Raw genomic sequence first — 57671 nt, forward strand, 5'->3', positions numbered from 1 at the left:
ATCAATGGGACTAGTTGCTGATAGCCTAGATATGCTTGCAGACAGTTTTGTTTATGGAATTAGTCTTTTTGCTGTTGGCGGAACTTTAACTAGAAAGAAACGAATTGCAAAACTTGCTGGATATTTTCAAATAACTCTTGCTTTACTTGGATTTATTGAAGTTTTAAGAAGATTTTTTGGAGCTGAAAAACTTCCTAATTTTTCAACAATGATAATCGTTTCAGTTTTTGCACTTATAGCAAATGGAGTTTGTCTTTACATTTTACAAAAGTCAAAGAGTAAAGAAGAGGCACATATGAAAGCCAGTATGATTTTTACCTCAAACGACATAGTTATAAATTTAGGAGTAATAACCGCTGGAGTTTTAGTGAATTGGTTAAGTTCTAATAAACCTGATTTGATTATCGGAACAATTGTTTTTGTTTTAGTAATTCAAGGTGCTTTACGAATTTTGAAATTAAGTAAATAAAAAGTGTTCATCTTAATTATTTAAAAACACACTCTCATATTAGTTAACTCAACAAAGACAAAGCAATATTTATAGAGGTTGTTAATTCTTTTTTATTAGGTTCTACTTTAGAAACAACTCGAATTCCGTTGTAAAGTGTGTAAAGAAAAGTAGCTATCGCTTTTAAGTCTTGACTGTTCTTTAATTGACCTCTTTGTTTACCTGCTTTCAAATACTCGTAAAATAAGTTTTGGAAATCGCATTTATTTTCTATTAGTACTTTCTGCAAACTTTCATCATTTGGAATAAGTTCTGTTGTAGCATTTACCACAAAACATCCTTTTTTATCTTCATCAACAATAGCTTCTTCTATAGCTTTATTAAAAAGAGCAGAAAACCCTTCTTTTACATCTGGATGATTTTCAAAAAACTGTATTAACCACTCTTTTGTTATAGTTCTGTAAAGCTCAAAAGATTTTTTAAATAGCTGTTCTTTGTCTCCAAAAGTGTCGTACAAACTCGCTCTATTAATTCCTAAGTGACAAACCAAATCTTGAACAGAAGTAGCAGAATAACCTTGTTTCCAAAACAAACACATTGCTTTGGTTAGTACTTCTTTTTCATCAAATGATTTAACTCTTGGCATATAAAAAATTGTGGAAGCGATTTACACTTCCACAAAATTAGCTTATTGGAACTTTCATTCCAAATATATTTAAAAAAATTTAACTCAATAGCGGGTTAATATTTATTCCACCATCAATATTATACTCACTTCCTGTGATAAATGAAGCATTATCTGACGCTAAAAACGATACAAGCTTTGCCACTTCTTCTGGTCGTCCAAATCGTTTTAAAGGAATACGATTTTCTATGGCCTGAGCAAGACCTTGTATTTGCTCTTCTTCCATTCCTGTTTTTTCAAAAATTGGTGTAGAAACTGGACCAGGGTTTACTGAGTTAATTCTTATTTTTCTCTGGGCTAATTCGGTTGCTGCAGTTCTAGTATAAGAGTTAAGTGCTGCTTTTGATGCTGCATAAACAGCTGTATTTGGCATTCCGGTATAAGCATTTATAGATGATAAGTTTATAATTGATGCTCCCTCATTTAAAATTGGCAAGAACTTTTCAGTAGTAAATACAGCCCCTTTAAAGTTAATCGCCATTTGATGATCAAACATTTCTTCGCTTATACTACCTACTGGAGCTGGTTGAAAAATACCTGCATTTACAAATAATATATCAACTTTATTGAAGTTACTCTTAACCTCCTCTACTAAATTCTCGATAGCAGAAATACTCTTAACATCTGCAACGATTCCTTTTACTCCTAGTTTTTGTGATGCTTCTTCAACTTTTTCAGGGTTTCTTCCTATAATAATAACTGTTGCTCCTTGATTTTTTAATTCTTGGGCAGATGCAAATCCAATTCCGCTATTACCTCCGGTTACAACAGCTATTTTTCCTTTTAACGTACTCATTGTTTTTATTTTTTAGTTAATATTTTTTTGGAACAATCGTTCCGTTTACAAACATACGTATAATAGAACGATTGTTCCAAATAAAATATAAATTTATCCTCAACAGATAAAATGTTAAAACACCGAACAGACTTATCTGTTCTTTTTAAACTATGTAACTTTGACAAAAATTAAGAACATGAGTAGTCCTAGAGAACGTATTTTAGAAACAGTCGCGCATTTATTTCATCAACAAGGCTATAACAGTACTGGTATTAACCAAGTTATTAGAGAGGCTAAAGTTGCTAAAGCTAGTTTTTATCAGCACTTTAAATCAAAGGATGCCTTATGTATTGATTTTTTAAACAACAGGCATGAGTTTTGGTTTAAAGAACTCTTTAAGTTTACTTCAAAAAGCAAAAATTCAAAAGACAGAATACTACTTGCTTTCGATTTTGTAATTCATATGAATACAAAAGAGAGTTTTAGAGGTTGTAGCTTTTTAAATATTTTATCAGAAATTTCTAAAGAGCAGGAAACTATTCTGATAGTAATTCAATCACATAAAAAAGAATTAAATAATTTTTTTCAAGAATTAGTAGAGAACGAATTACTTGCTACACATATTTATCTGCTTTTTGAAAGTGCCATTATAGAAAGTCAGCTCTTTAAGTCAAACGAAATAGTACACAAATCAAAAGAAATTATAAAAAACTTAATATAAAATAGTATGGAACAAAAACATCCACTCCCTCCTTTTACTCTCGAAACTGCAAAGGAAAAAATTCAACTGGCTGAAGATGCTTGGAACTCTCAAAATCCAGAAAAGATAGCGTTAGCTTACACTATTGATAGTGAATGGAGAAATAGAGACACCTTTGTTAATGGTAGAGAAGAAATCGTTAATTTCCTGAGTAAAAAATGGCAAAATGAATTTAATTACAAGCTAAAAAAAGAATATTGGGCACATAGTGAAAACAGAATTGCTGTACGATTTGAATATGAATACAAAAACAAAGAAGGCAAATGGTTTAGAGCTTACGGTAACGAAAATTGGGAGTTTGACAATAATGGGCAAATGAAGAAAAGATATGCTAGTATTAACGACCTTGAAATAGAGAAAGTTGATAGGTATCTTTAAAAGAATCATCTTTTTTAGCAAAAAAATAACGGCGACTCTGATAAATCATCAAAGTCGCTTTTTGTATTTTTATAGCTTGAGTAAAAATTGAAAAAGTGAATTATAAAATAGATACTATAAACAAAACTGAATATCAAGAAGTAGTTGACTTATGGGAAGCTTCCGTTAGGGCGACACATCATTTTTTAAAAGAAGAAGACATTGCTTATTTTAGACCTCTTATTTTGAATACATATTTGGATGCTGTAGAATTAAAATGTATTAAAGTCAACGAAAAAATAGTAGGTTTTTTAGGTACTGCTGAACAAAATTTAGAAATGCTTTTTATTCACCCTGAATATCGTGGAAAAAAAGTGGGAAAAACCTTATTAGAATACTCACTTGATAAATTGAATGTAAACAAAGTAGATGTAAATGAACAGAATGAACAAGCTATAGGATTTTACAAACATTTTGGTTTTGAAACTATAAAACGTTCTGACGTGGACGCCTCTGGTAAACCCTATCCTATTTTACACATGCAATTAAAATTAATGTAGACCAAATAGTACCTACTGTTTATACATCCGATAGTCAAAGATTAAACGATACTTACTTTTAGTTTGCTTTAATCTTGTTAAAAAATATGTATCTTTAAAAATAAAAAATGGCTCCAAAAAAAAATTTAGAAAAACATAATTATATATTACCTAACGTTTCAATACCAGGTGGAAGCTATGTATCGGTTAACGTACAAGAGAATATAGCCTATGTTGCTATTCAATTTCCTATTTTGAATAATAAATACTTATATCAAGGTAGATTAGGCAATGAAATTTCAACAGAAGAAGGTTACAAAGCAATGGAACTATGTGCTTTGAATGTTTTAGCGCAAGTGGATAATAAAATTGGGTTTGAAAATATAATTGGGCTGAACCATATTGATGCGTACTTCCAATCTACTGATGATTGGGATGATTCTCCTGAAGTAGTTAATGAAGCTTCCGACTTATTTGTAAAAATACTAGAAGATAAAGGAGTGCATTCAAGAGCTATTTTTGGCGTGCATAAATTACCTAGAAACTTTAGTGTTGGACTAACAGCTACATTTACCATAAGTAAAAGCTAACAACATACAATTACTAACCTAAAAACTTTAATAAATTCATTGTTATGCAAACATCAGACACTACTACCACACCAAAGAATGATATGTTTAGCGATCGAATTAAACTCCCTTTTAATTTTGAGACCGCTAAAATGCTTAAAGAAGCGAAAGCTTTACAGTTAGACAACTTTGAATACTACAATGTAATTCCTTTACGATCACCCGCGCATTTAGTAGATACCTCGTTACCTTTTCCCCCTCCTGCCAATGATTATGCTGATGGTTCTTGGACAAATTGGTTAGATACTGCTTCGCTTAAGAAATCTCCATACCTAACCAGTGTAGTCGATTTTTTTAAAGAAAACACTACCGTTACCTTAGTTCGATTACTAAGATTGGCTCCTCAATCTGTAGTAAAGGAACACACCGACCCTACTTTAGGTTTAGAGATTGAAAAATCAGTGATTCGTCTTACCGTTCCTATTCTTAACAATGAAAATGTAACTTTTTATTTAAGTGATACTCCTGTATTAATGGAATCAGGAGAATGTTGGTATATGAGACTTACGGATCCGCATAAAGTCATAAACAACGGTGATGAAGAGCGTATAAATCTTACCATAGATATGATTCCTAACGACTGGATTCGAAAAATTATTAAAGAAAGTGAACAAAGTTCTACTTAAAAGCAAAAAGGGTACGCTGATACGTACCCTTTTTTATAGTATAATTTCTTTTGTTTATACTAACATTATTGTTCGGTAATTGTAGATTCATTTATTTTTATTACTCTTATTTTTTTATTCGAACTATCTGATAAAAAAAGTAAATTGTTTAAATGAGCTACACTTACAATGCTTCCAAATGAATTACTCCCCATAATATCTGAAACATCTATAATTGGATTGTATTTCTTTCTAACAAATTCATCTTTTGGGTAAATGCGTAAATAGTTTGTATCTCTCATACTTTCAGACGTAATAGCCCAATCGTTATTAAAAATAATTGAAGTTGGTTTTATGCTAAGAAACGTTCCTTTAGTTGGTTCAATAGGAGTTACTAAAGAGCTTTCTGCCTTATTTATAATATTCTTAATATTGTAATACAGGTATCCTTTTGCATCTCTACCTGCCACAATTAAATTTCCAGATACCACATCCATTGAATAAACTTCTGTGTAACCATTCAAGGTATTTAATTGAGCGTATGGAGGTAAATCCCAGTCGCTAGTTTCATTAATTTGAGAAGTTTCAAATACTTTTATAATATTATTTTTCTCTTTAACAAATACTAAATCGTCTTTTACAACTACACCAAAAACATGAACAAAGGTTTGCCACCATTGACCGTTACCTACTGCAGTGATTCCTTCAGTTGTAGATTCATCAAATACAAATAGTCTAGACTCTCTACTACCGATATAAATACGTCCAGCATCAATACTTATTGATGACAAAGAAGATAACTCTATAGAAGTATCTCCTTTTTTAAAGTGTGTAATCGTTTGGATATGTTCAAGAGACAATGCATCAAAAATTTCTAATACGTTTCCATTACATACATATAGTTTATCATTAGAAATAGCTATACCACTCGGATCAAATGTACCTGTACCGTCTCCGATTAAATTAGCTGTTAGTTCACTTGAATCTGTAGGATAGTAATATGTATAATCATCCGGTATGTATTCGTTATCATCTTTACTACAACTGTAAAATATACAAAGAGTTAACATTAATAAAAGTAACTTCTTCATATTTATTATATTTTTTAATTCCATTTTCCTTCTCCTTTATATTTTAATAAAAACGGGTTATTATCTTTAATTTTAAATACTGGTTTTTCGTAAGTATCATTCAAATATTCCGTTTTTGTCCAACTATTTAATATTTCTGGATTTATAAAAGGAAGATCTTCTAAATAAATCAAATACTTGTAAAGCTGAGTCAGCATTTCTTGCTGTCCGCCTCCTTCACCACTATTGGCTAAGTTGCTACTATGACTATATCCAATGTGATGAGAGTATTCATGTGACCAAACAGACATGTTACCAAGCCAATGCCCAGTTACATAGCTGGACTCCCACTGCGAAGCTAATGGTCCTCCACCCCATGCAGAGCTTCCTCCAACCATTGCCATATAAAGCGTTCGACCGTCGAGATAATCTCCATATATTTTTTCAATTTCATCTTTTGTAAAATAATCATAGTTACCATCTGAATCCTCTTCATTCCCATGCCAATCTTTTGCTCCATCTATAGAAGTACCGGCAAGATTAGCCTGATCTTTTTTGTAGTCATCAAAATTGATGAATGTATCATAGTAAATAGGGTGACTTAAAGCATATGAATAATTAATTATCATTGTTATTGCTTCTTTTGCCAACACAGGATTCATAGGTAAATACTTTCCATATTCATTAATGTGGTAACCATCGTTAAATTGAACAAGATGAGATGATTTAATTTTTTTGAATTTTTGAAAAAGAGGATCTTCTGATTCTACAGAAAACTTTATAGCACCTGATGAAAAACCTTCAATTTTATCTATTGTAACTGGTTTACCATTTTCTAATTCATAATCAAACTTTCCTTCAGTTAAAGGAATTTTATGAAATGAACGGTGAAATGCAGGTATGTTTGTGAAATGGTATAACACAAAACGTTTGTCATAATTTGGTAGTTTACCATAAATTTTAACATCATTTAATCCAACGGGAGAATACAATGAAACCTGTACTGAATCCTTACCTTTTAAGACTACCTGTACCAATTCATTTAATTTAAACCAACGATCTGACTTATCGTACATTCGTTCTGGGTCTTCAGCATCTTCAAACATTGTCATTGGCTTATTTTCAGCAGACAAATTAGCTACATCAATACTAGGACGATAATCAGGCTGGTAGAGATCGTCTAAATTTTCTTTTTCGCTACACCCATGAATAATAAGTGCTAACAAAATTAGGGGGGTGAAAAAATACTTGTTTCTTTTCATCTATATTTATTTAAAGGGTTACATTTTATTTTTTTTAAGAAATAACTTCTTAAAAACTCCCATGTCTTTTGGCTTAGAAAACTAAAAGGCATGATTTTATAAAACTAAATGATTAAAAAAATTCTATAGTCAAATACGACATAATCATAACTGCTCTTTTAATTTTTTATTGAAAAATTCAAGGTAAAATCTATTATACTCGATAAAAGCTAAAGTTCTCGTAAAACAATAAAACTATAGTTTAACCTCTACCTCTATATTAGTGCCTTATCCTTGACTAAAAGAATACATCATTATTGTAATTTCCTAATCGAAAAATAAGTAATATCTTTTTCATACAAAAAAAGAGCTCTTATCAAGAGCTCTTATATATTTATTTTTTAGTTTTTTATTCCAACGCTCCTATATAACGCTCAGCATCTAAAGCTGCCATACATCCTGTACCAGCTGCTGTTACTGCTTGTCGATACTCTTTATCTTGCACATCACCTGCAGCAAAAACCCCTGGTAAATTTGTTTTAGTAGTTTTTCCTTTAGTAATTAAGTATCCTGTATCATCCATATCTAACACTCCTTTAAATAATTCGGTGTTAGGTTTATGTCCGATAGCAATAAATACTCCTGTTACTGGAATTTCAGTTTTCTCTCCTGTTTTATTATTCACAGCACGAACTCCTTCAACAACATTTTCACCTAATACCTCATCAATTTCAGTATTGTATAAAACAGTGATGTTTTCAGTTTTGTTTACGCGATGTTGCATCGCCTTTGAAGCACGCATATAATCTTTACGCACCAACATAGTAACTTTACTACAAATATTAGCTAAATATGTTGCTTCTTCAGCAGCGGTATCTCCGGCTCCAACTACTACAACATCTTGCCCTTTATAAAAGAATCCATCACAAGTAGCACAGGCAGAAACTCCTCCACCTATTAAACGTTGTTCGCTTTCTATCCCTAAATATTTAGCAGTTGCTCCTGTAGAAATAATGACAGTTTGTGCTTCAATCTCAGTTGACTCATCTACAATTACTTTATGAGCTTCCCCTTCTTTATCAGAAAACTCAACCTTTGTTGCCATACCAAAACGAACATCAGTTCCAAAACGCTCTGCTTGACTTTTTAAATCTTCCATCATTGCTGTACCATCAGTTCCTTTCGGATATCCTGGGAAATTATCAACTTCTGTAGTTGTTGTTAATTGCCCTCCCATTTGCATTCCTGTGTACATAACTGGTTTCATATCTGCTCTTGCTGCATATATTGCCGCTGTGTAACCTGCTGGACCAGACCCAATAATCAAACATTTAATTTTTTCTGCCATTATCTTGAATTTTTGAAGTTACAAATGTAATTTTTTTTTACTTCTATTATCTGCTTTTAAATATATTTTAACTATCGTCTTATAAAGTCAGATTATTGAATAAATATTTGTTTTTTTATTTGTTGTTTAATTTTTTTTTCTACATTTGCAGTCCCAATTAAAAACGGGGTGTAGCGTAGCCCGGTCATCGCGCCTGCTTTGGGAGCAGGAGGTCGCAGGTTCGAATCCTGCCACCCCGACCAAAAAAACCTGTAAATCATCCGATTTACAGGTTTTTGTTTTTTAAAAAATTCCTACCTATCTAAACTTATGAAGTCTTTTATCAAATTAATAAAAACATATCTTCCTTACTTTTTTTCTAATTAAATTTGTTTTGCTTTAGTTTATTCTATTCTCATGAAAACTATACCTATAAGACATCTAAAAGCTTCACAAAAAGAACCATCCTTATCTGGTAGTTTTATGATTAAAAGCCTTCAGGAACTTCTTAATGGAAAAGATATGATTCATGAACTTCACAGACATAATTTCTTCTTCTTTTTGGCATTAAAAAAAGGGACTGGAAGCCATGAAATAGACTTTGTTAATTATGAAGTTAGTGATTATACTGTTTTTATAGTTCGTCCTGGTCAAGTACACAAGTTAGAGTTAAAAAGTAATAGTGAAGGCTTTATGATTCAATTTAATGCTGAATTTTATTATCCTATTGAAAAAGAAATAAGTTTATTATTGCAAAAAGTAAGTGCTACAAATTATTATCAATTAGAAGAAGATCTCTTTTTAAGGTTAAACCTTTTATTTACATCTATTTTTACAGAGTATAAAAATAAAGCAGAGGCATATAAAGGGGTTATAGAATCTAATCTTCGTATTCTTTTTATAGAATTAATGAGGTTAAGAAATACTGGTAATAAAACCTCTAATACTAAAGATTTATATGTTCAAGAGCGCCTTGAAAAGTTTTTACACTTATTAGAAACCAATATTACTAGCAAAAAAAAAGTGTCTCAATATGCCAACATATTGAACCTTTCTAATTATCAGCTAAATGCAATAACAAAACAAACTTTAGGAAAGACAGCATCAGAACTTATTAATGAACAGATTATATTAGACTCTAAAAGATATCTTTTAGCAACGTCTAATCAAGTAAATCAAATAGCATATCATTTGGGATATGAAGATGTTTCTTATTTCATTAGATTTTTTAAAAAACATACAGGTTATTCTCCTGAAGCATATAGAAAAAAGCTGAAATAAGTACAATACTACTTTACATTTATCCTATCATAAAATTTTAAACCCAATATACTTTTACGTCATATAAATTAAACCAAAATATGATGAAAAAAAGCGATATAAAATATACAGCGTTTTGGGATGAAAGATATCAAAACCTAGATTTTGCTTATGGTAAAGAGCCCAACTTATTTTTTAAAGAAGAGCTTCAAAAATTAAAAAAAGGAACAATTCTATTACCTGCTGATGGAGAAGGTAGAAACGGTGTATATGCTTCCAAATTGGGCTGGGATGTTACTGCTACTGATTTAAGTAGTGAAGGAAAAAGTAAAGCTCAAAAACTAGCAAACGAATCAGGTGTGACTCTAAAGTATGTTGTAGGCGACATACAAAACCTTGAATTTACAAAAGAGTCTTTTGATGCCATCGCTTTAGTATATGCGCATTTTTCTGCCTGGAAAATTTCTATCATTCATCAAAAATTAACCACACTTCTTAAACCTGGAGGATACATCATATTCGAAGCATTTAGTAAGAATCATCTTGATTATCAAAAAGACAATCAAAAAATAGGTGGTCCAAAAGACATAGATATGTTATTTTCTATAGAACAAATACAACAAGATTTTTCTGGACTTGAAATTCAAGTTTTAGAAGAAAAAGAAGTTTTTTTAAATGAAGGTGCTTGTCACAATGGGAAAGGGAGTGTAATCCGTTTTATCGGTAAAAAGATCTAGTTGAAAATGAAGAAAATACTAATTGTAGTATTGGTTTTTACATTTTTTAATGTTAGTGCTCAAAAAGTCGATCAGTTTAATTCATGGTGGTATTACTCTGGAAAGTATCGATTAACTGAAAAATTTAATATTGAAACTTTATACTCTTGGAGTAGACATAATTTTGTTAAGAACTGGCAACAATCAAAATTAAGATTGGGAACAAGTTATGATTATTTAAAAAATGTAAGCTTCGGTGTTGGATATGAATGGGTAGTGCTCTTTCCTTATGGAGCACACCCTGTTTCTGAAAAAAGAACAGAACACAGAATCTATGAATACTTTAATCTAAAAAATAAAATTAAAACTGTAGCTGTTAATTATGGAATGTTATTAGAGCAACGAATTATGAAAGATCGAATAAGACATCGATTGCGATTAATTTTAGGAGCAAAAATACCTTTAATACAATCTAAAAAAGGTGAAACTAAATTAGGGCTATCACTTTCGAATCAGGTCTTTTTAGATATTGATAAGTATGCTAATAATAATCATTTTGGACAGAATAGAATTTATGGAGCTTTTGATATCCCTATAAATAACGCTTTTACGTTAAGTTTAGGGTACATGAATCAATACATAATAATAAAAGATAATCGGATTGAAAACGACCATACTTTAATGGTAAAACTATCTCACAAAATTGATTTTAGATAGAAAAAGAAACGGTTTAGTTTAGTATAATTTTTAGAAAAATCACTACAAACATCTTACATTTGTGGTTTGCTTTCTATTAACATTACTCACTAGAAATAGTGCTAATAAGAATACCTAATTAGTATGACAACTAACATACACACACTCAAATCACTCATAATCAAAACCATTTCTAGTTTTATTTTTTGTTGTTTTTTATTCTTTACACTTCTAACTCAAGCTCAAAAAAAACAATCTTCATATAACAAAGACATTACAAGTGTTAGTTTAGCTAAAAAAAAATGTAAAGATCTCCTTAATCTTTCGCAAAGAGCCTACAACGAAGCAAATTTTGATTCTTTTAAAAAGTATAATGATTCTGTTTTATTAATTACTCAAAAATTTGAACTAAAAGAGTTAGAAATAAAATCTATTATAAACCACGGTATCTACTATAATGTTACGGATGCCTATGAAAAAGCTCTTGAAAAATTCCATAACGCTCTTGAGTTTAACATGACAAATTTTAACAGCGAAATAACAGAAATTAATATTTTAGTTAATCTTGCTAGTGTTTACAGTCAAATAAACAAACCTGATAAAGTAATTACTTATATGGAAAAAGTACTTGCTTTAACTGAAAAAAATAATGTGCCCAATATTATTAAACTGGCTGCTTATAATGGGTTAGGCAATAGCTATACCGAAAAAAAAGATTACGAAAAAGCTTTAGCTTATTTATATAAAATGAAATACTTAGCTGAAAGCATGAACAATATCCAAGCTGTTAACACTGCGTTTGACAATATTGGGTATTCTTATTTTCAGCAAGAAAAGTGGAATAAAGTTATAAAAACAGCTAATGAATCTTTGGCTTATTCTAAAAAAAACAGAGTTTCTAAAAGACCTGTTTCACTACTTAATTTAGGAATGTCTTATATTAAGAAAGAAGAACCTAAAAAAGCTATACCATTATTAAAAGAAGTTTTAGTAATGGCTTCTAACAGAAAAGATCTTGAGCTTAAAAAAGAAGCTCATTCACACTTAGCCAAAGCTTATAAATTATTAGGTGACTTTAAAAATTCTCAAAAAGAACAAGAAAGCTATTCTGAGTTAATGAAAGTTTTGTTAAAAGAGCAATCGAATGCTGCTCTTCTTGATTTAAAACATGATTCTGATACAGAAAAACAAAACATTGAATCTAAATTACACTCTTTAACCTCTATAGATAATAAGAAAAGTAATTTACTTATTGGTGGCGGAGTTTCAATTATTTTTTTAGGAGGATTACTCTTCTTTTATATTCGTAAAAAGAAAACTATTGAAAGTGACCGTGAACTGTTTAAAAAAACAAATTCTTTACTTCAAAATGAAAACAAAGCATTAAAGGCTAAAATGATAGAGCTTGCTACTGCAAAAAAGGAACAAAATTCTAAAGCTGTACAGTACAAAAACTCTTCTTTAACAGAAAAGGATAAGAATTACTACATGAAAATGATTCTTGATTATATGGAGACAAAAAAGCCTTATCTTGATTTTGAAATTAATCAATCAGAACTAGCTTCTCAGCTCTCTATGAGCAAACACCACCTTTCTGAAGTTTTAAATCTTTGTTTTGATCAAAACTTTTATCAGTTCATCAACCTATATAGAGTAAATGATGCGCAGAGAATAATGAAAGACCCTAATTATAAAAATTATAAAATCTTAGCAATTGCCTACGAAGCTGGTTTTAAAAGTAAAACCTCTTTTAACCGTGTTTTTAAAAACCATACTGGGTTTACACCATCTGAATTCCGAAAGAAACAATTAAGCGCACTGGCTGTTTAACTGTTTTAACTTTATAAAAAAAACTTGGAATCAGATGATTCCAAGATTTCTGTTCTGATATGTTTCTTTTTTACTTTACAGGATTAAGCTTACTTATAGCAGTAATCGTTCCTCCTTCTACTTCAATTCCTTGTGTAGCTTTTGCAGTTGTTGCATCTATATTGTAGACATAACTTCCAGTTTTTGTTGTTATACCAATATAAACTATTCCTTCTGCTTTAGATACATAATGCCCTTTTGATGCAATACTTTCTATATCTTCTTTTATAGGAAGTCCTGTTACGTCTGTTAACGTTTTAGCATATACATCTACAATTGCCAAATCTTTTCCAGAACTATATGTACCTTTTGAAGCTGTATCGTGTAAATTTACCAAGAATTTACCATTTCCTAAGTATAAGTGAGAAGTAACATATCTATTACTTGAAGCTTCTTCAATGTTATAATAAAAAGTTTGGTCAAACGCTGTTTCTCCTTTTTTAATTCTTGTTATTGCTGATGGCTTTGTAGATGTTATTTCTCCGTTAGTTGTTGCTATAGAAGAAGAAAAAGCATAAGCGTCTCCTTTTTCATCTACAGACAAACCATTGTTAAAATAGCGTCCAATATGACTTGTTCTATCATCATGAATCGTTTTTACATACTCCATTTCTGGATAAGAATACACTGCAATATTAGCTTCATTAGGATAAGCTGTTCCGAATCTATCTGTAGAATTTCCTTTAACTGTAAAATAAGGTAGGTACACATAATCACCTACTTGAGTTATCCAAGTAAAGAAAGCTAACTCTCCATTTTCTTTATTTGCTAAATCTTTGGTATTAATTTGTCCTTCGGCTACAAATTGTGATGTTCTTGTATCAAGACGATACCAAGAAGCAATAGGTGAATCAGAACTTCTTGATATTTTCATTAAAAGTAAATCGTCTTTAACTGGAGTAAATGCTTGTACAGTTTCTGACTGAAAATTAGACAGTTTATCTAATGTTCCTTTATTATTTAACTGGTATGTTGTTACTGCTCCTGGATTTCCTTGTCCATATAATAAACTAAAAAATTTATTATTACTGGTTACATAATAACGATACGTTCCATCTTGCTCAATACCATTCCCTACTGTACTAATTTTTCCTTGGGATAAATTATCTGTTGTAAGTATATAATCTGCAACTCCTTCTGATGCTTTTGGTGTTGCTGTTATTAAGTATTTAGCTCCTTTTTGAGGTGTTTCTCCTTGTTTCGGAGTGTCATCATCACTACAAGACGTAAAAATTGCCGCTGCAATAAATAAAGCTGAATAAAGGTTTTTGTAATTCATTTGTTTTAATTTATAATTGTTATTTAATTATCTTCTATAAATATGTGTTCTTAAAAAAAAGTATATTTAATTTTTCCTGTAAAGTTTCTACTAGGTTTTTGTAAACTAAAATTGTCATAAAGCTCAGCATTTAACAAGTTTCTACATTCTAAAGTAAATTGTAGTTTCTTGTTTAATGAGTATGTAAAACTTACATCATGTGATATTTGTTGAGGAACTTCTAGCTTATTACTCCCTAAACTAGGCCAATACAAATAGAAATTATGAACAAATAATAAGTTATAGGCTATGTTTAATTTGTCTTCTTTATTCCATAGATTAGAAAAAGTGTAGCTCGCGTCAGCATTTCCAAATAAATAAGGCTCGTTAGGAACTCGATCTTTGTAAACAACACTAACTTCTGTTTGATTGTCTTCATATTTTGTGTTGTTCCTTAAATTTTGATAAGTTATGTTTGCTCCTAAAGAAACTTGATTATTAAAGTTATACCTTACTTCTGCTTCTACACCTAGGTTGGTTACACTCGCTAAATTATCCATAACTTGCCTACTTTGATTTTTATTAAGCGTAGGTCTAATAAAATCTTTAGCATCTCTATAAAAACCACTTGTATTGAAGTTAAAAGAGTGTTTACTATTTGTATGCTTCCAAAAACTAACTCCTAAATTATAATTATTGCTACTTTCTGGTTTTAAGCTTAAATTTCCTTCTAAATTAATTATGTCTCCATAAAGTTCATTTGCTTCTGGTAAACGATAACTTTTTTCATAGGACGCTTTAAATTGTATATCATCATTTACAAAGTATGTTGCTGCAAGCCCATACCCTGTATGATTAAACTTATTAACTTGATTTCTATAAGCCACATCTCCGTAGTTTCCACTAGGATTATATGCTTCTGCAAACTTATTTCTTTGATAGTATTTTTTAAAAAAGATTGAGGTATTCCAATTAGAACTTTTAAAGTCATAGCCAAACCCCATGACATTTTTCATCATTTTTTTAGGATGCTCGTAAATTTCGTTATCTGGATTTAACTCATTATGCCCCAGTCTATCAAACGTATTAAGAGTATTACTAAATGTAATTTTATGCTTATTATTTAGCTTATAGTTTAAGCTTGTTGTTGTAATACCTGCGTTATTTTTGTATTTATATAAAGAATACGAACGTTCTCCTCCAGGGCCATCATATTCTTTAAAATCTCCAAACCAATTATAACGCCTATGCAACGTATCAATATTTTTTTCTTCTCCCAAGTTGATATTAGCGGTTAACTTAAAGTCTAAGTTTTTAAATATAAAGTCGTTCTTTTTATACTTTACACTAGGCATTATAATATTACCTCTTGTATGCCAAGCTCCAAACACACTTACCATTCTTGCTCCTGTTTGGATTTCTCTATAACTCTGTCCTAAAGTTATACCTAACAATAGTTGATCTGCGAACTTAGTATTTACAAAACCTACATTAAAAATGGCTACTTCGTTATGGTAAGTATCATTAAAACGTTTTACTCTTTGATTAGGAAAATATTCTCCGGTGTTTAAATCAGATACATCAACCTTTACTTTATAATCATTATCAGAATAGTTTTGAAAAGCATTTAATTGTGCAGTAAACCCTGATTTTGCTACATAAACAGCATTTACATGTGATCTATGAGTATTAAACGAACCAAAAGAATACGAAGCTTCTAAATGACTTTTTTTATGTTGCTGTGTTATAATGTTTACAGCTCCTCCCAATGCATCTGCTCCTAAACCTATAGGTACTACTCCTTTATATATTTCTATGCGTTCTGCTAAACTTATTGGAATGTTATTAATTTGTAGAGATGAACCAAAACTATCCATGGGCAACCCATCAATAAAAAATCGGACTTGATTTCCTCTAAAACCGTTAAGTGAAAAATTCATTCGAGAACCAACACCTCCACTTTCTCTAATGCGTACTCCTGCTACTCTATCTAATGCATGTCCTAAATCTAAAGAGGTATGATGTAACTCCTTAGCATCAACAACGCCTACATTATATGCTTTCTCTTTTACTTTTTTTACGATACTCTTTCCAGTTACAAGTACCTCATCCAACTCTACTGATGATTCTTCTAACTGTATTGATAATACTAGTTCTTCTCCCTCCTCTATCTTAAAAAATAGTTCCTTAGTTTTAAAGCCAACAAAAGAAACTTTAAGTACATGTTTTCCTTTAAGTTTACCCTTAAAAAGGAAATGACCATTTATATCAGTTGAAACTCCTTTGTTAGTTTCTTTTATAATAACTGTTGCTCCAGGAATTGGATTTTTCCACGCATCTACTACTGTTCCTGATAATTTAGACTGTGTATACCCTACGAATAAAAATAGAAGGTTAATCGTTATAAAACTTATTGTTTTTTTAAATGTGTTCACTTTATTTTTATTTAGACTTAATTGAAATTAAAAACAAAATTACTCTTATAAAACTGTAAGCTTTATACGTTAAACGGATAATTAGCTACGCTAAACGGAGTAAATGATACTGATTATTAAGATGATTCTTTTAAAGCTTTTTATTTCTTTTTATTTTAAAGAAAATACTAAGTGAAGTTATTGAAAGTAGCAACCAAAAAGCATCTACCACAAAAATTTGCGAATATCCTTTTTGCAAAGAAATCCATAGCCAATTGCCAGTAATAGCACCATTTGAGATAGGTACTAGGAATCCTAAAATACTGCCTAATAAAAGAGATATTTTATTAGTAAAGTAATTGTCTTTTTTTACAATAAAAAGTGAGCTTAACATAAGCCATCCCCAGAAAAATATCTGATAAATAAATACTTTTTTATTGTCTCCATTGCTGTTTGAAAAACATTTAACGACTACAAAAACAAAAGCAGTCATTGGGTATAAACTTAAACATATAGCCATATAAATATTTACTAACCAAGTGTTGAATTTACGTTTGTAACTAGGTACGCTTTTTTTATCTCTTGCAACTAACCAAATAAGTACACCAGATATGATTACAAAACAGGTGACAAAACCTAAAACCAAGTAAATTAATTTCATTCCATAACCACCAAAATCTCCAAAGTGTAATCTTTTTAAAAGATTTGTAGCTCCTTCTATATATGATAAGCTATTTTTTGAATCTTTTGTTTGTACTATAAATCCATCTACTGCTTTGAATGTGATTGATCCTGAACTTAAAAAGTTATCCTTATACTTTGGATATCCTCCTACTTTTACGTGCATATTTGCATCTCCATAATTAAATATTTCGATGCTATTTAATTGTAAGCTAGGGTATTCTTTTTTTGTTCTAAGTAAAAAATCATTAATAGAAATCGTTTTTCCTAACTCTATAGCTTTGTACTCATAGTTTATTTTTTTTTCATGAGTCAATGCTTCAGTTAAAGCTTTAGAATTATCATTAAAAATATAGTTTTGTACAGGTACTAACATTATCATATAACCAATAATTAAGTATGCTCCTGTAACAGCAAATATAAATTGATATGGTAGCCCTATTACTCCGAGTGCAACATGTGCATCAGTCCAAATAGTTTTCCATTTCGTTTTTGGTCGAAATTGGTAAAAATTAGGTACTACTTTTTTCCAGTGAACGATAATTCCTGTTATAATTGCAAACAAGAAAAAGAAAGCTATTAAGCCTGCAAAAACATAACCTGATCGTCCGTAAAAATTTAGTTGTGCAAAAAAATGTAATCTGTAAAAAAATTCTCCTAAAGAATAGTTTTGAGCATAGTTTACTTTTTTAAAGGTTTTTAAATTTGTGTAAAAAAAAGCTCTTTTAGGTTCTTTTTTTGGAGCTAGTGTATCTTTAGATCGCCCCATTCTAGTAACTACGTTTTGTCCTTCTACGTTTCTATAGAAAGAAATATCTCTACCATTTAGGTAATACTCTTCTTCTAGGTTATTTAATAAAGCATCAAAATCTCCTTCTAAAAAAAAATTTTTTTTAACGGGCTCATTTCTTTCCCAAGCTATTATTTCATCTCTTAAAAAAGAAATAGATCCTGTAAAAAAAATAACATATAGTGCTGCACTAATAACAATACCACTAATGGTATGTGCATGAAACATTATATTATATACTCTCTTAGCCATAATGGTATTTTGATATTGTTTTAGTTAATTTGGAGTATTTAAATAAATTATTGTAATAAATAGAAGACTAACAAAAATATAAAGCACCCATATTTTCCATGCGCTTTTGGCTAAAAAGGCAAAAATCATTAAAACTGCCCACATAATAAACCCAAAAAAACGTAGTGTCATTATTACATTTGGTATGCTAAAAAAAGTCATTAACATCATGTGAAAAGTTTCTGTCACAATATATCCACCTATAAAACCAGCACTTATCTTTGCAATGCGTTGTGTAGCTGAATTTGTTAAATATTTTTTATTTGCTGGCATAATTATTAAAGATAAATTTCAAACAATAGTGATAAAATAATTGTAGAAACTAATATTGGAAGTTTTAAAAAACGTAAAGGTTCTATTAAAACAACTAAGCTTGCTACTAACATTAGTAGTATTATATATGAAAATGTTCCTGCACCAAAACCCAAGTATAAAACTGTACTAGCTAACCCAATAATTAACAAGACTAAACCTATATACTTCCCTTTTATTTTATTCTCATTAATCCATTTCTGAAGAGGTAAATAAAACGTTAAATCTGCTCTACTTGAAGTACTGTATAAAAAATAAAAACCTATAAGGGTTAAGCAGCCTATAATTGTTAACATGTTAATTTTTTTATAAGTTATAATTAAATCAATCCTACTATTTTTATGTTAAAATCATTTTTACTTATTAAGACTAAATAAAAATAAATTATTTTTGTTTTCTGCAAAACTAATTTTTATTCGGAAATCGGGGGATACGTTAAACGGATAAAAAACATACGTTAAACGGAATAAGAAAACATGAAGGTCACTATAAATAATAACGAAGAAGCTGTTTTTGATAAGCTAGCTAATATTAAAAAGACAAATGATAATTTTTATAAAACCCTAATAACCAACTTTAATGACGATAATTTTAAAGGTTGGTATAAAGAACATGTGTTTGAAAACTTTAAAATAGGTTTTGGTTCTATAAAAACCATAAAAGGCTATAGAATACATTTTAATATTAAAGGAGAGAGTATAGAAATGTTATTCAATTTACAAGGTAAGTTTACTATACATATACCTGAAAAAGGAAGTAAATATTCTTTTAATTCAAACTCACATAATATTAACTTTTATAGTAATACAAAAGGTTGTTTAGAGTGTGAGTCTTCTGAATCTTTTATTGTACGCCTTAACTTATCTCCCTTATTTTTTATTCAGTATTTACCCGATGATATTAGGTTTGATGATTTTAAAAGGTTAATCAATGATAAAAAATTCGGAAAAATTAATTCGGAAAATTGCTTAATAAATTCAAAAATGCATTTTTTAATAAAAGAAGTTATTGATTCTGAATGGGATAATCATTTTCGGAAAATACATATTACCTCTAAAATATTAGACCTTCTTTTATTACAACTTTATCAGTTTACTCCTAGTGTTCTTGAAAAAAACACAACAAAGCTAACTACAACTGAAACTAACAAAATTCGAAAAGTTTATGAATATATACTTAATAACTATACATCTCCACTAACCTTATCTTTGTTGTGTAAAGAAATTGGCACCAATGAATATGCTTTAAAAAAGGGCTTTAAAACTGCATTTGGCATAACCGTTTTTAAATTTATTGCTAACTTAAGAATGAATAAGGCTAAAGAACTGCTATTAAAAGGCTATACAGTAAATGAGGTTTCTGAGAAGGTAAGTTATAAAAATCCACAACACTTTTCTACTGCTTTTAAGAAGAAATTTGGTACTTCTCCTAGTAAATTTTTAAGTGAACTAAGTTCTTATAAAATAAAAAATTAATAGTTCTAGTTTTTAGATAAAAAAACCTTGGAACTACATAATTCCAAGGTTTTACAACTAACTCTACAAATCTAACATACTTGCTTAACAAGAATGCTATTCTTTTAATAAGACTTCATCAAAAAACTTGTCTTTAAGTTTTTGATAAGCTTCCAAATTATTTTTATAATTCTCACGTAATCTATCATACTCTCCTAAATAAGCCATATCGCACTGTATATCATCACACTCTGCTACATTAACGTATGTATTTGAATATGATAGAACAGTTTTATAAAGCTCATTGTTTACTTTTTTCCTCTCAGAAAAAAGTTTCAACGTTTCTTCAGAAATAGCTTTATCGATTAGAGAATGCTCATATAAGCTTAAAAGGTTCTCAATTTCTCTATTGATATATTGTAACTGATCTACCCATCCTTTTAGTTCTGCATAATTATACTTGTGTACAACATCTATATCGCTACCGTGATTATTAAGTGTCATTTTTTTATCTTTAAATTAAGGTACTAAAACTCTCTTTCCCCTCCTCTTGATTGACTTTTAAAATTTTAACTTCTTTCTTCCCTCCTGGTAAATCCCAGAGAACTACGTCATTTAAAGCATAGCCAAATAAAGCTATACCTATTGGTGTTAAAATAGAAACTTTATTGTTTTTCAAATCTTTTTCAATTGGTTTTACAATCTGAATAGTTTTTTTCCAAACATCACCAGAAGCTATAGTTATAACAGTATTTAAACGTACTACATCATCTAGCATTTCTTCTTCATCTAAAATCTTAGCCGATTTTAATTCCTCAGCAAACTTATCTAATGATGTCTGTACTTTACCTTCTTCAGTATGCTCTGAAACATTTAGTAAGCTCTTAATGTATACATACTCCTTTTTTTCTAAAACTAAACTTCCGTGCTTCATTTTAATGCTTTTTATGGAAAAATACCTCGTTGAACATACGCCTTTTCTATACGTTGTATAGCTATACAATATGCTGCTTTTCGCATATCTACACCTTCTAACTTTGCATAATCTGAAACTCTAGTATATGAGTCTTTTAGCTTCTTGTCTAATCGTGTAATTACCTCTTCCATATTCCATAACTCACCATTACGATTTTGAAGCCACTCAAAATAACTAGTGATTACTCCTCCTGAATTACATAATATATCAGGGATAATTGTTACTCCTTTTTCTAAAAGAATTTTTTCTCCTTCAACATTTATAGGTCCGTTTGCTCCTTCAGCTATTAAATTAGCTTTGATTACGTGCGCATTATCTTCTGTGATTTGATTTCCTAAGGCAGCAGGAATACAAATATCACAATCAGTAGCAAAAAAATCTTCTTTTTCTATTCCCATTGATTCTGGATATCCTACTAAACTTCCGTTATTAGCTTTTGTATAGTTAAAAAGATCTTCTACCTTGATTCCATTTATATTTTGAATACTTCCGTAGGCATCTTGAACTCCTACCATTTTGGCTCCTTCTCTTTCTAAAAAGTATGATGCCCAATAACCAACATTACCAAAACCTTGTACAATAAAAGTTTTACCTTCTAAACTCTCATTATTTTGTTCTACCCAAAATTTAATAGTTAAGAAAACTCCATAACCTGTTGCTCTATCACGCCCTTCAAGTCCACCACTTCCTATTGGTTTCCCTGTTACTACATGTTGATTCATTGAACGCTCTGCAGGTGCTTTAGTACTCATATACGTATCTGCCATCCACGCCATAGTTTGAGCACTTGTATTTACATCTGGAGCAGGAATATCATGTTCTGGTCCAATATTATCTCCTAAGGCAAACGTAAAACGCCTAGTAATACGCTCTAATTCATCTTTTGAATATTTAGTAGGATCAATTTGAATCCCCCCCTTACCTCCTCCGTATGGTAAGCCAGCTAAAGATGTTTTCCATGTCATCCACATTGCCAAAGCTCTTGCTGCATCAATATCTACCGTTGGGTGGTAACGCAAGCCTCCTTTATACGGACCTAATGCATTATTGTGTTGTACACGATATCCTTGAAAAATTTCAACACCTCCATTATCCATCTTTACAGGAAAATTAACAATAATTTCGTTATTCGTAATACTTAATATTTTACGAATATTAGGGTGTAAACCAATTTGATCAGATGCACTATTAAACTGTTCTAGTACATTATCAACCATTCCTCTAGCATTCTTTCGCTTCGTTGGTTTTTTTAATTCTTTGGTTAATGTCATCTCACTTATGTTTGAATTTATTTTACTGCCTAAAATTTTACTTTTTATATTATTCATACCTGACTCCCTTAAACAGTTTGCATTTCTTGTTCTGCAACTACCTCTTTTCTCTTTACTTCTTCGGCACTCACCTCATTATACTCACTACATGACCACACCTTTTCTTTAGATTTGGTTAACACGCATGTATTTATTTCTGTACATGATGGGCAAATATTAAAAGGATTAGTATTCATAAATTACATTTATTTTGTTCTTCTCTTCTAAAGGCAAATGATATGCCACTAAATATGCCAAAAAACAGAAAAACTTCTGCACCCTTTGTTTATAAAGGGTACAGAAGTTTCTGTAAAATTTACTTTAAAATTAAAGTGGGGAGTTTTTCCTCAGTCGGAGAAAAAACACTCAAAAAAACATCTTATTCTTTTAACTTTTCTCGTAAAGTCTTACGATCTATTTGAAGGATTTTTGCTGCTTTTGTTTTATTATTATTAGTAGCATTTAACACATGTTGAATATGTCGTTTTTCCATTTCTTTTAAGGAAATTAGTCCTTCTTCTGAAAAATCAACATTATATTTTAGCGAATCCGGTAAATGCTCTACCTCAACTATACGATCACACATAATTACTGCTCGCTGTATTATATTTTCTAACTCTCTAATATTCCCAGGCCAATTATGTCGTTTTAGTACATCTAAAGCTTTAGGGCTTATTTTTACGAACCTATCTTTATATTCAACACCATACTTAAAAAGAAATTTTTCTACTAGCATAGAAATATCATCCTTTCTTTCTCGTAAAGGTGGTACCTCTATTTCTACTACCGTTAACCTATAAAACAAATCTTCTCGAAATGTTCCTTTTTGAATCATTTCTTTTAAGTTGTTGTTAGTTGCTGCAATAATCCTAACATCTACTTTCTCTGCTTTTTGAGCTCCAACTTTTACCACTTCTTTTTCTTGTAAAGCTCTTAACAATTTTGACTGTACATTTAAAGAAGCGTTACCTATTTCATCTAAAAATATAGTCCCTCCATTTGCGGCTTGAAAAAAACCATTCCTGTTACTTTCCGCCCCTGTAAAAGCTCCCTTAACATAACCAAACAACTCAGACTCTAATAAATTCTCTGGTATTGCACCACAGTTCACAGCTATATATGGTTCTTTAGTAAACTTCCCTTCATAATGTATTGCGCGCGCTACCAATTCTTTTCCCGTTCCACTCTCCCCTTTAATAGAAACCGTTACCTTGTTATTTTTTACACGATCTATTATTTGAAAAATTTCATTAATTTTTTCTGAAGCTCCAATCATGTCTCCATAAAAATCCTTTTTCTCTTTCTCTTGAGGAACTTTTTTTTGGCTTATTTCTGATTTTTTCAATGCATCATCCATTGCCATTTTCAACTCTTCTTTAGTAAACGGTTTGGTTAGATATGCTACCACACCTGATTTAATGGCTTCAAGCGAATCTTGAACAGATGGATATCCGGTTACAATAAGTTTTGGGAGTTTTGGATAATGCTCTGAAACAAACTTAACAAGCTCAAAACCATCTACTTCAGGCATTTTCAAATCTGTAATTAACAAGTCTATTGAAGTATCTCTTAAAATTGTGACTGCTTCTTTAACCGATACTGCTTTGTAAGTGTGATAATTCCATGATTGCAAGTGTCGATGCAACAATTCTAAGATATGAACATCATCATCAACTATAAGTATATTCTCTTTTTTTAACGGCATTTCTTTTATTTTGGTAACCTCACCTCAAAGATAGCACCTTTTTCAATGCCATTTTTAGCTGTTATTGTTCCTTTATGACTCGATACAATACCATGCACAACACTCAGTCCTAAACCTGTTCCTTCACCTGTTGGCTTGGTTGTAAAAAAAGGTTGAAACACTTTTTCAAGAGCTTCTTCAGTTAACCCTTTTCCTTCATCTGAAATTCTTAAAACTACTTCTTTATCTATTTGAAATGTTTCAATGGTAACTAGCCCTTCTTTTGGTGAAAAGTAAATAGCATTTATAATTAAGTTAAAAATAATCTGAGTAAGCTGAACCGTATCTGCTCGCAACCATAATTCAGACTCTTCTACTTTTACTAAATACTTTACAGATTGTCTTCTAAAAGTAGCGTCCAGTAAATTTATAGCATCTTTTATACTTGGAATAATATTTACTTCCTTCATTTCTTGTGGCATCTCACAAGCAAAATACATAAGTTTTTTTACTACTTCTCTTGAAAAAATTGCGCTTTGAATAATTTTCTCTACATCGGCTAAAGTCTTTTCATTACTGTGCATATCTGCTTTTAACAGCTCTGAATAACCTAATATGTTGGCTAGTGGAGTATTTAACTCATGGGCAATACCTGCTGTTAATTCTCCTAAGATTGACAAACGGTCGGCGTGTTCCATTTTACGTCTCATTGACAACTCGTTGTTCTTTATTTCAATACGTTCTAAAAGCCCTCCTATTTTTATAGCTACGGTATCAAACAGTTCTTTTTCTTCCTTTAGGTATAAGTTATCTTTAAGTTCTTTACCTTTTATAAATGCTGATATTTTTCCTTTAGGTATATTAAATACCGGAATAGTACTTGAAATTATACATAGTTCTTCTTCTGTATTATTTTTCTTTTCAGAATACTCTTTTACATCAATAAAAACTCGAGTGTTTTTGGGAAACTGTAACGCTCTTTTTAAACTCTTAGCTATCGCTTTTAAAGTAATATCTACTTGATCTAAGTTTGCATTTATTATTAAAGATGTTACCTCATAAAGACAGGTTAACTCCTTTATACGTTCTTTAAGTTCTTTTTCTGTTGTACTCCCTGACTTCATTAGTAGCTTTTTTTATTAAACTCAGATAAACACTTATGTTTTCGGGGAATAAAAATACAAAATAACTCTCCTTAGCTAGCTTTTATGATAAAAACTATCTTATTCATTTATTCTCTTTTTTATGCTTTATCTATTTTATGTAAATTCGTTGTTATGGAATTACTTTTTATAGGTTTAGCTGGAGGTGCTATTATATCCTATTACATTTTTAAAAAATTCACCTCAGTAAGAAGAAAAAATTTAACCGAAAAACAATCGGTAGTTTTGTTAGATAAAATAAAAAAAGTATCTAAATTAATTACTATTGAAGGGGAATTTGCAGAGATATATCATCATGAAAATACTAAAGAGAAGTTTTTAGGGCTTGTTACTAGTAAGAAAAAAGCTATTATTTTAATTAATGCAAAAGTTCATATTGGTTTTGATTTTAGAAAAATAAAAATGCATACCAATACTAAGAAAAAAGTATTAGTCCTCTCTGAATTTCCACAACCTGAAGTATTTTCAATAGAACCTAATTTACGTTTCTATGATATTCAAAACGGATTACTTAACAAGTTTAGCTCGGAAGATTTAACCGAAGTAAACAAAGAGGCCAAAGAGCATATTCTTCAAAAAATACCTGAAAGCAACCTAATGCAAACCGCAAACAAAGAAGCTTTGGAAGCTGTTTCCTTAATGCAAAATTTAGTAGAAACTATTGGATGGAAACTAGACTATTCTGCATTAAAAATTCCTGAATCAACTCAAAATTTAATCGAATAATGAATATTGAAGAATTTCGTAACTATTGCATTACCAAAAAAGGAGTAACTGAACACTTTCCTTTTGATGATAATGTTTTAGTATTTAAAGTAATGAATAAAATGTTTGCTTTATCTGGTTTAGATAGTTGGGAGCAACACGAGCCTAAGGTTAATTTAAAATGTGATCCTGAACGTGCTTTAGAGTTACGAGCTGAGTACGAAAGTATTAATCCAGGATTTCACATGAGTAAAAAACATTGGAACACAGTTACTTTAAACAATGATGTTTCAGATATTTTTGCTTTTGAATTAATAGGTCATTCTTACGATTTAATTGTAAAGAGTTTACCTAAAAAACTTCAAGAAGAATTAAAATCATTATAACCAAATGCTTAAGTCTGAACTTAGAAAATTATACAAACAGAAGAGAAATACACTTACTGAAGTAGAAAAAGAAAAACTACAAGAAAGCATCTATCAGCAAATATTTAAATTAAAAACTGATGATATTCGTACTGTACATTTATTTTTATCCATGCAGAAGTTCAATGAAATAAATACGCAACCTATCATTGATTTTTTTAGAGATAAAGGAAAAAGAATTATTGTTAGTCGTTGTAATTTTGAAGATGACTCGCTGACTCATTTCTATTTTGAAAAAGACACCAAACTAAAACTTAATAAGTTTGGAGTTCCAGAACCTATAAGAGCTAAAGAAACCAATGTAAAAGATATCGACTTGGTTTTTGTACCAATGCTAATTTCTGACAAACAAAACTATCGAGTTGGTTACGGAAAAGGGTTTTATGACAGATTTTTATCAGAATGTAGAAAAAACACTCAAACTATAGGACTCAACTTCTTCTCTCCTATCAAAGAAATAGAAGATACTCATGAATTTGATGTCCCTTTAGATTTTGTGATATACCCAAAATAAAAAATCCCGCCGAGAGCGGGATTTTTTATTTTATATACTAACGATTATCCGTTCATTGAAATTAAGAACTCATCGTTATTTAATGATCTTTTAATTCTATCTTGTATAAACTCCATTGCTTCAATAGGGTTCATATCTGCTAAATACTTACGCAATACCCACATACGTTGTACTGTTTTTTCGTCTAATAATAAATCATCACGACGTGTGCTCGACTTAATTAGATCAATTGCAGGATAAATTCTACGGTTTGCAATATTACGTTCTAATTGTAATTCCATGTTACCAGTTCCTTTGAATTCTTCAAAGATAACCTCATCCATTTTAGAACCAGTTTCAGTAAGTGCAGTAGCAATAATAGTTAACGAACCACCATTTTCAATGTTACGAGCTGCACCAAAGAAACGTTTTGGTTTATGTAATGCATTCGCATCAATACCTCCTGATAAGATTTTACCAGATGCTGGTGCTACTGTATTGTAAGCTCTTGCTAAACGTGTAATAGAGTCTAATAAAATTACAACATCATGCCCACATTCAACTAAACGCTTTGCTTTTTCTAATACGATATTAGCAACACGAACATGTTTATCAGCTGGTTCATCAAAAGTAGAAGCAACTACTTCACCGCGTACACTACGTTGCATATCGGTAACCTCTTCAGGACGTTCATCAATTAATAAAACTATTTGATATACTTCAGGATGATTTGCCGCAATAGCTTTTGCAACATCTTTCAACAGCACTGTTTTACCTGTTTTAGGCTGTGCTACAATCATACCACGTTGTCCTTTTCCTATTGGAGAAAACAAGTCTATAATTCTAGTTGATAATGAACTTCCTTTTTCTGCTAAGTTGAATTTTTCTTCAGCAAATAATGGAGTTAAGTGCTCAAAAGAAACACGATCACGAACAATATTCGGATTTAATCCATTAATTTTTGAAACTCTAATTAACGGGAAGTACTTTTCTCCTTCTTTTGGAGGACGTACATTACCACGAACAGTGTCTCCTGTTTTTAATCCAAATAATTTTATTTGAGATTGTGATACATAAATATCATCAGGTGATGATAGATAATTATAATCAGAAGAACGTAAAAACCCGTATCCGTCAGGCATCATTTCTAATACACCTTCACTTTCAATAATTCCATCAAATTCAAAATCTGGATCACGATACTTATTACCGCTTTTGTGATGTTGTTTATTACTATTCTGATTTTTATTATGCTTGTTACCTCTATTAGGGGGTTTATTATGCGGCTGTTTTTGTTGTTGAGGTTGTTGCTGTTTTTTATCATCTGAAGCTTTAACTTGCTTCTTTTCTTCTTGCCTTTGTTTTGGCTTGCTTACAACTTCCTTTCCTTCTTGCCTTTGTTTTGGCTTGATTACAACTTCCTTTTTTTCTGCAGCTTTTTTTACTTCAGGCTCATTAACAACTTTACTCTCTGGCTTTTCAGCAGCAGTTGTAGCAGTAGCTTTAGCTTCTGTTTTATTAATTCTCTTCCTTTTTGGTTTTTCTGTCTTAGATGTAGGTTTAGCCTCATTAGCACTTGCTTCTGCTTGCGCATCTAAAATTTTGTATACTAAATCTAATTTTTTTAGTTGACTAATCTTTGTTAATCCTATTGATTTAGCAATAACTTGTAAATCAGCTAATTTTTTAGTTTTTAATTCCGAAATATCGAACATTCGTTAAATAATTAAGTTACTAAAATTCTTTATGTGTAAAGAATTATATTGTATTAAGTTTTGTTTTGAGTGCTAATTATATAGGGGCTATATAATAATTTTGTGCGGTTACATACAAGGCAAATATATACAAATATTTTAACTTCTAATATTTCTTTTTAAAAAAAGAAGTATTACATTTGCTTCCCGATAAAAAATTATGATACAAAGAATACAATCTATATACTTATTAGTAGCAGGAATTATTTCTGGAGGATTGACTTTTCTATTTAGTCTTTGGAGTAACTCCCATACTAATACTGTATATGTTTTAGATTTACTTTCTGGGAACTCAATCTTAGAAAAAAGTGTTCCTGCTTTATTTTTTATCTCAGCTTTAGTAGCTATTGTTACAATATTTTTATTTAAAAATCGTCAGTTACAATTTGTACTAAACCGCTTAAACATTTTGATAAACCTTTTTTTATTAGGACTATTGATTTATTTATCACAAACATTATCTGGAGAAGCTTCGGTTTCTGAGAAAGGTATTGGGATGTTCTTTCCTATCGTTGTTATTTTGCTGTTAGTTTTAGCAAATAGAGCCATTAAGAAGGATGAAGATCTTGTAAAATCTGTAGATAGATTACGATAAACCTAACATCTTAGTATATTTAGTGCGAAAAAAACCGGGATTTAAATCTCGGTTTTTTATTTTTGTTTCCTAGGATATTCAAGGCCTACAGCTTTAAATGTTAAAAAAATGTTAAAAAAAACTCAGGGTTAACCCTGAGTCATTAACGAAACGATTAGGGATATTGTGTATTGTACACACTGTTTTAACCTCATAAATTTGTAACTGTAATAACAACCATGAATTACAACAAGATAAAAGTTCACATAGCAGATGACCATAAGATTTTAATAGACGGAGTCATTGCTTTATTAAATACTGAAGACGACATTGAAATTGAGGGTTTTTCTTTAACTGGCAGACAAGTAGTAAATTGGTCTTCCAAAAATACAGCAGATGTATTAGTTTTAGATATAAACATGCCTGAAATGGATGGTATTGAAGTTTTAAAAACGTTTAAAAAGCGTAATACAAACATTAAAACGATAATACTATCAAGTTTAAGCGACCCAAAACTTGTTCAAGAAATGATAGCGTTAGGCGCTAATGGTTTTGTAGATAAAAGTCGAGCTAATGAACAAATAATTGATGCCATAAAAGTTGTTCACAACGGCATACAATATATTAGTGAAGATATTAAAGTAAAATTATTAGACCTGTATGCTTCAGATACAAAAGATGAACATGAACCTGAATTTTTGCATGGAGATTTAACTGAGAGGGAGATTGCTGTATTAAAGTTAATTGCTAAAGAGAAAAGTTCCAGTGAAATTGCAGATAAATTAAATGTCAGTATTAAAACAGTAGAAACATATAGAAGTAATTTATATAAAAAATTAAAAGTAAAAAATGTAGTAGGTTTAGCGATGTATGCCGTGAGAAACAAAATAGTGTAAAGACATAATCAACCCTTCAAATTTTCTTTAGTCCCCCAGATTAAGAAGAAGCCCCCCGAGTCTATACACTTCATACATCGCTAATCAACTACTACAAACAATAAACCCAATAGCGATGTACGCGTTAATTAACATAGTATAGAAAACCCCTTCATTTTGTTTTCTTTTATCCCCTAAGAGATATCGTCCCCCAATCTCTTAACATCTATCCTAAGTACATCGCTATTTTTTTAAAAAAATCTAATCTCAATAAAAAACACCATAAGTCATGAAAAAATTTACTCCTTATTTCCTAGTTTTAAGCCTTAGTGTTATTTTTGCTTCTTGTTCTTCTAACGAAGCAGAGGTTATAGAGAATAATCCTGAAAATTTATTACAATCATATACACTTAAAAGAGATGCTACTGGTGCATACTCTATTGATTTCAATACAACAGATAATACTGATGTAACTACATTAACTAATGTAGACAACTCTAAAGAAATTGTTTTAGCTGAAACCCCGCAAAAAACAGCTACTAAACACTCAAATGATTTTTCTATAGAAAATGATCATTTAAAAATTGGTTTTTTAGAAGCTAACAAAGGCAAAAGAACTAATATATATGTTGAAGATGAAAATATTACCTTTGCTAAAGGTATTACAGAGTTTTTAAACTCATATAGTATTACAGCAAATGGTGACGGAACATATCAATTAGATTTTACTGTCAATGATAATGTAAACACAGATTTCGTTTATAACGAAAACCTAGATGTATATGAAATACATTTATCTGCTGGTGAAAGCCTTAAAAAAACATTTTCTAGACATTTTGAAATGAATTCTGATAAAATGCTTAAGTTAGATTTTGTCAATCATAAATATTCTGGAAGAACAGAAGAAGAAACAGCTGAAAGAAAACCTAGAATCATCCAAGAATTAATCTAACAAAAATTTTAATGCCTAACAGAAGCAACAAACCTCAACTTTTAAACCTTATAGGTTTATATTTTCTTCTTTCAATATTTGGTTGTTGCTTATCAATTGAAGCAAACAACTACAAAGATTATTCTTATTTTCAAAAACGTGATTCTATACTAAATCAAGAATTTAAAACTGTAAAAAAATTATATTCTAACGAAAAGTACTCTCAATCATTAAGAAACGCGTTAGCCTTATTAAATAAAATAGATACTAATAAAAATCCTGAATTAAGTTATTTGTGCCATTATCAGATAGGAGAAATATTTAGAAAGATTAATAATCATGAAAAAGCTTTATTTCATTTTAAAAAATCTTTAGAAATATCTCTTATAAATAGTGGCTTTAACGAAAACAACAACATCCTTTCAAAAAATAAAACCAAATATGCAAAAAGCTTATTAAGATCTGGTTATGAATTCTTTAGACTACAAGAATTAGATAGTGCTAAAAACTATTACTCTAAAATAATTGATTTAAACTTTCATAGTAATGAATTAGAAAACATAAAAGCCTCAGCTTATAATAATCTATCAGGAATCTACCTTTATGAATCCTCTTATAAAACAGCTAGACAGTATGCAAGAAAAGCTATTGAGATAAGAAGAAAATATAATAATAAAATATACGAAGCGGCAGCATTAGGAAATCTAGCCAGTATTTATTTAGAAGAGAAAAAGTTTAATGACGCTAAATTAATCTATTTAAACGCAATAAATTTAATAGAAAAAGATACTACTGATGAAGCCGTTAGATTCAAAGAGGATTTGTATTTTAACTTAGCTTGGGCATTATATAAGATGAAAGACTATACAGCTTATGACTATCAAGAAAAATCATATTTAATTAAGGATGACAGAAGAGACAAAGAAATTAGAAAAACTGTAGAACAGGTCTATGCTCAGCAAAAAGTAGATCTAGAAAAAGAAAAAACTGCCTTAGTTGAAGAGCAGCGAAAACTAGAAGAAGCACAAGAAGCCAAAACATCTATGCTTTTTGGTGTTTTAAGTTTTTTAGTTTTAATAGTTTCTGGAGTAATCATTTACAATTATAAGCTTCGTCAAAAAAACCTAAGCCTTAAACTTTCTGAAAGTAAACTTATACAACAACAAAATCTTGAGAAAGTTAGATCGGATGCTCAAGTTAAAATTCTTAACGCTACAATAGACGGAAAAGAAACCGAACGAAAACTCATAGCAGAAATATTACACGACAATGTCAGCGCATTGCTATCTTCAGCTAACATGCATTTAACAGCTACAAAAAAACAATTTGACGGAGATGCTCCACAAGAAATAGAAAAAACACAAGCTATTATTTCTGAGGCCTCTCAAAAAGTTAGAGACTTATCTCATAATTTAGTTTCTTCTATTTTACTAAAATTCGGATTAGAATATGCTATTAAGGACGTTGTTAAAAAATACTCTAACAGCCAGTTAAAACTTGAGGTTTCTGCAAAAAACATTAATAGATACAACCAAGAATTTGAAATAAAAATATTTAATGTGATTCAAGAGTTGATCAATAATATTTTGAAGCACAGTAAAGCCAAACATGCGCAAATAGATTTAAAGGAAGAGAAGAATCAACTAACCGTTCTCGTTAAGGATGATGGGGTAGGATTTTCTACCTCGTCTTCTTCTTTTTCTGATGGTATTGGTCTTAATCAAGTTGAAGCTAGAATTCATATGATGGATGGTAAGCTAACTATTAAATCTGAAATAAATATAGGTACTTCTATACATATTGCTGTTCCTATACTAAGTAAAGAAAAAAAACTCAATAAATTAACTTCTGTTAGCTAGCTCGATAATTTCCATATTTTTCACATTACCATTATCTATTTCAAAACGAAGCATTGTTCTAACCTTATGAAACCCATGCTTCCCAGCTGCTCCAGGGTTTAAATGAAGTAAGTTTAACTTTTTATCGTACTGAACCTTTAAAATATGTGAATGCCCACAAATAAACAATTGTGGTGTATTATTTTTTAACTCTTCTCGAACTCTTTGATTATATTTATTCGGATAACCTCCAATATGAGTTATCCAAACCAAAACATCATCAACAATAAATTTATTATCTAACGGAAATTCAGCCCTTGCATTTTTATCGTCAATATTTCCATACACCGCTCTAAGTGGTTTTAGGCTTTTTATTCTATCAGTAACTTGTAGGTCTCCAATATCACCTGCATGCCAAACCTCATCAACTTGCTTTACAAACTTTAAAATTTGATCATCAATAAAACTGTGTGTATCAGAAAGGAGTAAAATTTTCTTCATTAAAGCAAAGCTAATGAATTATAAAATAAAAAACCCACGACATTACATCATGGATTTCTTTATACTAAGGGGATTTAATGAAAGGGGAATTCACTATCTTATTCTAAAAGGTGACAAAAATAGTGCAAACAACCAGTTAATCTGTTAACATATGTTAATAAAACTCAAAAACGTTATTTTAACTCCTTTCTCTAGTCTTTTTCAAATTAGATTTTTATAATTTAGCTCTTTAAAAAATCACACTTCTTGAGGTATTTTATTGAATTAGCATACAACGGAAAAAATTATCACGGTTGGCAAATACAGCCACACGCGATTTCAGTTCAAGAAAAAATAAACAAGGCTATTAGCACTATTTTAAGGAAAGAAGTAAACATTGTTGGAGCAGGAAGAACTGATGCTGGTGTACACGCATCACAAATGTTCGCTCATTTTGATGTAGAAACTCCATTGAACGATAATTTTACTTACAGATTAAACGCTATTTTACCCGACGACATTGTTATATTTAATACACTATTAATGCATAACGATGCACATGCTCGTTTTGATGCACTTAGCAGAAGTTATGAATACAAAATTTGGCTAGGTAGGAATCCGTTTTTGTTAGATACTACTTGGCAATTACACCATCAGCAGTTGAATATAGCGTTAATGAATAAAGCTGCTGCGGTACTTTACGATTACGAAGATTTTGAATGTTTTTCAAAAGTAAAAACAGATGTACATACATTTAACTGTAAAGTAACCAATGCTATATGGATTAAAAATGGAAATGAATTAACATTTCATATTAGTGCTAATCGTTTTTTAAGAAATATGGTTCGTGCTATTGTAGGCACTTTGATTGATGTTGGTTTAGAAAAAATAACCTTAGATAATTTTAAAAACATTATAGAAAGTAAAAATCGAAGTAAAGCAGGAGTGTCAGTTCCTGCAAAAGGTTTATTTTTAACAAAAGTAAAATACGACTATATATAGTGAGTAAAACAACAGGAAAAGCATTTGATATTAAAATTTTTGCACGACTTATGAGTTTTGCAAAAAAATACCGTGTACGGTTTATTATTGCAGCATTATCTACCATTTTACTAGCTGGGTTTGCTGTACTTACTCCTGTCATTTTAATGACAGCCATAGACGACTTCATAATAACTAAAGACATTACAAGGCTTTTGTATTTTACAATTGCCATGATAGTGGTTTTACTTATACAGGTCTTATTTCAGTTTAGTTTTATTTATTATGCAAACTGGGTGGGACAGCATATTATTAGAGACATAAGAGCCAAAACTTTTAGAAAAATACTTCAATTTAAAATGGGGTATTTTGACAACTCTTCAGTTGGAAAGTTAGTAACTCGTGTTGTTTCTGATATAGAAACCATTGCTAATTTTTTTACGCAAGGTGTCTTTATGATTGTTAGTGACGTTTTAAAAATGATTGTAGTAATCATGGTAATGTTCTATACAAACTGGAAGCTAGCATTAATCGCACTTGCAACCTTACCTGTATTAATTTACGCTACTAAACTATTTCAAATAGCGATTAAATCTACCTTTCAGGATGTTCGTAATCAAGTAGCAAATCTAAACAGTTTTGTACAAGAAAGAGTTACAGGAATGAAAATTGTTCAACTCTTTAACAGAGAAAGAATTGAATATAAAAACTTTATTGATATTAACAATAAGCATAAAAAAGCACATGTTAAAACAGTATGGTACTACTCTATCTTCTTCCCTATCGCAGAAATACTCTCTTCTATCGCAATAGGATTAATTGTATGGTATGGTGGTTTGCAAGTTGTTGAAGACAAAGCTGTGAGCGTTGGTGCCATTATCGGTTTTATAAAAATGGCTCAAATGCTTTTTAGACCTTTAAGACAAATAGCTGATAAGTTTAATCAATTACAAATGGGAATTGTAGCTGGCGAACGTGTTTTTAATATAATAGATACTGAGAGTTCTATAGACAAAAACGGAGCTATTACTGCTGATAAAATACAAGGAACTATTAACTTTAAAGACGTACGATTTAGCTATATAAAAGGGGAAGAAATCTTAAAAGGAATTAGTTTTAATGTTGAAAAAGGACAAACCGTTGCCATTGTAGGAGCTACAGGTGCGGGTAAATCAACCATAATTAATCTTATAAATCGTTTTTATGAAATAGATAGTGGTAAAATATCTATTGACAACATTCCAGTTGAAGATTACAAAATAACTTCTTTACGTCAAAAAGTAGCCGTAGTACTACAAGATGTATTTTTGTTTTCTGATAGCATTTTAAACAACATTACTCTAAACAACGAAAGTATTTCTCTTGAAGAAGTTCAAATAGCAGCAAAACAGATAGGTATTCACGATTTTATAATGACTCTTCCTAATAATTATCATTATAATGTAAAAGAACGCGGAGGTATGTTATCTTCAGGTCAACGTCAATTAATTGCCTTTTTACGCGCCTATGTCAGTAAACCTAGCATTTTAATTTTAGACGAGGCTACCTCATCAGTTGACACACATTCAGAACAAATGATTCAATACGCAACTGATGAAATCACCAAAAATAGGACTTCTATTGTAATCGCACATCGTTTAGCAACCATTAAAAAAGCAGATATGATTATCGTTATGGACAAAGGTTCCATTGTTGAAAAAGGAAATCATACAGAATTATTAAAAAAACATGGGGGTTATTATAAGAATTTGTACGAAAAGCAGTTTAATAGTGAAACAGTAGTGTAAATAAATTTGTTTACATCAATCAAAGTAGTACATTTGTTATTCAATCTTAAAAACTAAAAATCAATAAACGATGAAAAGAGTAATTTTATCAGTATTTGTTGTTGGTGCTTTATTAGCAACATCATGTAAAAATACTAAAGAGGAAGCTAAAGATGCTGTAGAAACTGTAGAAAAAGCTACTGAAGAAGCTAAAGAAGCTGCAACAGAAGAAACTAAAGAGGCTACTGAAGAAGCTGCTAAAGCTGTAGGTTCTGCAATCGAAGGTGTCGAAATTCCTGAATTTGAAGATCCAAAAGTAGGTGAATACTTACAGTCTTATGCTGAGTATGCTAAAACATACATTGATGCAAAAGGTGATGTTGTAAAAAATTCTGAATTAGCTCAAAAAGGTGTTGAGTTAGCTAAAAAATCACAAGACATCCTTGGTAACTTAAGCCAAGAAGATGCTGTAAAGTTTAGTGAAGTTATGACTGCTATTCAATCTAAAATGGCTCCTGCTCAATAATCTTTTGAACAGATCATAAAAAAAGCTCGCAAATTGCGAGCTTTTTTTATGCCATTACATCTTTTTCTAGTTTTCTATGGAGCTCTTCTAATGATTTATACAATACAAATTCTCCATCTTTTATATACGAAATTTCTCCTGTCTCTTCTGAAACCAACAAACAAATTGCATCGGTTTTTTCACTAACACCGATAGCTGCCCTATGTCGTAATCCAAACCTTGAGGGTATTTTAGCGCTGTTAGAAACCGGTAATATTACTCGAGTTGCCACAATGTAATTATCACGAATAACAGTCGCACCATCATGCAACGGACTGTTTTTATAAAAAATACTTTCAATTATTGCTTCGTTAACTAAAGCATTCATTTTATCGCCAGTATTAATCAAAAAATCTAAGTTATTTGTCTTCTCAATAACTAATAATGCACCTGTTTTTGTTTTAGATAAATTAGCGCAGGCCATTAAAATAGTTTCAACATCTGTTTCAGAATGAATTTCTGTCTTTAAAAACTTCAGTTGATTTAAAAAACTTTTTTTTGTTGAAAAATTAGTAGTTCCAATCATTAACAAAAACTTTCGAATTTCCTGTTGAAACACAATAATAAGTGCAATAACCCCGCCTGAGAGTAGGTAACCTAAAATTCCACTTAACATTTCCATATGTAAAGCCTGTGTAACTTTCCATATTAAAAATATAAAAGCAATTCCTATTACAATATTAATCGCTACTGTTCCTTTTAACAATTTATAGATATAATAAAGCAGCACCGCTACTAAAAAAATATCTAACACATCAAGGAATGAAAAATTGATAAAATCCAAATTCATTAATTTTTTGAAGTTTTTAGCCTTTTAAAAAACAAGCTTTTAGGTATTACACACAACTTGATAAGTAAATGTAATGATTTTATTACAACTGCTCTACAATTTTAACCGCTTCAACAGCCTCCTTTACATCGTGTACTCTTAAAATATGGGTTCCATTTAACAAAGCAATTGTATTAGCCACAGTTGTAGCATTCAATGCTTCCTGAGGTGTGGTATTTAACAACTTATATAACATTGATTTCCTTGAAACACCTGTTAAGACTGGAACATCTAAGCTTTTAAACAACGATAACTTTTTTAGTAGCTCATAATTTTGGTCAAGCGTTTTTCCAAAACCAAAACCAACATCAATAATTACATCATTCACCTTTAAATCTCTAAGTTTAAAAAGCTGTTCTGTAAAAAAAGAAATAACTTCTGTCACCACATTTTCATATTGCGGGTTTTGTTGCATATTTTGCGGTGTTCCTTTCATATGCATCATTATATATGGAACTTGAAGTTTTGCTACTGTTTCAAACATTTGCTCATCCATCTTACCTCCAGAAATATCATTAATAATTGCTGCACCTGCATATATCGACTCTTCTACTACTCTACTTCTAAAAGAATCAACCGAAATAAAAGTTTTAGGAAATTTTTTTATTAATAACTCTACAACAGGAAGCATTCTTTGCAACTCCTCTTCTTCAGATATATGTTTTGCTCCTGGTCTAGAAGAATGTGCCCCCACATCAACAAAAGTAGCACCATCTCGCAACATCTTTTCTGTTTGAGTAAGAATATCACGTTCATTTTTATACTTCCCTCCATCAAAAAAAGAATCAGGAGTCACATTTAAAATCCCCATAACCTTAGGCTTAGTTAAATCTACTAAGGTTCCTTTACAATTAATTGTCATCACGCTAAATTTCCAAGTAAAAATAAATGAAAAGCTTGTAATATTTACTATTTTTGGTCTAATACTTTTAAATAAGAAAAATGCAGAACACCTCTAAACAGTATGATACTGTAGTTGAAGAATGTAGAAATTTGTTTGTAAAAAAAATGAGTGATTATGGTAGTGCTTGGAGAATTTTAAGACTCCCTTCATTAACCGATCAAATATTTATAAAAGCACAACGCATTCGTCAATTACAAGAAAATACTGAACGAAAAGTTGATGAAGGAGAAAAATCAGAATTTATTGGTATTATCAATTATTCGGTAATGGCATTAATTCAAATTGAATTAGGTATTGTTGAGCAACCTGATTTGACAACTGAAGAGGCAACAAGTTTATATGATAAACATATAAAAATTACCAAAGAGTTAATGGAGAACAAAAACCATGATTATGGTGAAGCATGGAGAGATATGAGAATTTCTTCGTTGACCGACTTAATTCTTCAAAAACTACTTCGTGTAAAACAAATTGAAAACAATCAAGGCAAAACCTTAGTTTCTGAAGGAATTGACGCTAATTATCAAGATATGATTAATTATGCTATTTTTGCCATGATTCACCTTTCTGAATCAGATAATTAACCTAAAACATCCCTATATGATATTAAAAATGTTAACTCATATTTCAAGAGTACTTGTAGGTCTTCTTTTTATTTACTCTGGATTTGTAAAATTGGTAGACCCTATTGGATCTCAATATAAATTTGAAGAATACTTTGGTGCCGATGTATTAAATTTAGAATTCTTAATTCCTTACGCTTTACCTTTCTCAATTCTTTTAATTGTTACCGAATTAGTTTTAGGTATTATGCTTTTAGTGGGCTATAAAGAAAAATTTACCGTTTGGAGTTTATTTGGTATAAATCTAATATTCCTATTTTTAACTTGGTATTCTTACACCTACAATAAAGTTACAGATTGTGGTTGTTTTGGCGACGCTTTAAAACTAACTCCAGGAGAAACATTTTACAAGAATGTTATTTTTATGGTTTTTATTGTTATTCTTATTTTAGGAGTTAAACACATTAAACCTTTAGTTTCAAATAAGTTTTCTTCTTTAACAACCTTTAGCTCTGTCTTTTTAGCACTAATTGTAACTTATTATGTTTTACAACATTTACCAATTATTGATTTTAGAGCTTATTCTATAGGAACAGATATTGCTAAAGGAATGGAATACCCAGAAGATAGCGACGAGCTTCCTCCTATACATGATTTCATGATAGAAACAGATGAAGGCGACAAATTAGATGAAATGTTAGCAAAAGAAAAAGCAATGCTTATTATTATGTCTAATTTAAAGAAAACTGAAAAAGATGGTATTACTGATATTTCTCAGGTGGCAAAACAAGCTAGTGAACAAGGTTATGAAATTTATGTCTTAACCGCTTCTTATATTGAAGACTTAGCTGCAACCCAAAAAGAGTACGAACTTCCTTACACCTTTGGATTTTGTGATGAAACTGCTTTAAAAACAGTAATTAGAGCTAACCCTGGTATTGTTACCGTAAAAAACGGAGTCATTGTTGGGAAGTGGAACTGGACCGATGCTGATGATGTAGAATTATAGATAACAATTTAAAAATCAGTAACTTTATAACTCAATCAAAAACTATAATCATGAAGTTTATAAAGTATTTTTTTCTGCTCCTAGTCGCCTTAATTGTTATATTTCTCATTTACGTAGCTACCTTTTCTAGCAGTTATGATGTAAGTAGAAACAAGATTATCAAAGCTCCAATAAGCCATGTTTTTAATACCGTTAACGACCTAAAGACATGGGAAAAATGGGGACCTTGGCATGAAGAAGACACTACTATTGTAGTTACTTATGGTGACAAAACTGTAGGAGTTGGCGCATCTGATAGCTGGACAAGTAAAGATGGTCCTGGAAAAATGAAGACCGTTGCAGTAGTTCCTAACAAGTCTATCAACCAAAAAATATCATTTGGTGATTACGAACCTGGAGATATCTATTGGACGTTTGAAGAAGTTTCTGAAGGCACAAAAGTAACTTGGGGAATGAAAGCTGATAACAATCCGTTTATTTTCAAGTTTTTTGCAGCATTATCAGGAGGTTGGAATAATATGCTTGGTCCTATGGAAGAAAAAGGACTTAACAATCTTGAAAAAGTAATCTTAGAGACTCTTCCTACAGCTCCTAAGTTTTCCACAAGTCAAGTAACAACCAAAGAGCTTACTGAGAAAAACTTTATCGGTTACCCACATAAAACAAAGATTAATCATCAAGAAATGACCAAATTATTTATGCAAGATATGCCAAAAGCGGGTACGTACGCTATTAAGAGCGGATTAAGTGAAGATGATTTTATTCCTGCTGCTGTTTACACCAAGTATGATGAAACCAATAACGAAACAGAGTTTTTTATAGGTCTTTTACTACACAAATCTATCACACCAGACAAAGGGATGGAAACAATTAACTTACCTGCTGGTAATAGTGTTATGATTTCTAAATTTGGAAATTATGGTGATGGTGATTACGAAGCACACATGAAAATCAATACGTACTTAAAAGAAAATAATCTCAAACAAAATTGGCCTATTTGGGAACTATATGTAAATGACCCTACAACGGTTAAACCTGAAGAAATTCAAACAGATATTTATTACCCTGTAGAATAACTGATTTTACAACTTATTCATAATTAAAACCTCACAAATTTGTGAGGTTTTCTTATTTTCGCAATGATATGAAAAGCTCTTGTAAAGATTTTTACAACATCTCTTATAAATAAAAGAGTAAAACCAAGCTATTAACTTAGAAATATTTTTTTGTGAAACAATTACTATTAGTTTTTATAGGTGGCGGAGTAGGAAGTGTATTACGATATATCATCGGAAAAGCTTTAAACAGTTCACAAACAGGAATTCCTTATGGAACTTTTACGGCCAATATTCTTGGTAGCTTACTTATTGGAATTATTTTAGGGCTTGCCGCCAAAAATGATACGTTAACACAAAATCACACCCTATTACTAGCTACTGGCTTTTGTGGTGGATTTACCACTTTTTCAACCTTTGCTTATGAAAATCACGTCTTTTTAAAATCTGGAGACTTTACCTCTTTTGCCATATATACAATAGCAAGTTTTATCTTCGGTTTTTTAGCCGTTTTTGCAGGGATTTACTTAGTAAATTATCTTTGGACGAGTCCACAAGCAATTTAAATAATACCACAACTTTAAAACCAACCTCACTTTGTGAGTAAAATTTATATAATAAATGAGCGAACTTATACAATACAAATCAGAAGACAGCTACGTAATAATTACTATTACAAACGGAAAAGCTAACGCTATTTCTCATGAAGTGATTGACGCTTTAAACATCTCTTTTGATAAAGCTGAAAAAGAAGAGAAACCAGTAATATTAACAGGACAACCAGGGATATTCTCTGCAGGTTACGATTTAAAAAGCATGACGCAATCTCCTGAATCAGCTTTAGAACTAGTAACCAAAGGATCTCAATTATCACACAGAATGCTTTCTTTCCCTTATCCAATAATTGCAGCTTGTTCTGGGCACGCAGTTGCCAAAGGAGCTTTCTTACTACTATCTGTTGATTATAGGCTAGGTATTGAAGGTGACTTTAAAATCGGATTGAATGAAGTTTTAATCGGTATGACAATGCATAATGCAGGTATCGAAATTGCAAAAGCACGTTTAGCCCCTGTTTATTTCGAAAGAAGCGTTAGTTGCTCAGAAATATACAACCCTAAAAATGCTATTACCGCTGGTTTTTTAGATAAAGTTGTTCCTCAAAAACACTTACTACCCACAGCAGTAAAGGTTGCTGAAATGTTTTCAAAACTAAACAAAAAAGCACATAAAGAAACTAAACTAAAAGTAAGAAAGTCTTATTTAGCCTCATTACAAAAAGCTATTGAACAAGATATCAAAGAAGGCTTAACACCTCCTTCTAAATAGAAAAAATCCTGCATATGCAGGATTTTTTCTATTTAGAAGGTTTTTCATAAGCCATTACTCCTGCTTTAATCTCTATATCCAAATAATTATCACTTGGAGTAATTGGACAAGAATAGCGATCACTATATGCACAGTACGGATTATATGCTTTATTAAAATCTATAACAATAGTATCATCATCCTTTATATCTGTTGTGTAAACATCTATAAAACGACCACCTTTATAAGACGTTTTTCCATTCGTATTATCTAAAAAAGGTAAAAATAAGTGGTTAGCATACTCTGGATCAGGCTTCACATCTTGATAAATTGCTAACTCAAAATCTTCTCCTTCAACAGAAAAAGACAATACCCCGTATTTTTTATATAACACTACCCTATCTGTTGTAGTAGGAAAATTAAAAATAGGAGCATCTGGCAATAATTCTAGACTAGCATTTACTTTGTACTTCTCATCAATAGGAAAAAAATCTAATCCATTAAACTCTTTCAATCCTTTTTTAGTTAATGGTGATCTAGAAGCATCTTTAAACTTAGCATTCATTTCTTTCTGGAAATCAGACTCTCCTAGAACGATTCTTTTACCTTGACTCTTGCAAGATAGTATTGAAACAGTAAAAATTAATAGTAATATTTTTTTCATTTTAATTCTATATTTTAACTTACTACAAAAATACTGTATTCAAACTAAAACCTTACCATTCCTTAAAAAATCATTAAATAAACAGGTGAAAACTGTTAATTTTCTACTAATAATTTGAAATAACAAAATAAAATCGTTACATTTATATTTATAGATAATACTTATAACTGATACAAGATAGTGTAGAAAAAGATTTTTTTTATATTATAAAAAAAACTTATTAACTAATAAATCAAATTGATGAGCTTGTTTGTTTGTAAACAGAAAGTTTCCTATATATTTGCCGCCCCAGTTATTTTAGGCATTTATCTTTTATCAGACGATAACCTAATAAAGAAATTTTAAATTAAATTGGTAAATTTTATGAATTCAGAATTAATCAATAAGGCAGAAGAGTTTGAAAACAGAAAATTCAAATTCATTACTACTAGTGATAGAATACTAGCCTCTAGAGAAGCAAAAGCTCTGATTCTAGAGATTAATGAGGTATATAAACAAACAAAAGACAGCACGTTAATGGACTTAATGAAGCGTTTAACAGCTGTGAAACAACGTATTGAAAAACGTTTAAAAGGAAAACCTTTAACAGCTTAAACAATAAACAACCTTTAAGCTCGTTTATGATATATACATAAGAATAGTAGTTTCATCAACTACCACTCTCATTATAATATTTATTCTTGATAAAGTTCTAAGTAATTTACTTAGAACTTTTTCTTTTTTAAATATATTTGTATCATCGGGATGTAGCTTAGTCCGGTTAAAGTGCTGGTCTGGGGGACCAGAGATCGGTGGTTCGAATCCACTCATCCCGACTTCTTTTATTTTTTTCAAAAAAAAATCACTTCGCTAAAAACTTAAAACAAACTCAAATTCAACAACTTAAAAAGCACCCAAAACCATTGTAAAAAACAAGCTTTAAAAATTTTTAAAAAAAGTTTTTCCAATTTCAAAAAACATTATATATTTGCCACGCTTTTAAAGCAAACGCCGATGTAGCTCAGCTGGCTAGAGCAGCTGATTTGTAATCAGCAGGTCGTGGGTTCGAGTCCCTCCATCGGCTCAAAAACTAAAAGCGCTAACAAAAAGTTAGCGCTTTTTTTATGCGCTTAATTTGCTAAATTTGTCATAACTCTATTTTTACAAAAACTTAATGAAAAATATATTTGTTATCGGTATTGCTGGAGGTACAGGGAGCGGGAAAACCACGGTAGTAAACCAAATAATCAACGAACTTCCTGCTGACGAAGTATGCGTTATCTCTCAAGACTCTTACTATAAGCAAACAGATAACCTAACTTACGAAGAACGTACTAAGATAAACTTTGATCATCCAAGAGCAATCGACTTTGATTTAATGGTTCAACACCTAACTGAATTAAAAAACGGATGCATTATTGAACAACCTGTATATTCGTTTGTTGCCCATAACAGAACTAAAGACACTATAAAAACACACCCTAGAAAAGTTATTATAATTGAAGGAATTTTGATTTTTAATAGCAAAGAACTTCGTAACTTGTGTGACATTAAAGTTTTTGTGCATGCCGATGCTGATGAACGCTTAATTAGACGTGTAAGAAGAGATATTAAAGAACGAGGCAGAGATGTTGATGAAGTTTTAAACCGTTATCAAAGCACCTTAAAACCCATGCATCAACAATTCATTGAACCTACAAAAAATTATGCTGACATTATTATACCTAACGATAGATATAATACTGTTGCTATAGACATTGTAAGAACTGTAATTAACGACCGTTTATAACATGAGTTTTAAATCAATAAAAAACAAACCTTCCTTTAAAATAGCTACTAATATTTATGTGATTATACTCACCGTATTTGTGGTATGGATGCTTTTTTTTGATGAAAATTCTTATCTTACACATAGAGAGTTTAATAAAGAAATTAATGAACTAAAAAGCTGGATTGATTATCATGAAAAGAAAATAAAAAAAGATAAGAAAACCATACAGCAACTACAAGACTCTCTTCAACTAAAACGCTATGCTAGAGAAAAATATTTAATGAAGAAAGAAAATGAAGATATTTATATTATTGAATTTGATACCATAAAAAGTAATGAGTAACTATTTATTTGACGAATTTCAAGGTGTTACCCCCGCAGAATGGAAGCAAAAAATACAAGTAGACCTTAAAGGTGCCGATTATAACGATACACTTTTATGGAAAACTGAAGAAGGTATTACTGTAAAACCTTTTTACACTAAAGAAGACAGAACTAATACCAAAATTAAAACTCCAAACAAAGGTTTTGCTATTTGCCAATCTATTAATATTGAAGATGAAGAAAAAGCAAACTCATTTGCTATCGATTCAATTCAAAGAGGAGCTAATGCTATTGAGTTTTACGCTAAAAAAGAGTTTGACTACAATATCTTACTAAAAGGAATTGACACTCAAAAAACTACACTTTACTTTACTTTTAATTTTTTATCATCAGAATTCGTTAAAAAACTAGCTGATTATACAAACTCCAACAATTGTTTTTTTAACATTGATATCATAGGGCACTTAGCCAGCTCAGGAAATTGGTATTCTAATCTTAAAAATGATCATACCCAATTAGAAGAAATAGCAAAGGTAACTCAAAATGCTATTTGTGTTAATGCTTCTACTTATCAAAACGCAGGGGCTTCGATTGTTCAACAATTAGCATATACACTCGCTCACGCAAATGAATACTTGAATCATTTTGGAGATTCAATTGCTAATAATATTCATTTTAATTTCTCAGTAGGTAGCAATTACTTTTTTGAAATCGCCAAACTAAGAGCTTTTAGAATTTTATGGAACTCTCTTTTAAAAGAATATAACACTGAAGCAACTGCTCATATTTTCGCTCAACCTAGTTTACGTAACAAAACCTTATATGATTATAATGTAAACATGCTTCGTACAACTTCAGAGTGTATGAGTGCTATTTTAGGAGGAGCGAATACCGTAGCCAATAGTTCTTATGATAAAATTTTTCATCACTCAAATGAATTTGGAGAACGTATTTCAAGAAACCAGCTATTAATTTTACAACAAGAAAGTGAGCTAGCAGAAGCTCAAAATATTGCTGACGGTGCATACTACATCGAAACAATCACTCAACAACTTGCTCAAAAAGCACTAGAAGTTTTTAAGTTAATAGAAAAAGGTGGTGGTTTTTTAAAACAGCTAAAAGAAGGAGTTATCCAACGAAAAATAAAAGAAACTGCGAATAAAGAACAACAGTTATTCGATTCAGGAGAATTAGTATTACTTGGCACAAACAAAATTCAAAACGAAGAAGACAAGATGAAAAACGATTTAGAAGTTTCTCCTTTCTTGAAAATTCGTAACGAAAAAACCCTAATTCAACCTATTATTCAAAAACGATTAGCCGAAAAGTCAGAACAAGAACGTTTAGAAAATGAGTAAAAAACTAGTTAACATATCTGTTTTCATTATATTACTTTTTGGAACATTAACCTTAAATGCTCAAAACTTGAGCAACATTCCAAAAACTGAACTTATTAAACTGATGGTTGATTCTTTTGAGAGTCAAATTTGCTCTTACTATTCTTTTAATATTGACGAAGCCTTTAAAGCCTACCCTAAGTACATTAAAGATATCGCTTCCAATAAAAAAACATTCAATACAATAACTACCGAAGAAGAACTTGAGTTATTGAAAATATCTAAAACTGAGTTAATCGACTATCTTTGGACAACCAACAAAGACAAAAGGGAACGTTCTGACCATAATCAAGGGATCACTCCAGACCATAGTAAAGAAGATGAAGCCACAAAAGCATATTACGCTTCTCTAAAGTCAACTGACCATATCTTATCCGTTAATTATTTTGATGAATATTCAGAATTTCTATTAAACAAGTCCAAAAATCAAGATTTAAAAGACTTAGTTACAACTTTTAGATTGGTTACAGATAGCTCTCCTATGCTAACAGCAACATCAATCTCACACCTTAAAGAGAATAGTTTTAAAGAACATCCTCTTAGAACTTTTATAGCTTTTGAACTCTACTACGCTATATTAAACACATTGAATAAAAATGAGTAGAAAAGATATATCAAACATACAAATAGACAAAAGCCAAGGGCAGCAATATAAAAACTTTAAACACGAAGATTTTGTTGCTGGTATTGCACCTAACTTACGTGGTCCTTATTCTACCATGTATGTTCGTAGACCTTGGACAATTCGTCAATATGCAGGTTTTTCTACTGCAGAAGAAAGTAATGCCTTTTACCGTAGAAATTTAGCTGCGGGTCAAAAAGGATTATCGGTCGCTTTTGATTTAGCGACACACCGAGGGTACGACTCAGACCATGAACGTGTACAAGGTGATGTTGGTAAAGCTGGTGTTGCTATTGATTCGGTTGAAGATATGAAAGTTTTATTCGATCAGATTCCACTAGATAAAATGTCGGTTTCTATGACTATGAACGGAGCTGTATTACCTATTTTGGCATTTTATATTGTAGCAGCCGAAGAGCAAGGTGTAGCTCCTGAATTATTATCAGGAACTATCCAAAACGATATCTTAAAAGAGTTTATGGTGCGTAATACCTATATATACCCACCTACTCCATCGATGAAAATTATTGCCGATATTTTTAGATATACTTCTGAAAATATGCCTAGGTTTAATTCAATTTCTATTTCTGGGTACCACATGCAAGAAGCAGGTGCTACAGCAGAAATTGAATTAGCATATACATTAGCTGACGGATTAGAATACATTAAAAAAGGATTGGAAGCAGGAATGGATATTGACACCTTTGCTCCTCGCCTATCTTTTTTCTGGGCTATTGGAATGAATCATTTTATGGAAATTGCCAAAATGCGTGCAGGTAGAATGTTATGGGCTAAATTGGTAAAACAATTCAATCCGAAAAACCCAAAATCACTAGCATTAAGAACCCATTGTCAAACTAGTGGATGGAGTTTAACGGAACAAGATCCTTTCAACAACGTAGCCCGTACCGCAATTGAAGCTATGGCTGCTGCTTTTGGAGGAACACAAAGTTTACATACCAATGCTTTAGACGAAGCAATTGCCTTACCTACCGATTTTTCAGCACGTATTGCTCGTAATACACAAATATACTTACAAGAAGAAACCCATATTACCAAAACAGTTGATCCTTGGGCAGGTAGTTACCACGTAGAGCTATTAACTGAAAAAATTGCTAATAAAGCATGGAAATTAATTCAAGAAGTTGAAGAATTAGGAGGAATGACCAAAGCCATTGAAAAAGGAATTCCAAAAATGCGTATTGAAGAAGCTGCTGCTATAAAACAAGCTAAAATTGACAGTAGTCAAGATGTAATTGTTGGAGTTAATAAATATCAGTTAAAACAAGAAGATCCTTTACATATTTTAGAAGTAGATAACGAAGCGGTACGTCAATCTCAAATCGACAGACTAAACGATTTAAAATCAAAAAGGAATCAAGCTGAAGTTGATAAAGCTTTAAGTGATTTAACTGAATCTGCCAAAACAGGTGAAGGAAATTTATTAGATTTAGCTGTAAAAGCTGCAAGAAACAGAGCTACATTAGGTGAAATTTCTGACGCCCTTGAAACTATTTTTGGACGTCATAAAGCAGTACATAAAACCATATCAGGCGTGTATAGTAAAGAAATAAAAAATGACGAATTATTTAAAAAGGCTACTGAACTAGCTGATAAATTTGCTGAGTTAGAAGGACGTCGTCCTCGTATTATGATTGCTAAATTAGGACAAGATGGTCATGATCGTGGTGCTAAAGTAGTAGCAACAGGATATGCCGATTTAGGTTTTGACGTAGATATAGGTCCATTATTCCAAACACCACAAGAAGCTACCAAACAAGCTATTGAAAACGACGTGCATATTTTAGGAATTTCATCATTAGCTGCAGGACACAAAACCTTAGTTCCTCAAGTTATTGCTGAACTTAAAAAATATGGCCGTGAAGATATTATGGTTATTGTTGGTGGTGTAATTCCTGCACAAGACTACCAATTCTTGTTTGATGCTGGTGCTGTAGGTGTTTTTGGCCCAGGAACTAAAATTGCACAAGCAGCTATTGACATGCTAACTATTTTAATTGATAGCATCGAAGAATAAAATAAACTTAATGAAAAAACGAATCTTTTTAATACTAAGCTTAATAGTCTTAATCTTTTCTTGTAGTCAAAATGAAACTGAAGTACCCCACCCTACAGCTTCCTCATATACTCCTAAAAATGGGTATATTGGTGACACAATTACTATTCTGGGAGAAAACTTTCCTTCAAACATAAAAGTAACTTTACTTGACATTGAAACTAAGCTCATTCAAAAATCAGCTACTGAAATAAAAGCTATTGTACATGAAAAAGTAACGAAAGGGGACAATCCTATCAAATTAGTTTACAACAACGAAGCTTCTGTAGAAATTGGTTCTTTCAGTGCTATCGTAGACGATTATGAATACTTAATATATGATAACTGGAACGCCAAACTATTTAAAATAGGTAATAACACTGGTACTATTAGTTTTATTAATCAACTACCTATACCCACCCCCACACAAAATAGCATGTATGGTTTTCTAAAAAGAGATGACTTTATTTACTTAATTGACTTCTCAAACAATCCTGAACACAACCTCTTAACCTATAATCTAAATACAAAAACTTCAAGTTTTACTCCTTTAGCTTTACCATCATCTATTACAGGAGGGATAACAGCTATTAATTGGAATCCCATAAATAATACTCTAATTGGCCTAGTTAGTGAAAATATACACAATACTGACGCTGCCAAACACCACTTAATAGAAATAGACCCTATTAATGGTCTAATAAAAGACTTAAACACATCTTTTAACCATTCTTTTATTTCTTCTCATATAATAAAAGATAATTACCTTTTCATATTCTCTTCTACAGCTCCATATGACCTATCGAAAATTAGCTTAACAAATTACTCAATCGAAAATTTATCTACTAACAATGAAGAATTCTCAATCACAAAACCTAGTTTAAACTCTTCTAATCAAATAATTTGTTTAAAAGACTATGGAAACTCTTTAGGTCAACTAGTCAAGTTTGATGAAGAAACAGTGAAAATTACAGAATTATCTGGAAGTAAACTTTACTACTCTAATCGTTTAGGTTACGGGTTCTTTGATAAAAAAAATAATGAATATATTGGGATTCACAAAGATTTCTCAATAGAGAATAGCTCAGGGAATCAATCAACCTATAATAGCTTATACAAATTCAATACCCCATCTTACGAAGAAGAAAAAATATTTTTTAGGCCTTTAAAAACTAGTTTTTCATCTCCAACAATTATTGATATAATAGAGTTATGAAAATAAAATTCATTGATAGGAAAACAGGTAAAATAATTACCGAAACCCCTCCTGGTGAAGGGTACTTAAAATTGCTATATAACAATCCGTTTGGAAAGATGGCTTTGTTACCATTAGTTAAACGTAAATTTTTATCGTCTTGGTATGGTAAACTAATGAACAAACCCAACTCTATTAACAAAATAAATAGTTTTGTTAGAGAGCTTCAAATTGATATGAGTGAAGCTGAAAGACCATCTGAAGACTACATATCATTCAATGAGTTTTTCTATCGAAAATTAAAACCTGGAGCTCGCCCTATTGAAGAAGGATTCGTTTCTCCTGGCGACGGAAAAATGTTAGCCTTTAAGAACATTTCAGATATTCATGATTTCTTTGTTAAGGGACGAAAATTCACATTAGAGGAATTCTTAGGAGATAAAGAATTAGCCCAAAAACATAAAAACGATTCTTTAATCATATTACGACTAGCCCCAAATGATTATCATAGGTATCATTTTCCATACAACGGAACTCCTTCCGTAGTAACAAAAATTAAAGGAGGCTATTTCTCGGTTTCTCCATATGCTTTAGCTGCTAACTTCACCAGAGTATTCTGTGAAAACAAAAGAGAATACTGCACTTTAGCTACACAAGACAAAGGTGATATTATCATAGCACCTGTTGGCGCAACCATGGTTGGGAGCATTATTGAAACTTACAAACCTAATTCCGAAGTAAAAAAAGGTGATGAAATGGGGTATTTTGCTTTTGGTGGTTCAACTATTGTGCTATTAGTTGATAGTTCTAAAACTGTTATTGATGAAGATATTTTAGCTAACACTAAAAACAAGATGGAAACCTTTGTTAAAATGGGAGAACGAATTGGAAATTAACCTTCATAAATTTAACATTTTACCTTTTAAAAATAGATTGATTTCGTAAGGCGATTAGAGCTTTAATCCGTAAATTTGCGTCGTTTTATACTTAGCAGATTTACTGATGAAAAGAATCTTAGATATCCTCTACTCTACCCGTTTAATGGCCGTTTTATTTTTTGCTTTTGCCATTTCTATGGGAGTTGCCACTTTTATTGAAAACGACTACGGAACACAAACCTCAAAAGCATTAGTGTACAACACTTGGTGGTTTGAGCTGATTATGGTGTTTTTTGTTATCAACTTTTTTGGAAATATTTTTAGGTACAGGTTGTATAAAAAAGAAAAATGGTCAGTATTATTATTTCACTTATCCTTTCTATTAATCTTAATTGGTGCAGGTATTACTCGTTACATTAGTTATGAAGGCTTAATGGTGATTGATGAAGGTGAAACAACAAACCAATTTTATTCTGAACACACTTATTTAAATGTAATTATAGACAATAGTGAGTTTCAAAAAGCTACAGCTAATAAATTACTATTATCTGCTTGGGGTAAAAATTCAACTACTTTTAAAGAAAGCTTCCAGCCTGAAAAAGGAGGCAAAAATCATGAGGTTACTTTTAATTTAGTAGACTATATTCCTTGGTCTGAAACAAAAATGGTCTTAGACGAAAACGGAACAGAACATCTATTCTTTGTAGAAAGTTCTGACGGAAGTAGGCACGAACATTATATTAAAAAAGGAACTATAGAAAACATTCACAACATATTAGTAGGCTTTGAAGCTCCTAATAAAGAAGCAGCTTCAATTAATTTATTTTATGAGGATGAAAGTTTAAAAATGGTTTCAAAAAATGATGGAGATTGGTTTAGGATGGCAGACCAAAAACGAGGTCAAATAGTTAAAGACAGCGTACAACACTTTCAACTTTTAACACTTCATAATGTAAACGGGTTACAGTTTGTAGTTCCTAAGACACCTGAAAAAGGAGAGATTAGAACGGTTAGAGGAGAAAAAAATGATAAAAAATATGATACTGTAATTTTTGACATTACAACAAACGGAGAAACTGAACGTGTAGAGTTTTATGGCGGAAAGTTTAACGTTGATAACCAAGAGCAATTCAGTATTGGCGAATTAAACTTTAGAGCTTGGTATGGTTCAAAATTATTAGAGACTCCATTCAGTATAAAATTAAATGACTTTCAATTAGAAAAATATCCTGGTTCTGAAAGTGCCGCTGCTTATGCTAGTGAAATTACTGTTATAGCTCCAAATGAAACATTTGATTATAGAATTTTCATGAATCATATTTTAGACTATGGAGGTTACAAACTTTTTCAATCAAGTTATAAAATTGAAGGTGACCAAGAACAAACACACTTATCAGTCAACCATGATTTTTGGGGTACTTGGGTCACGTACATTGGCTACTTTTTACTGTTCTTTGGTTTAACTGCTTCATTATTTGTAAAAAATACTCGTTTTTATGACTTAAAACAGTCATTGATTAAAGTCCGAAATAAAAAGGCTAAACTATCAGTTATTGCTTTGTTATTTTCTCTAGTTAGTTTCGGTCAACACGAAACTCACGAACCAAAACAAATTACAAAAACGCAAATAGACTCTATTTTAGCTATAAACAAAGTAGATGATAAACACGCTGCTTTATTTAGTTCTTTAGTTATTCAAGATGCTGGTGGGCGCATGAAGCCTGCTCATACTTTTGCTTCTGAATTAGTTAGAAAAGTAGCGCATGTGGATAAATTTAAAGATCTAGACCCAAGTCAAATTTTACTTTCTATTACTGAAAACCCAATGCTTTGGCTAAATGTTCCTTTTGTATATTTAGAAAAAGGAAACACCCAAATCAGAGAAATCCTAGGGGTTCCTCAGGACACTGAATATGCCCGTTTTATTGATTTTTATAACAAGGATGGCTCTTCTAAAATTAGTAAATTAGTAGTTGAAGCTGAAAAGAAAAGAATTCAAAATAAATTTGAACAAGACGCTATTAAGATTGAGAGAAGAGTTTGGTTATTATCGCAAGCTTTAGGCGGAGGAATGTTACGTATTTACCCAATCCCTAATGATGAAAACAACAAATGGGTATCACAACCAGAAACACTACAAGCAAATTTTAAAGGAACAGATTCAGTATTTGTGCGTCAATCACTACCTGTATATTTACAACTACTACAAGCCTCAAAAAAATCTGGTGATTATACAGAAACCAATAAAGTTTTAAACGGAATTAAGAAGTTTCAACGAAAATTTGGTTCTGAAGTAATTCCTTCAAAGGATAAAATTGATTTAGAAATTGCCTATAATAAACTAAACATTTTTGTAAAACTTTCTAAGTACTACGGATATGTTAGTTTACTTTTAATCGTGTTTGTTTTCTTACAAATTTTCAACAACAAACCATGGGTTAGTAGTCTTGTGAAAGCATTGATAGGTGTTGTTATTTTCTTATTTATTTTTCATGTGTTAGGATTAACTGCTCGTTGGTATATTAGCGGCAATGCTCCGTGGAGTAATGCTTATGAGTCTATTATTTTTGTTGGACTAGCTACTATGTTATTTGGATTGATCCTAGGAAAAAAATCTTCATTAACAATTGCAGCATCAACATTTTTAGTTTCGATAATTTTAGCTTTTGCTCACCAAAACTGGTTAGACCCTGAAATTGCTAACTTACAACCAGTATTAAACTCTTGGTGGTTATATGTACACGTTTCTATAATTGTTGCTGCTTACGGACCTTTCTTTTTAGGAATGATTCTCGGAATATTTGCTTTGTTCTTAATCGTTTTCACCAACAAAAAGAATAAAAAGAAAATGGATCTACATATTAAAGAATTAACTATTATAAACGAAATGGCTTTAACTGTCGGACTGGTAATGTTTACTGTTGGTAACTTTTTAGGAGGAATGTGGGCAAATGAAAGCTGGGGACGTTATTGGGGATGGGATCCTAAAGAAACTTGGGCTTTAGTTTCTATAATGATATATTCTTTTGTACTACACATGCGATTAATACCTGGTTTACGAGGAAGATATACATTTAATTTAGCATCTATCTTGGCTATTTCATCAATTATGATGACTTATATGGGTGTGAATTTCTACTTATCTGGATTACATTCCTACGCAAGTGGAGATAAAGTAGTTACTCCTACTTCAGTATATTACTCTTTAGCTTTTGTGTCTATTTTAGGGATTTTAGCTTGGATTAAGAACAAAAAGTATTACAAGAAATAAGTTACTACTTTTTCTGTTAAAAAATGTATTTTTGCAAACCGATAAAAAGAAAAAACAATTATGTTCAATAAAAATATAAAATTAGTATTAGCTGCCTTAATAACTGTATGGTCAGTGTATGAATTTACACAAGTACACATCATGAACGGTATATCTATACTTCTACTTGCTGGGCTGTTTATTTTATTTTATTTTAAAAATGAGTTTATTCTTTTAGCTTTTTTACAACTACGTAAACAGAATTTCCCAGGAGCTCAAAAATGGTTAGGGTATATTAAGAATCCTTCTGCTTCATTAACTAAAAAGCAAGAAGGGTATTATAATTACCTACATGGAATTATGCTATCTCAAACCAACATAACTCAAGCTGAAAAATACTTAAAAAAAGCAGTTAAGTTAGGATTAGCAATGGATCATGACTTAGCTATGGCTAAATTACAGTTAGCTGGAATAGCCATGACAAAACGTAGAAAAAGAGAAGCTACCAACTTAATGGCTGAAGCTAAAAAGCTGGACAAACACGGAATGCTTAAAGAGCAGATGCAAATGATGAAACAGCAAATGAAGAAGATTTAGTACATCTTTAAGTTTTTTCCTTTATATTTTGTAATTTCACTTATTAACAAAAACATCTAATGATTAGGAGTTTATTCTTAAAAGCTTTTGATAAATATGCTTCACGATGGGTTGTTCTAATTATAGATACTACTTTAATTTGTGTATCTTTCATTTTAGCCTATACAGTACGATTTAATGCTAGTTTAAATTTTGATATTGAAAGCCTATATTATCAACTTCCTTTTATAGCTATAATTGGTCTTATTAGCTTTTTGCTTGTAGGTTCTTATAAAGGTATTGTACGACACACTGGTACTAGAGATGCTTTTAATGTTTTTGTCGGTGTTACGCTACTTTCAGTTATTACAACCTGTATTGTTCTTTTTAACAATGTTTTAAACTTATTTCCTAATTTTACAATTCCAAAATCTATAATAATTATTCATTATTTAATTTCTGTACTTGTTTTAGTAGTAAGTCGATATGTTTTCAAAGCTTTTTACGAAATTGTCTCTACAGAACTTAAATCTATAACCAATGTTTTAATTTATGGAGCCGGTGACTCTGGATTAATAACATATGGAGCTCTAAATAGAGATACTAAGAATAAGTATGAAGTTATAGGTTTTATAGATGATGACCAAAAAAAAATAGGGAAAAAATTAGATAGAATTAAAATTTATGATGGAAAAAGAATAGACAAAAACTTTATTACAGAAAAGCAGATTGATGAAGTCATTATTTCTATTCAAAATATTAAATCGGAAAAACTTTTATACCTTACTGATAGTTTGCTTGCGTTAGGAGTTCAAGTAAAAATTGTTCCTCCATTATCAAAATGGATTCATGGTGATTTAGAAGCCAATCAAATAAAACAGGTTAAAATTGAAGATCTACTCGATAGAAAACCTATCTCTATCGATAACCCTATTGTAAAAAGAGAGGTAAATAATAAAGTAATTTTAGTTACTGGAGCTGCTGGTTCAATTGGCTCAGAAATATCTCGTCAATTAAGTATCTATAATTATGAGCACTTAGTTTTAGTAGACCAAGCTGAGTCTCCTTTATATGACCTTCAACAGGAATTAGTTCAGAAGGAAAGCAAAAACTTCACATCTATAGTCGCTGATGTAAGGGATAAGACAAGGATGGATGAAATATTTGAAGAATTTAAACCTCAAAAAGTATTTCATGCAGCCGCTTACAAACATGTTCCTTTAATGGAGATGAGTCCATACGAAGCAGTAAAAATTAACGTTGGAGGGACAAAAAACATAGCTGATTTATCAATAAAACACAATGTGGATCGTTTTGTAATGGTATCGACCGATAAAGCTGTAAATCCAACTAATGTTATGGGCGCTACAAAACGTGTTGCTGAAATGTATATTAGTTGCTTAAGTAGCTCTAAAAATCATACAACAAAATTTACTACTACTCGTTTTGGTAATGTTCTTGGCTCTAATGGTTCTGTAATACCTCTTTTTAAACGTCAAATTGAAAATGGTGGCCCTTTAACTGTTACTCATAAAGATATTACTCGTTATTTTATGACTATCCCTGAAGCATGTAGGTTAGTTTTAGAGGCTGGTACTATGGGGAATGGCGGTGAGATTTATATTTTTGACATGGGAAAATCTGTAAAAATATATGACATCGCAAAAAGAATGATTCATTTGTCTGGATTAAATTTTCCTGATGATATCGATATAAAAATCACTGGTCTTCGTCCTGGAGAAAAGCTATATGAAGAACTCTTAGCTGATGGAGAAAATACTAGTCCTACATATCACGAAAAGATTATGATAGCTAGAAACCAATTAATAGATTATAGCATAGTTCAAAATAAAATTAAAGAATTATGCTTATCTAATATGAACCACGATAATAGCAAAACAGTTCAACTTATGAAAGAAATTGTTCCCGAGTATAAATCAAACAATTCAATATACGAAAAGTTAGACACTGCCACTAAAAATTAAATTAGTACTTTCGCCAAAAAATTCAATCAATGCAAAGAATTTCAAAAATTGTTTTAATTTTAATAACAATGTGCATTTCCTCTTGCGCATCAAGAAAAGATATTGTTTATTTCCAAAAAGATCAAGTAAATCAATCTCTTACTAATACTGCATATAAAACTATTTTTAAGCCTGACGACTTACTTCAGATAACCATATCTGCACTAGACATGGATGCTGTAAAACCTTTTAATTTACCTGCTGTTACTTTCTCTACAACGACAGACAGAGCTGTTGGTAGCCCTCAACAACAATCATACTTAATCGGCAATAACGGCTATATTGACTTCCCTGTTCTTGGTAAAATAAAGATAGCGGGGTTATCCAGAACAGAAGTAATTGAGTTACTTAAGAGTAAATTATCTCCTGATTATGTTAAAAACCCTACCATCAATATAAAAATCACCAATTTTTCTATTACTGTATTAGGTGATGTTAAAATGCCTGGTAGATTTACAATTCCTAATGAAAGAATTTCTGTTTTAGAAGCTGTCGGTTTAGCTGGTGACTTAAATATGTCTGGAATAAGAGTTATTGAGGTTAAAAGAGAAGAAAACAACCAAATTAAAA

At 30.8% G+C, this 57671-nt stretch carries 59 protein-coding genes and 3 tRNA genes (2 of these 62 running past the window's edge); 41 read left to right on the top strand and 21 right to left on the bottom strand.

The genetic code is table 11. The annotated features are described in order from the left end of the window. Positions 1-469, top strand: the 3' portion of a protein-coding gene (locus tag ACQYZ7_RS12790) for a cation transporter (RefSeq protein WP_430730115.1). The gene continues 326 nt to the left of window position 1, outside the view; only the last 469 of its 795 coding nucleotides appear in the window; its start codon lies beyond the left edge, outside the window; it ends in the stop codon at positions 467-469. Between the two features lie 43 nt (positions 470-512). Here ACQYZ7_RS12790 and ACQYZ7_RS12795 read toward each other — a convergent pair whose 3' ends face one another. After that, entirely contained in the window at positions 513-1094 is a 582-nt protein-coding gene (locus ACQYZ7_RS12795) for a TetR/AcrR family transcriptional regulator (protein WP_430730116.1), read from the bottom strand. Positions 1095-1173: 79 nt separating this feature from the next. Continuing rightward, complete coding sequence (locus ACQYZ7_RS12800; RefSeq protein ID WP_430730117.1) at positions 1174-1929, bottom strand: SDR family oxidoreductase; 756 nt, start codon at positions 1927-1929, stop codon at positions 1174-1176. Between the two features lie 178 nt (positions 1930-2107). Between ACQYZ7_RS12800 and ACQYZ7_RS12805 the strand changes: the two genes are divergently transcribed. The 5 genes from ACQYZ7_RS12805 (at position 2108) to ACQYZ7_RS12825 (ending at position 4822) form a co-directional block, all read left to right on the top strand. Next, a complete protein-coding gene (locus tag ACQYZ7_RS12805) occupies positions 2108-2632 on the top strand; it encodes a TetR/AcrR family transcriptional regulator (RefSeq protein WP_430730118.1) in 525 nt (174 codons plus the stop codon). A 6-nt stretch (positions 2633-2638) separates the two neighbouring features. Beyond that, entirely contained in the window at positions 2639-3049 is a 411-nt protein-coding gene (locus tag ACQYZ7_RS12810) for a DUF1348 family protein (protein ID WP_430730119.1), read from the top strand. A gap of 95 nt (positions 3050-3144) precedes the next feature. Beyond that, positions 3145-3588 (top strand): GNAT family N-acetyltransferase, encoded by a 444-nt coding sequence (locus ACQYZ7_RS12815; RefSeq protein WP_430730120.1) that lies wholly within the window; start codon positions 3145-3147, stop codon positions 3586-3588. 107 nt (positions 3589-3695) lie between these two features. Then, entirely contained in the window at positions 3696-4157 is a 462-nt protein-coding gene (locus ACQYZ7_RS12820; RefSeq protein ID WP_430730121.1) for a RidA family protein, read from the top strand. Between the two features lie 44 nt (positions 4158-4201). Beyond that, a complete protein-coding gene (locus tag ACQYZ7_RS12825) occupies positions 4202-4822 on the top strand; it encodes an aspartyl/asparaginyl beta-hydroxylase domain-containing protein (RefSeq protein ID WP_430730122.1) in 621 nt (206 codons plus the stop codon). A gap of 65 nt (positions 4823-4887) precedes the next feature. Here the strand turns inward: ACQYZ7_RS12825 and ACQYZ7_RS12830 are convergent, their stop codons facing one another. From ACQYZ7_RS12830 to trxB, 3 genes are all read right to left on the bottom strand, one after another. Next, the gene (locus ACQYZ7_RS12830) at positions 4888-5892 is read right to left on the bottom strand and encodes a hypothetical protein (RefSeq protein WP_430730123.1); all 1005 of its coding nucleotides are present in this window, start codon (positions 5890-5892) and stop codon (positions 4888-4890) included. A 14-nt stretch (positions 5893-5906) separates the two neighbouring features. Further along, on the bottom strand, positions 5907-7133 hold the full coding sequence (locus ACQYZ7_RS12835) for a hypothetical protein (RefSeq protein ID WP_430730124.1): 1227 nt from the start codon (positions 7131-7133) through the stop codon (positions 5907-5909). A 388-nt stretch (positions 7134-7521) separates the two neighbouring features. Beyond that, a complete protein-coding gene (gene trxB, locus ACQYZ7_RS12840) occupies positions 7522-8460 on the bottom strand; it encodes a thioredoxin-disulfide reductase (protein WP_430730125.1) in 939 nt (312 codons plus the stop codon). Positions 8461-8624: 164 nt separating this feature from the next. On the opposite strand from trxB, the gene ACQYZ7_RS12845 reads away from it, so the two are divergent. The 5 genes from ACQYZ7_RS12845 (at position 8625) to ACQYZ7_RS12865 (ending at position 12941) form a co-directional block, all read left to right on the top strand. Further along, positions 8625-8702: transfer RNA gene (locus ACQYZ7_RS12845), tRNA-Pro, on the top strand. Positions 8703-8856: 154 nt separating this feature from the next. Further along, positions 8857-9720, top strand: coding sequence for a helix-turn-helix domain-containing protein (locus tag ACQYZ7_RS12850; RefSeq protein WP_430730126.1), 864 nt, complete (start codon positions 8857-8859; stop codon positions 9718-9720). 83 nt (positions 9721-9803) lie between these two features. Beyond that, on the top strand, positions 9804-10436 hold the full coding sequence (locus ACQYZ7_RS12855) for a class I SAM-dependent methyltransferase (RefSeq protein WP_430730127.1): 633 nt from the start codon (positions 9804-9806) through the stop codon (positions 10434-10436). A gap of 6 nt (positions 10437-10442) precedes the next feature. Continuing rightward, positions 10443-11132, top strand: coding sequence for a DUF2490 domain-containing protein (locus ACQYZ7_RS12860; protein ID WP_430730128.1), 690 nt, complete (start codon positions 10443-10445; stop codon positions 11130-11132). 123 nt (positions 11133-11255) lie between these two features. After that, the gene (locus tag ACQYZ7_RS12865) at positions 11256-12941 is read left to right on the top strand and encodes a helix-turn-helix domain-containing protein (protein WP_430730129.1); all 1686 of its coding nucleotides are present in this window, start codon (positions 11256-11258) and stop codon (positions 12939-12941) included. Positions 12942-13011: 70 nt separating this feature from the next. On the opposite strand, the gene ACQYZ7_RS12870 is transcribed toward ACQYZ7_RS12865, so the two are convergent. The 5 genes from ACQYZ7_RS12870 to ACQYZ7_RS12890 form a co-directional block, all read right to left on the bottom strand. Further along, complete coding sequence (locus tag ACQYZ7_RS12870; RefSeq protein WP_430730130.1) at positions 13012-14259, bottom strand: DUF4374 domain-containing protein; 1248 nt, start codon at positions 14257-14259, stop codon at positions 13012-13014. A gap of 50 nt (positions 14260-14309) precedes the next feature. Beyond that, positions 14310-16673, bottom strand: coding sequence for a TonB-dependent receptor (locus tag ACQYZ7_RS12875; protein WP_430730131.1), 2364 nt, complete (start codon positions 16671-16673; stop codon positions 14310-14312). 130 nt (positions 16674-16803) lie between these two features. Continuing rightward, complete coding sequence (locus ACQYZ7_RS12880; RefSeq protein ID WP_430730132.1) at positions 16804-18375, bottom strand: PepSY-associated TM helix domain-containing protein; 1572 nt, start codon at positions 18373-18375, stop codon at positions 16804-16806. 24 nt (positions 18376-18399) lie between these two features. After that, positions 18400-18687 carry a hypothetical protein gene (locus ACQYZ7_RS12885; protein ID WP_430730133.1) on the bottom strand — a complete coding sequence of 96 codons (288 nt, stop codon included), beginning with the start codon at positions 18685-18687 and terminating at the stop codon, positions 18400-18402. A gap of 5 nt (positions 18688-18692) precedes the next feature. After that, positions 18693-19022: a hypothetical protein gene (locus tag ACQYZ7_RS12890; protein ID WP_430730134.1), complete on the bottom strand. Its 330-nt coding sequence runs from the start codon at positions 19020-19022 to the stop codon at positions 18693-18695. Positions 19023-19202: 180 nt separating this feature from the next. Here ACQYZ7_RS12890 and ACQYZ7_RS12895 point away from each other — a divergent pair, with 180 nt between their 5' ends. Beyond that, complete coding sequence (locus ACQYZ7_RS12895; RefSeq protein ID WP_430730135.1) at positions 19203-20201, top strand: helix-turn-helix transcriptional regulator; 999 nt, start codon at positions 19203-19205, stop codon at positions 20199-20201. 96 nt (positions 20202-20297) lie between these two features. On the opposite strand, the gene ACQYZ7_RS12900 is transcribed toward ACQYZ7_RS12895, so the two are convergent. From ACQYZ7_RS12900 to ACQYZ7_RS12925, 6 genes are all read right to left on the bottom strand, one after another. After that, the gene (locus ACQYZ7_RS12900; protein WP_430730136.1) at positions 20298-20684 is read right to left on the bottom strand and encodes a hypothetical protein; all 387 of its coding nucleotides are present in this window, start codon (positions 20682-20684) and stop codon (positions 20298-20300) included. A gap of 10 nt (positions 20685-20694) precedes the next feature. Next, on the bottom strand, positions 20695-21114 hold the full coding sequence (locus tag ACQYZ7_RS12905; protein ID WP_430730137.1) for a GreA/GreB family elongation factor: 420 nt from the start codon (positions 21112-21114) through the stop codon (positions 20695-20697). An 11-nt stretch (positions 21115-21125) separates the two neighbouring features. Continuing rightward, entirely contained in the window at positions 21126-22427 is a 1302-nt protein-coding gene (locus ACQYZ7_RS12910) for a Glu/Leu/Phe/Val family dehydrogenase (RefSeq protein ID WP_430730138.1), read from the bottom strand. Positions 22428-22495: 68 nt separating this feature from the next. Continuing rightward, complete coding sequence (locus ACQYZ7_RS12915) at positions 22496-22663, bottom strand: hypothetical protein (RefSeq protein ID WP_430730139.1); 168 nt, start codon at positions 22661-22663, stop codon at positions 22496-22498. 182 nt (positions 22664-22845) lie between these two features. Next, positions 22846-24171 (bottom strand): sigma-54-dependent transcriptional regulator, encoded by a 1326-nt coding sequence (locus ACQYZ7_RS12920; RefSeq protein ID WP_430730140.1) that lies wholly within the window; start codon positions 24169-24171, stop codon positions 22846-22848. Between the two features lie 5 nt (positions 24172-24176). Next, positions 24177-25274, bottom strand: a complete 1098-nt coding sequence (locus ACQYZ7_RS12925) for a sensor histidine kinase (RefSeq protein WP_430730141.1) — start codon at positions 25272-25274, stop codon at positions 24177-24179. A gap of 153 nt (positions 25275-25427) precedes the next feature. Between ACQYZ7_RS12925 and ACQYZ7_RS12930 the strand changes: the two genes are divergently transcribed. From ACQYZ7_RS12930 to ACQYZ7_RS12940, 3 genes are read left to right on the top strand one after another with little or no spacing between them, the layout of a single operon-like run. Continuing rightward, positions 25428-26039, top strand: a complete 612-nt coding sequence (locus tag ACQYZ7_RS12930) for a DUF4230 domain-containing protein (protein ID WP_430730142.1) — start codon at positions 25428-25430, stop codon at positions 26037-26039. Beyond that, on the top strand, positions 26039-26404 hold the full coding sequence (locus tag ACQYZ7_RS12935) for an MmcQ/YjbR family DNA-binding protein (protein WP_430730143.1): 366 nt from the start codon (positions 26039-26041) through the stop codon (positions 26402-26404). Before ACQYZ7_RS12930 ends, ACQYZ7_RS12935 begins: the two co-directional genes overlap by 1 nt. Before the next feature lie 4 nt (positions 26405-26408). Next, the gene (locus tag ACQYZ7_RS12940) at positions 26409-26957 is read left to right on the top strand and encodes a 5-formyltetrahydrofolate cyclo-ligase (RefSeq protein ID WP_430730144.1); all 549 of its coding nucleotides are present in this window, start codon (positions 26409-26411) and stop codon (positions 26955-26957) included. 44 nt (positions 26958-27001) lie between these two features. On the opposite strand, the gene rho is transcribed toward ACQYZ7_RS12940, so the two are convergent. After that, positions 27002-28651, bottom strand: a complete 1650-nt coding sequence (gene rho, locus ACQYZ7_RS12945) for a transcription termination factor Rho (RefSeq protein WP_430730145.1) — start codon at positions 28649-28651, stop codon at positions 27002-27004. A 199-nt stretch (positions 28652-28850) separates the two neighbouring features. Here rho and ACQYZ7_RS12950 point away from each other — a divergent pair, with 199 nt between their 5' ends. The 4 genes from ACQYZ7_RS12950 to ACQYZ7_RS12965 all read left to right on the top strand — a co-directional run bounded on the left by ACQYZ7_RS12950 (position 28851) and on the right by ACQYZ7_RS12965 (position 32929). Continuing rightward, positions 28851-29285 carry a DUF4293 domain-containing protein gene (locus ACQYZ7_RS12950; protein WP_430730146.1) on the top strand — a complete coding sequence of 145 codons (435 nt, stop codon included), beginning with the start codon at positions 28851-28853 and terminating at the stop codon, positions 29283-29285. Positions 29286-29503: 218 nt separating this feature from the next. Continuing rightward, positions 29504-30160, top strand: a complete 657-nt coding sequence (locus ACQYZ7_RS12955) for a response regulator (protein WP_430730147.1) — start codon at positions 29504-29506, stop codon at positions 30158-30160. A gap of 268 nt (positions 30161-30428) precedes the next feature. Next, on the top strand, positions 30429-31091 hold the full coding sequence (locus ACQYZ7_RS12960; protein ID WP_430730148.1) for a hypothetical protein: 663 nt from the start codon (positions 30429-30431) through the stop codon (positions 31089-31091). 11 nt (positions 31092-31102) lie between these two features. Continuing rightward, on the top strand, positions 31103-32929 hold the full coding sequence (locus ACQYZ7_RS12965) for a tetratricopeptide repeat-containing sensor histidine kinase (RefSeq protein WP_430730149.1): 1827 nt from the start codon (positions 31103-31105) through the stop codon (positions 32927-32929). Here the strand turns inward: ACQYZ7_RS12965 and ACQYZ7_RS12970 are convergent. After that, complete coding sequence (locus ACQYZ7_RS12970) at positions 32912-33409, bottom strand: metallophosphoesterase family protein (protein WP_430730150.1); 498 nt, start codon at positions 33407-33409, stop codon at positions 32912-32914. The two genes, ACQYZ7_RS12965 and ACQYZ7_RS12970, sit on opposite strands and share 18 nt — an antisense overlap. A 246-nt stretch (positions 33410-33655) precedes the next feature. Between ACQYZ7_RS12970 and truA the strand changes: the two genes are divergently transcribed. From truA to ACQYZ7_RS12985, 3 genes are all read left to right on the top strand, one after another. Beyond that, entirely contained in the window at positions 33656-34390 is a 735-nt protein-coding gene (truA, locus tag ACQYZ7_RS12975; RefSeq protein ID WP_430730151.1) for a tRNA pseudouridine(38-40) synthase TruA, read from the top strand. Beyond that, positions 34390-36156 (top strand): ABC transporter ATP-binding protein, encoded by a 1767-nt coding sequence (locus ACQYZ7_RS12980; protein ID WP_430730152.1) that lies wholly within the window; start codon positions 34390-34392, stop codon positions 36154-36156. The genes truA and ACQYZ7_RS12980 overlap by 1 nt, the downstream gene beginning before the upstream one ends. Before the next feature lie 70 nt (positions 36157-36226). Further along, positions 36227-36661 carry a hypothetical protein gene (locus tag ACQYZ7_RS12985; RefSeq protein WP_430730153.1) on the top strand — a complete coding sequence of 145 codons (435 nt, stop codon included), beginning with the start codon at positions 36227-36229 and terminating at the stop codon, positions 36659-36661. A gap of 46 nt (positions 36662-36707) precedes the next feature. Here ACQYZ7_RS12985 and cdaA read toward each other — a convergent pair whose 3' ends face one another. After that, entirely contained in the window at positions 36708-37490 is a 783-nt protein-coding gene (gene cdaA, locus ACQYZ7_RS12990) for a diadenylate cyclase CdaA (RefSeq protein ID WP_430730154.1), read from the bottom strand. 82 nt (positions 37491-37572) lie between these two features. Beyond that, a complete protein-coding gene (folP, locus tag ACQYZ7_RS12995) occupies positions 37573-38391 on the bottom strand; it encodes a dihydropteroate synthase (protein ID WP_430730155.1) in 819 nt (272 codons plus the stop codon). Positions 38392-38471: 80 nt separating this feature from the next. On the opposite strand from folP, the gene ACQYZ7_RS13000 reads away from it, so the two are divergent. From ACQYZ7_RS13000 to ACQYZ7_RS13020, 5 genes are all read left to right on the top strand, one after another. Continuing rightward, positions 38472-39017 (top strand): DUF1599 domain-containing protein, encoded by a 546-nt coding sequence (locus tag ACQYZ7_RS13000; protein ID WP_430730156.1) that lies wholly within the window; start codon positions 38472-38474, stop codon positions 39015-39017. Between the two features lie 16 nt (positions 39018-39033). Further along, positions 39034-40005: a DoxX family protein gene (locus tag ACQYZ7_RS13005; RefSeq protein ID WP_430730157.1), complete on the top strand. Its 972-nt coding sequence runs from the start codon at positions 39034-39036 to the stop codon at positions 40003-40005. A 50-nt stretch (positions 40006-40055) separates the two neighbouring features. After that, the gene (locus ACQYZ7_RS13010) at positions 40056-41081 is read left to right on the top strand and encodes a GyrI-like domain-containing protein (protein WP_430730158.1); all 1026 of its coding nucleotides are present in this window, start codon (positions 40056-40058) and stop codon (positions 41079-41081) included. Between the two features lie 152 nt (positions 41082-41233). After that, the gene (crcB, locus tag ACQYZ7_RS13015) at positions 41234-41626 is read left to right on the top strand and encodes a fluoride efflux transporter CrcB (protein ID WP_430730159.1); all 393 of its coding nucleotides are present in this window, start codon (positions 41234-41236) and stop codon (positions 41624-41626) included. A gap of 55 nt (positions 41627-41681) precedes the next feature. Next, the gene (locus ACQYZ7_RS13020) at positions 41682-42386 is read left to right on the top strand and encodes a crotonase/enoyl-CoA hydratase family protein (protein WP_430730160.1); all 705 of its coding nucleotides are present in this window, start codon (positions 41682-41684) and stop codon (positions 42384-42386) included. A gap of 28 nt (positions 42387-42414) precedes the next feature. Here ACQYZ7_RS13020 and ACQYZ7_RS13025 read toward each other — a convergent pair whose 3' ends face one another. Then, positions 42415-43029, bottom strand: coding sequence for a DUF1684 domain-containing protein (locus tag ACQYZ7_RS13025; protein ID WP_430730161.1), 615 nt, complete (start codon positions 43027-43029; stop codon positions 42415-42417). 363 nt (positions 43030-43392) lie between these two features. Here ACQYZ7_RS13025 and ACQYZ7_RS13030 point away from each other — a divergent pair, with 363 nt between their 5' ends. The 14 genes from ACQYZ7_RS13030 to ACQYZ7_RS13095 form a co-directional block, all read left to right on the top strand. After that, positions 43393-43623 (top strand): hypothetical protein, encoded by a 231-nt coding sequence (locus ACQYZ7_RS13030; protein ID WP_115901993.1) that lies wholly within the window; start codon positions 43393-43395, stop codon positions 43621-43623. Positions 43624-43769: 146 nt separating this feature from the next. Continuing rightward, positions 43770-43844 (top strand) — tRNA-Pro (locus ACQYZ7_RS13035). Between the two features lie 174 nt (positions 43845-44018). Next, a tRNA-Thr gene (locus ACQYZ7_RS13040) sits at positions 44019-44092 on the top strand. 99 nt (positions 44093-44191) lie between these two features. After that, positions 44192-44797, top strand: coding sequence for a uridine kinase (gene udk, locus ACQYZ7_RS13045; protein WP_430730219.1), 606 nt, complete (start codon positions 44192-44194; stop codon positions 44795-44797). 1 nt (position 44798) lies between these two features. Then, positions 44799-45122, top strand: a complete 324-nt coding sequence (locus ACQYZ7_RS13050; RefSeq protein ID WP_430730162.1) for an FtsB family cell division protein — start codon at positions 44799-44801, stop codon at positions 45120-45122. Continuing rightward, positions 45115-46461, top strand: a complete 1347-nt coding sequence (locus ACQYZ7_RS13055) for a methylmalonyl-CoA mutase subunit beta (protein WP_430730163.1) — start codon at positions 45115-45117, stop codon at positions 46459-46461. The genes ACQYZ7_RS13050 and ACQYZ7_RS13055 overlap by 8 nt, the downstream gene beginning before the upstream one ends. Further along, positions 46454-47104, top strand: coding sequence for a hypothetical protein (locus ACQYZ7_RS13060; protein WP_430730164.1), 651 nt, complete (start codon positions 46454-46456; stop codon positions 47102-47104). Before ACQYZ7_RS13055 ends, ACQYZ7_RS13060 begins: the two co-directional genes overlap by 8 nt. Further along, a complete protein-coding gene (scpA, locus tag ACQYZ7_RS13065) occupies positions 47097-49160 on the top strand; it encodes a methylmalonyl-CoA mutase (protein WP_430730165.1) in 2064 nt (687 codons plus the stop codon). The genes ACQYZ7_RS13060 and scpA overlap by 8 nt, the downstream gene beginning before the upstream one ends. Before the next feature lie 10 nt (positions 49161-49170). Next, a complete protein-coding gene (locus ACQYZ7_RS13070; protein WP_430730166.1) occupies positions 49171-50394 on the top strand; it encodes an IPT/TIG domain-containing protein in 1224 nt (407 codons plus the stop codon). Next, a complete protein-coding gene (gene asd, locus ACQYZ7_RS13075) occupies positions 50391-51269 on the top strand; it encodes an archaetidylserine decarboxylase (RefSeq protein ID WP_430730167.1) in 879 nt (292 codons plus the stop codon). The genes ACQYZ7_RS13070 and asd overlap by 4 nt, the downstream gene beginning before the upstream one ends. Positions 51270-51375: 106 nt before the next feature. Next, positions 51376-54522, top strand: coding sequence for a cytochrome c biogenesis protein CcsA (ccsA, locus tag ACQYZ7_RS13080; RefSeq protein WP_430730168.1), 3147 nt, complete (start codon positions 51376-51378; stop codon positions 54520-54522). A gap of 60 nt (positions 54523-54582) precedes the next feature. Further along, complete coding sequence (locus ACQYZ7_RS13085; RefSeq protein WP_430730169.1) at positions 54583-55098, top strand: DUF2892 domain-containing protein; 516 nt, start codon at positions 54583-54585, stop codon at positions 55096-55098. Between the two features lie 59 nt (positions 55099-55157). Further along, on the top strand, positions 55158-57062 hold the full coding sequence (locus ACQYZ7_RS13090; RefSeq protein ID WP_430730170.1) for a polysaccharide biosynthesis protein: 1905 nt from the start codon (positions 55158-55160) through the stop codon (positions 57060-57062). 29 nt (positions 57063-57091) lie between these two features. Beyond that, positions 57092-57671 carry the 5' portion of a polysaccharide biosynthesis/export family protein gene (locus ACQYZ7_RS13095; RefSeq protein ID WP_430730171.1) on the top strand. It continues 188 nt past the right edge of the window, so only the first 580 of its 768 coding nucleotides appear in the window; the start codon lies at positions 57092-57094; its stop codon lies off the right edge, out of view.

It is taken from the genome of Tenacibaculum sp. SDUM215027 (assembly GCF_050566205.1).
Lineage (GTDB): Bacteria > Bacteroidota > Bacteroidia > Flavobacteriales > Flavobacteriaceae > Polaribacter.

Bases quoted from the DNA above. Each gene is read 5' to 3' on its own strand.
- ACQYZ7_RS12795 (WP_430730116.1), bottom strand. From the start codon at position 1,094: ATGCCAAGAGTTAAATCATTTGATGAAAAAGAAGTACTAACCAAAGCA.
- ACQYZ7_RS12800 (WP_430730117.1), bottom strand. From the start codon at position 1,929: ATGAGTACGTTAAAAGGAAAAATAGCTGTTGTAACCGGAGGTAATAGC.
- ACQYZ7_RS12805 (WP_430730118.1), top strand. From the start codon at position 2,108: ATGAGTAGTCCTAGAGAACGTATTTTAGAAACAGTCGCGCATTTATTT.
- ACQYZ7_RS12810 (WP_430730119.1), top strand. From the start codon at position 2,639: ATGGAACAAAAACATCCACTCCCTCCTTTTACTCTCGAAACTGCAAAG.
- ACQYZ7_RS12820 (WP_430730121.1), top strand. From the start codon at position 3,696: ATGGCTCCAAAAAAAAATTTAGAAAAACATAATTATATATTACCTAAC.
- ACQYZ7_RS12825 (WP_430730122.1), top strand. From the start codon at position 4,202: ATGCAAACATCAGACACTACTACCACACCAAAGAATGATATGTTTAGC.
- ACQYZ7_RS12830 (WP_430730123.1), bottom strand. From the start codon at position 5,892: ATGAAGAAGTTACTTTTATTAATGTTAACTCTTTGTATATTTTACAGT.
- ACQYZ7_RS12835 (WP_430730124.1), bottom strand. From the start codon at position 7,133: ATGAAAAGAAACAAGTATTTTTTCACCCCCCTAATTTTGTTAGCACTT.
- trxB (WP_430730125.1), bottom strand. From the start codon at position 8,460: ATGGCAGAAAAAATTAAATGTTTGATTATTGGGTCTGGTCCAGCAGGT.
- ACQYZ7_RS12850 (WP_430730126.1), top strand. From the start codon at position 8,857: ATGAAAACTATACCTATAAGACATCTAAAAGCTTCACAAAAAGAACCA.
- ACQYZ7_RS12855 (WP_430730127.1), top strand. From the start codon at position 9,804: ATGAAAAAAAGCGATATAAAATATACAGCGTTTTGGGATGAAAGATAT.
- ACQYZ7_RS12860 (WP_430730128.1), top strand. From the start codon at position 10,443: ATGAAGAAAATACTAATTGTAGTATTGGTTTTTACATTTTTTAATGTT.
- ACQYZ7_RS12865 (WP_430730129.1), top strand. From the start codon at position 11,256: ATGACAACTAACATACACACACTCAAATCACTCATAATCAAAACCATT.
- ACQYZ7_RS12870 (WP_430730130.1), bottom strand. From the start codon at position 14,259: ATGAATTACAAAAACCTTTATTCAGCTTTATTTATTGCAGCGGCAATT.
- ACQYZ7_RS12880 (WP_430730132.1), bottom strand. From the start codon at position 18,375: ATGGCTAAGAGAGTATATAATATAATGTTTCATGCACATACCATTAGT.
- ACQYZ7_RS12885 (WP_430730133.1), bottom strand. From the start codon at position 18,687: ATGCCAGCAAATAAAAAATATTTAACAAATTCAGCTACACAACGCATT.
- ACQYZ7_RS12890 (WP_430730134.1), bottom strand. From the start codon at position 19,022: ATGTTAACAATTATAGGCTGCTTAACCCTTATAGGTTTTTATTTTTTA.
- ACQYZ7_RS12895 (WP_430730135.1), top strand. From the start codon at position 19,203: ATGAAGGTCACTATAAATAATAACGAAGAAGCTGTTTTTGATAAGCTA.
- ACQYZ7_RS12900 (WP_430730136.1), bottom strand. From the start codon at position 20,684: ATGACACTTAATAATCACGGTAGCGATATAGATGTTGTACACAAGTAT.
- ACQYZ7_RS12905 (WP_430730137.1), bottom strand. From the start codon at position 21,114: ATGAAGCACGGAAGTTTAGTTTTAGAAAAAAAGGAGTATGTATACATT.
- ACQYZ7_RS12910 (WP_430730138.1), bottom strand. From the start codon at position 22,427: ATGACATTAACCAAAGAATTAAAAAAACCAACGAAGCGAAAGAATGCT.
- ACQYZ7_RS12915 (WP_430730139.1), bottom strand. From the start codon at position 22,663: ATGAATACTAATCCTTTTAATATTTGCCCATCATGTACAGAAATAAAT.
- ACQYZ7_RS12920 (WP_430730140.1), bottom strand. From the start codon at position 24,171: ATGCCGTTAAAAAAAGAGAATATACTTATAGTTGATGATGATGTTCAT.
- ACQYZ7_RS12925 (WP_430730141.1), bottom strand. From the start codon at position 25,274: ATGAAGTCAGGGAGTACAACAGAAAAAGAACTTAAAGAACGTATAAAG.
- ACQYZ7_RS12930 (WP_430730142.1), top strand. From the start codon at position 25,428: ATGGAATTACTTTTTATAGGTTTAGCTGGAGGTGCTATTATATCCTAT.
- ACQYZ7_RS12935 (WP_430730143.1), top strand. From the start codon at position 26,039: ATGAATATTGAAGAATTTCGTAACTATTGCATTACCAAAAAAGGAGTA.
- ACQYZ7_RS12940 (WP_430730144.1), top strand. From the start codon at position 26,409: ATGCTTAAGTCTGAACTTAGAAAATTATACAAACAGAAGAGAAATACA.
- rho (WP_430730145.1), bottom strand. From the start codon at position 28,651: ATGTTCGATATTTCGGAATTAAAAACTAAAAAATTAGCTGATTTACAA.
- ACQYZ7_RS12950 (WP_430730146.1), top strand. From the start codon at position 28,851: ATGATACAAAGAATACAATCTATATACTTATTAGTAGCAGGAATTATT.
- ACQYZ7_RS12955 (WP_430730147.1), top strand. From the start codon at position 29,504: ATGAATTACAACAAGATAAAAGTTCACATAGCAGATGACCATAAGATT.
- ACQYZ7_RS12960 (WP_430730148.1), top strand. From the start codon at position 30,429: ATGAAAAAATTTACTCCTTATTTCCTAGTTTTAAGCCTTAGTGTTATT.
- ACQYZ7_RS12965 (WP_430730149.1), top strand. From the start codon at position 31,103: ATGCCTAACAGAAGCAACAAACCTCAACTTTTAAACCTTATAGGTTTA.
- ACQYZ7_RS12970 (WP_430730150.1), bottom strand. From the start codon at position 33,409: ATGAAGAAAATTTTACTCCTTTCTGATACACACAGTTTTATTGATGAT.
- ACQYZ7_RS12985 (WP_430730153.1), top strand. From the start codon at position 36,227: ATGAAAAGAGTAATTTTATCAGTATTTGTTGTTGGTGCTTTATTAGCA.
- cdaA (WP_430730154.1), bottom strand. From the start codon at position 37,490: ATGAATTTGGATTTTATCAATTTTTCATTCCTTGATGTGTTAGATATT.
- folP (WP_430730155.1), bottom strand. From the start codon at position 38,391: ATGACAATTAATTGTAAAGGAACCTTAGTAGATTTAACTAAGCCTAAG.
- ACQYZ7_RS13000 (WP_430730156.1), top strand. From the start codon at position 38,472: ATGCAGAACACCTCTAAACAGTATGATACTGTAGTTGAAGAATGTAGA.
- ACQYZ7_RS13005 (WP_430730157.1), top strand. From the start codon at position 39,034: ATGATATTAAAAATGTTAACTCATATTTCAAGAGTACTTGTAGGTCTT.
- ACQYZ7_RS13010 (WP_430730158.1), top strand. From the start codon at position 40,056: ATGAAGTTTATAAAGTATTTTTTTCTGCTCCTAGTCGCCTTAATTGTT.
- ACQYZ7_RS13020 (WP_430730160.1), top strand. From the start codon at position 41,682: ATGAGCGAACTTATACAATACAAATCAGAAGACAGCTACGTAATAATT.
- ACQYZ7_RS13025 (WP_430730161.1), bottom strand. From the start codon at position 43,029: ATGAAAAAAATATTACTATTAATTTTTACTGTTTCAATACTATCTTGC.
- ACQYZ7_RS13030 (WP_115901993.1), top strand. From the start codon at position 43,393: ATGAATTCAGAATTAATCAATAAGGCAGAAGAGTTTGAAAACAGAAAA.
- ACQYZ7_RS13050 (WP_430730162.1), top strand. From the start codon at position 44,799: ATGAGTTTTAAATCAATAAAAAACAAACCTTCCTTTAAAATAGCTACT.
- ACQYZ7_RS13055 (WP_430730163.1), top strand. From the start codon at position 45,115: ATGAGTAACTATTTATTTGACGAATTTCAAGGTGTTACCCCCGCAGAA.
- ACQYZ7_RS13060 (WP_430730164.1), top strand. From the start codon at position 46,454: ATGAGTAAAAAACTAGTTAACATATCTGTTTTCATTATATTACTTTTT.
- scpA (WP_430730165.1), top strand. From the start codon at position 47,097: ATGAGTAGAAAAGATATATCAAACATACAAATAGACAAAAGCCAAGGG.
- ACQYZ7_RS13070 (WP_430730166.1), top strand. From the start codon at position 49,171: ATGAAAAAACGAATCTTTTTAATACTAAGCTTAATAGTCTTAATCTTT.
- asd (WP_430730167.1), top strand. From the start codon at position 50,391: ATGAAAATAAAATTCATTGATAGGAAAACAGGTAAAATAATTACCGAA.
- ccsA (WP_430730168.1), top strand. From the start codon at position 51,376: ATGAAAAGAATCTTAGATATCCTCTACTCTACCCGTTTAATGGCCGTT.
- ACQYZ7_RS13085 (WP_430730169.1), top strand. From the start codon at position 54,583: ATGTTCAATAAAAATATAAAATTAGTATTAGCTGCCTTAATAACTGTA.
- ACQYZ7_RS13090 (WP_430730170.1), top strand. From the start codon at position 55,158: ATGATTAGGAGTTTATTCTTAAAAGCTTTTGATAAATATGCTTCACGA.